Here is a 56266-nt window from a genome sequence, read left to right as displayed (position 1 = left end):
CCCGAGCGAAACGTGCTCCGGGTTGGCGGCGCTGAGCCGCTCCGGCGCGCCGATGATCAGGTTGCCCTTGTCCTCGATGGGCTCAACGCGGACGGGCGGCGGTAGTGGCGGAATCTCACCGCGAGTTCGGGCAACGTAGGTAAGCCAACCCACAAAGCCTCTCGGATCTCTCGCAGGCCGAAGCGCCCTGCGAAACTCATGGGTGGCGACGACGCCAAAGAGCGGCTCCCACGCGAGCACCATGGCCCTCAGCACATTCACCAGGACAGGAGCTGTCAGCACACGTGAGCCCTCTGGCTCAACGTCCGTCCGAGGGAGATGAAGCAAGCAGCAATTGGGGTACGCCCCAGATGCATCCCCACACGTGAGGTGCACCATGCCCCCGCGCCCGGCCTCCGCGTGCCCCGTCCAGGCCCCAAGGCTGAATCCGTCCTTTCCGAGCTGGTTCTCCTCACACTGAAAGAAGCGAAGGAAGGTCTCAAAGTCTGGCGTGAACTCCCGCTGGAGCGCTTCCTCCGGTGAGTCTCCCTGCTCGAACCAACGAGCGTAGATCTCGTCGCACTGCGCGAGGAGACGAAAGAAGGCAACCGAACGCCGGGCGCACTCCTCCGCGGACTCGAGCCGGGCTGGCCAGTAGACGCCTGCGTAGTATCTCTCCGTCATGGCACTCCTCCCGCTGCAACCCGCTGGTAGACAATCTCAATCCCGTGAAGGCCCTCGTTCTCGAGCATCTTCTCGAGAATACCGACCATCTCCGGCTCCGCCACGTACCACCGGATAGGGACTCCACCAGCGACCCTGCTCTGGCGCTTTGCTGTCTCCAGCAGCTTCTTCGCGCCCCGGAAATATTCCTTGGGCTCGAGGTTCTCGTCGTAGTGCTTGGCGTAGCTGAACGCCTTGCCGTCCTGCAGAACACCCTCCGAGATGCTGTAGCCGTCGAAGTCCGCCTTTTCTCCATTCCTCCAAACACGGTAGACCCATCCCGGCGGCGCCCCCGTCACCTGGCATTGGTAGCAGCGAGAGTCCTCCGACATGCTCTCGTTTGCCTGCTCCCACTTCCCAGGACCGCCGGACGGAGGCCAGCCGCCCCCGCCCTGAGCGCCCATGTTGGCCATGTGCAGGACGTAGGTGGCACTCAGCGCGTTTCCCGCAACTGCAACCGCGCCCCCGACAGGAACCGCGACCACGCGCACCGCGAGAAGCCCATCGCCCGAGAGCGACAAGAGCGGCACACCCATGCTTCCAAGCCTCCCGCCCCAGGACGCGGCCTTCGCAGCCCCCGCCCCGGCGGTGCCTACCGTCAGGACCATCCCCGTCGCCAGCCGCGAGATCGTCCGTACCCTCTCCGCATAGGGCTTGTGGCGGAACTCTTCCCAGAGCTGCGGAGAGTTCTCGTACAGCTGCCTCACCGCACCCGGAAGCCGTGCCAGCCCCTCGAGTGTCTCGCCCGTGTAGAAGACAAGCCGGTAGAGGCCCTCCACCACATCCACGACCGCGAGCACGGCGCCCTCGGCCAGCGCGAGCGCCGGGTTGTCGTCGGGCGCATACAAGCCCGCCGGCCGAGCCCCCTTTGGAACCTCGAGCTGCTGGTTCACCGGAAACAGGCGCTCGCCCTCGATGGCGTAGAATGGACCCACCTCGAAGCGCCCGGCCCGGAGCGTGCCGTCCTCGGCGAGCACGACCTGCCCCGCCTTCTGGACTGCTCCTCCAGAGGTGGTCCTCACCAGGTATCCGTCTGGACGAAGCACCAGCAGTCGCGAAAAGCGCCGCATGCGCGCGTGGAGCTCGTCCCTCGTCACCACCTCGCTCCCCGTAGCCACCTCCAAGAGCAGGTGCGCTGCCATGCGGCGAAGCCCGAAGTTACCCAGTGTCACCGGCGTGGAGAGCAGATGAGGCACGAGCTCCAGCGCTTGCCGCGGCGATAGCGTCCGCCCATCCCGGGGCAACGCGGTACTCGGGACGCCCGCCTGCGAGAGGAACCCCTGGAAGTAGTCGAGCGTCATGGGCACCTCGAACGGCCGTCCGTCGCCCACTCCGTCCGGCCACCCAATGCCCTTCCCCTCCAGGTCCTCCTCGTCATCCACGCTCGCAGCACGCGCTCGATGCCACGCCCGCGCTGGCGCCCCGGCCTTCTCGTCCGTGCCCACCGCCGGGACACCGGCTTCACGCGCCTCAGTCCGCGGGCCAGTGCCCTCCAAGTCCTCGGAGGCATCCCCGGTCCTCGGTGCAGACACCTCCAGGGCCTGGACAGTGATCTCCTGTGGCCTGGGACTCGTGCGATGCACTCGCCTCCGATGGCGCGAACCACCCCCCGGCAGCCCGCCCATGGGGGACCCCGTTGCGCACGCCGTCTGCAGCCCGAGGAGCACCAGCACCATGACGCGCGCCGCCCACCAGGCCCTGCCCCACGGGCGTCCCCGAAGCGCGAACTGCGTACCGCCGCCCTCCCCCGCACCAGGACTCCGGTACTCCTTCAGCATGGCGCTGGCCTTTCCCCCAGGAGAAACAACCCTGGGACATAGCCATCAGTCAGCCGCTAACGCCTCACGGCGCCGTATCCGCGGCCACCCGAGGCCCCGAGAGCAGCTTCGGCAACTCCGTCGCGTGGAAGGACTCCATCTCCACGCCACCTCCACAGTGCACACCGCCCGCCCGCTCGCGCGAGAGGGGGTCGCTCCGATTCAGACGCGGAAGGGGCCCGGGTGCTCCTCGGGCCAGAGCACCCGGGGCTCGCCGTCCTCGGGCACCCGGGCGATGACCGCTCCCTCCAGCAATTCCTCGTCGTCGAGCACCTCGAGGAAGGTGCGCACGGCGATGTCCGGGTCCATCACCCGGCAGAAGACATTCATGCGCCCGGGCTGCGTCTCGCCGCCCTCCACCTCGCCATTGCCCGTCCAGCCCAGCGCGTCCGTGAGCACCTCCTCCACCGCGTGGCGCTTCTGGAAGTCCTGCCCCGAGCCCTTGCCCTGCAGCGCGTACTGGACGACGAGCGGCGTCATGGCTTCCGGGTCGGGCTCGTCATACCCCTGGTCCACGAGCGGCTCGGCCGCCTGGGCGATGACCATGTCCGGGTCCTCGTCCGCGGGGACGGGGGTGTCGCGCTGCTCCCCCATCTCGCCCACGACGCCCTGGTGCACGGTGAGCGTCTCCCCGTTCACCCAGGCCTCCCAGTAGCGGAGCGTGTCGCCTTCCTTCTTGTAGAGCCTCAGCACGCGCGCACTCTACACGCGAGCGCCCTCCCGCCCGAGTCAGAAGGCACGGCCCTGTCCACCATCCACCGGCACCGTGGCGCCCGTCACCCAGCGCGCCCGCTCGGAGCACAGGAAGACGACCACGTCCGCCACCTCCTCGGGCGTGCCGAAGCGGCCCCAGGGCAACTCCTCACGCACCATCTTCTCCACCTTCTCCGGCTGCGCCTGCCGCCTCCGGTCCCAGCTGCCCCCGGGAAAGAGGATGGAGCCCGGCGCCACCCCGTTGACGCGGATGCGGTGGCGCGCCAGGTCCAACGCCATCTCCTTGGTGAGCGCCATCAGGCCCGCCTTGGCCGCCGTGTAGGGCGCGCTGGTGCCGTACTCGCGGCCGTAGATGGAGTTGATGTGCACGATGCAGCCGCCGCCCCGGGCCTTCATCCCCTCCACCGCGTGCTGGCTGCACCACACGGAGGCCATGAGGTTGCGGTCCACCACGTCCTTCCACTGCGCGGCCGTGGCCACGTCGAAGGCGCCCGCGCCCCCGCTGCCGCCCACGTTGTTGACGAGGATGTCCAACGCCCCGAAGGCCCTCACCGCCGCGTCCACCGCCGCCGCCGCGCCCTCGGGTGTGGCCACGTCCCCCACCACGGTGGCCACCTCGGCACCGGAGGCCCGCAGCTCCGCCGCCGCCTTCTCCAGTGCCTCCGCGCCGCGCGCGCTCAGACACACCCGCGCGCCCTCGCGGGCCAGCGCCGTGACGATGGCCCGGCCGATGCCCCGGCTGCTGCCCGTGACGAGTGCCGCCCTGCCCTTCAATTCCAGGTCCATGCGGCACCTTCTACCCCGCCCCGGAGCCACGAATGGCTCCACATGCGAGGGATTCAAAGGAGTACAGCGGCGGACCCAATCCCACCCATGAATCAGGGGTATTGCGTAGGTGCACCGGGCGCATGACGCGGGGGGGCGCAACGGGAATGCGCTGCGATTCAGTTAAACTGATTACCCGGTCAATTCCTGGCCGCGGGACAACTAGAGGGAGGGGTACACATGAAGACAACCCGTTTGTCGTTGTTGCTGGCGGGCCTCGCATCCATGGCCGTGGGATGCCAGCCCGAGACCGGGGCACCACCCACGCAGGCGCCTGGCGCCACGCTGAAGGCCCACGAGGCGGCGCTGGCCACGCCCGTCGGAACCTGGACGAGCAATGCCTCATCACTGAACGCGCACTCCGGAGGCCACACCGCCACCCTGCTCAACGGCCCGGGGAACGTGCTGGTGGTGGATGGCAGCGGGGCGGAGGTCTACAACCCGTACACCAACGCGTGGCGGCGCACGGCCTCGCCGCTCAACGCCCACACGCTCCACACCGCGGCGGAGCTCTCCGGCTCGGGCCAGGTGCTGGTGATGGGCGGCCATGCCGGAACCTGGGGAGATTGGACCTCGAACGCGGAGCTGTACGACCCGGCCACCGAGACGTGGAGCTCCGCGGCCCCCATGCTCACGCCCCGCGGCAACCACACCTCCACGCTGCTCGACTCGGGCAAGGTGCTGGTGATGGGCGGCAACACGCCCGCCAACTGGGAGGGGCCCGAAGCGGAGGTGTATGACCCGGAGACGAACACGTGGAGCGGTGTCTCCTCGGGCCTCATCCTCCCGCGCAGCCGCACCGCCCTGACGGTGCTCTACTCGGGCCAGGTGCTGGTGACCGGTGGCTACCTGTGGGCGCACTCCGGCACCGCCACCTCCGAGGCCTGGCTCTATGACCCGGCCTCGAACAGCCTGTCGCGCGCCGGCAACCTGGCCCGGGCCCGCCACGGCCACGCCGCCCTCCGGCTCTACTCGGGCAACGTGCTCATCGTCGGCGGCATCGACGGCGGCAACACGGTGGAGCTCTACGATCCGTACCTCAACCAGTGGTCCCTGGGCCCGCCCTTCCCCTACGACCTGACGCCGCTCTTCTCCGCGACGATGCTCTACTCGGGCGAGGTGCTGGTGACGGACGCCATCGGCCAGGCTGCGCTGTATGACCCGGCGACGAACACGTGGACGCCCACGCCGAACATGAAGCAGGGCCGCTCGTCCCCGACGGCCACCCTGCTCCACACGGGCGAGGTGCTGTTCGTGGGTGGCACCAGCAGCAGCCCGCGCTCCGTGGAACGCTTCACGCGCTGAGCGGGCGGAAGACGGCAGGCCACCGGGAGGGCGCCCACTCGCCCGCCCGGTGGTTCCCCCCTGGATGTGCTCGCCATCGCAACGAGTGGCGCGCGCAACTGCATGACTGTCGATGCACGACCGCCCGTTGCACCCGTGCACGGGTGGGCAGCCGGACTCTCGTGAGCACATTGCGGCCCCACGCGGCGCCAGCCGCCACTGCAGGAGCTGCACACGATGAGATACTGGAGAGCCGTTCCGGCCTTGCTGGCACTCGCCACGGGCTGCGCCGTTCCCCTCGAGGACGAGACCCCGGCGGGCGACGGGCTCGCCACGCTGGAGTCGAGCGTCACCTGGGAGCCCTGCACGGCCAAGGCCCGCATGCTGAGGGACATCCAGCCCGGAGCACCGGGCTCGCTGCCGGAGAGCCTGGTGAAAGGCGCGGACGGTCTGTTCTTCACCGCGGATGACGGGGTGCACGGCCGCGAGCTGTGGGTGAGCAGCGGCACGGGGGGAACGGGCACCTTCCTGGTGAAGGACGTCCGCCCGGGGCTCGACAGCGCCGAGCCCAACGAGCTCACCGTGGTGGGAGACAGGGTCTTCTTCACCGCGGACGACGGGGTGCACGGCCGCGAGCTGTGGGTGAGCGATGGCACGGCCACGGGCACCTCGCTGGTGAAGGACATCCACGCCTCGCCGTTGGAGATTGGCCCGAGCGGGCTGGTGGAGTTCGACGGGCGGGTCTACTTCGCCGCGAATGACGGGGTGCACGGACGCGAGCTGTGGGTGAGCGATGGCACGGAGGCGGGCACCTTCATGGTGGAGGACCTGTACCCGGGCGGCGACATCTTCGACCCGGACAGCCCGGGCTCATCCAGCCCGCGCCGCATGACGCGCACGCCGAACGCCTTCTATTTCGTGGCCAACGTGGGCCGGGACGTGAAGCTATGGCGCAGCGAGGGCGAGCCGGGCGCCACGCCAGTCTTCGAGGCCTTCGAGGACAACGTCATCTTCCGCATGACGCCGGTGGGAAGCGGGCAGCTGTTCTTCCTCGTGGACAACGACGAGGGCGAGGCGAGCCTGTGGGTGACGCGGGGGACCCTCGGGAGCACGAGGAGGCTGCGCTTCTTCCACGGGGCCTACCCGCATGACCTGACGGCGCTGAACGGGAAGCTCTATTTCAGTGCCGGACGGGGGAGTGACGGACTGGAGGGGGAGCCCGAGGGCGAGGAGCTGTGGGTGAGCGATGGAACGACGCGGGGCACGCGGGTACTCGAGGACATCCACCGGGGCGCGGGAGATTCGCGGCCGGGCTCGCTGACGGTGATGAACCGCAGGCTCTTCTTCGCGGCGGACGATGGGAGGCGGGGACGCGAGCTGTGGGTGAGCGATGGGACGTCCGGTGGCACGCGGCTCTTCAAGGATCTCGAGCCGGGCGCAGCGGGCGCGTCGCCCACGGAGCTGACGGCCATCCAGGACACGCTCTTCTTCAGCGCGGAGACGGCGGAGAAGGGCCGGGAGGCGTGGGTGAGCGACGGCACGTCCCGCGGCACGCGCGCGCTCACGGAGCTGGCACCGGGGCCCACGGGCTCCGACCCGAGCGACTTCATCCGCTCGGGGTGGGACGTCTTCTTCAGCGCGGATGACGGCGAGCATGGCCGCGAGCTGTGGGCCCTGCCCTTCCGTCCCGAGGGCCACTGCGGCCGGTAGCTCCGGAGGTGAACGCCAGTGTGGCTCGCGGGCGTCCGGTCCATGGACGACCCGCCGCTCACCCAGGAGGCAACCAGACGTGACCCGGGCTCCGTGCCTCCGTCACGTCTGGGATTGCCCGCATACCCGTGACTCCCCACGTTTGCGGCGACGAGGGGGAGAGGAGTGCGCCATGGTCCGCGGAACCACCCGTCCCAGTCACTACTTCACCCCACGGACACTCGTGGCGTACGCCATCGCGTATGCGATCGCCGCCGGGGCGTGCGTGCTGGGCTACCTGATGCGCGCGGTGCCCTGGCTGGCCGTGGGCCTCTGGCTCGCGGCCAGTCTCTCGGTGCTGCTCATCGACCGGGCGATCGTCGAGCGGACGCCCCACGGGCCCCACCACGGCGAGTCGGAGAACCTCGGCGCCATCTTCCAGGGCACGCCCGCGGCGCTCACCGTGATTGGCATCATGGCGCTCGCCTCCCTGCTCGTTTCATTTTTCGTGCACTGGTAGGGAACATTCCCGTCACAAGCGCGAAGTGACGCCATCTGTGTAGCAAAACCCCCACACAGCATGGAGCACTTCTCATGGCGACCCCAACCACTTCCCTCAAGACGTTCGCGATGTACGCGCTGGGCTACGCGCTGACCATCGCCGCGCTGCTGCTCGACATCCGCTACGGCCAGGCGATCTTCGCGCTCGCCGCGTTCGTGGGCTCGGTCGCGGTCACGGCCCACCTCCTGTACCAGACGGCCCGCGCCATGGCGTACAGCCCGACGGCGGACCAGTTGAGGCCCATCGCCGTGCACGTGACGGCAGACGGCCAGCGCCTGGCCGCCTGACCGCTGGTGCGAGTTCCCCGGGCATGCATTCCGGGGAATGAAGCGCCTCCCTCATCCACCCCTCTCGCAAGAAAGGGAAAAATCAGGCTCTTGGGTGGAGGGGGCTGTCGCTCACTGAAGTTCGCAGCAGATGGCGATGGCGGTGGCCTTCGCGGTCGTCGAAGCCGGTCCTCTCAAGGTACAGGTGTAGGAGTAGACTCCACTCACCCAGCCCATATGGGAAACGGCCGCAACCGTGGACGAGTTCGAGTAGCACGAGCCACCCGTCAGGAATTCTCCAGACACACAACCCACGTGGGAACCAGGGTAGGCATAGCTGTTCACCGCAGGTCCAGCCACATAACGGCAGGACAGCACCTTGTTGGGTCCTGGAACGCCCTGAGGACCCTGGGGGCCCGGCTCGCCCTGGGGACCCTGCGGACCCACCGCGCCCATCGGCCCCGGATCGCCCTTGAGACCCTGCTGGCCCATCGGTCCCTGCGGGCCGATCGGACCCTGCGGACCCACCGGGCCCTGCGGCCCCACCGCGCCCATGGTCACCTCGAAAGTGTCGTTCTGCTCCACGTTGGAACCGGTCGACATCGTCAGCCGATAGGAACCGGAGCGCATGAGCATCGGAGGCAGGTAGACGACCACCGTGGAGGGACCGTAGGTCTTGACGGTCACCCCGATCTCCATGAGATGGACGATGGGCGGGACACCGGTGGCGGTATTGAAGTTACGGCCATAGATGAACATCTGGCCCTGGGCGTAATCCACCTCCACGTTCGTGATGGCCAGCCGGTTCTGGGTGTCCTGCGCCTGCGCCTGTGCAGAAACCGTGAGTCCCGCCATCACGCCCGTCAGAACTCCCAGGCGGGTGGTCATGGACGACATGCGCAGCCCGACCGCCAAGGTCCTCTTCCTGAAGAACTTCATCATGAGCAGTGGTCTTCTCTTTTGATGTGTGAATTTGCGATGCGCCTGAGGGCGCGCACCATTGGCATCCACCCTACAGGAAAAGCCATCCATTCCAAGAGGCACGAAAGACAGCCATCCCAGGCAGGCTGCTGCTCGAACGAGCGTGAGAACCCCGTCTCCAGAACATTGGCAGGCAAACATTCTTCCCGGAGACCCATCACAGGCTGCACGCTTCTCACAGTGCGGCGCCCCCTGAGCAGTTACGCTGACAGAACCCCTGCTCTCATGGTCTCTTCCGCCCCACTCCCAGTTGCCCGAGGCACGCGCGAGCTGCACCGCCTGCTGCGGCAGGCCGTCGATCTCCGGACCCTCGATCTGGAGGGCTTCCGCCGCTGGCTCACCGGCCAGCTGCCCTTCTGGGAGTCGGACCCGGCCTTCGTTCAGCGCGCTCGAATCCGTGACCTGCGGCGGGCCCATCCCGAACTCCATGCGCTGGAGCGGACCTGCCGTCGCGCCTCCGCCGCGGACGAGGCCTCTCCCCACTTCGCGCGCCTGCTCCAGATAGGAGAGGAACTCACCAGGACTGGGAAGGCCATCGCGGGACTCAGTGCGGCACTCGCCCGGGCCGAACCAGAAGCACAACCAGCACTGCGGCGGAAGCTCGAGGGCTTCCAGGACAGACAGCGGGCACTTCAACGCGAACAGGAGCAACGGACCCAGGCGAGCCCTCCGCGTCAGGAATTGCTCCGCGTCCGTGAGGAATTGCGGCAGCTCCGCTCACGCCTGGGGCTGGAGCGCGCGGAAGCCGAGCTGGCCGGGCTGTTGCTGAACCAGGGCCACCGGTCCGGGCACACGGGGGGAGACTTCGAGCACCAGGTCCTCGCGCTGACGTGGCAGGCCATCGTGCCCGAGCTGCTCGGGAGGGCGCGGGCCGGAGCCACGTCTCGGCTCCGGGTGCTCACGGGCGTCGGTCTCGGCGCGGCGCGGACCGAGCTCGATCAACTGCTCATCCGTCAGCCGCTCCGCCCCGGGCAACCGGTGGAGGTGCTCGCCCTGGTCGAGGTGAAGCGCAACCTCAATGACGTGGCCCACGGCTTCCGCCGCCGCCAGGAGAACCTGGCCTGGTTCACGGGGGATACCGCGCACTACGACTCGAAGGAGTATCGAACCCGCTACTTCCGCTCCGGGCACTTCGACCGCGAGGCCGTGCACGAACAGGACGGAGAGCGCTTCCTCTTCACGCGCGGCTCCTTCCGGCACTTCCGGCGCGAGCCCGGCCAGGGCCCGTTCCTGCGCCGCCTGTACTTCATCACCCGCACGAGCACCCTGGCCGGCGTCTCCGCCGCGGCGCTGGCCCGCATCCGCCACCGCGTCGCCACCGATGAGCGCTTGCGGCTCCAGGACGACGCCTCCCTGCGCGAGCTGCTGCGCTGGTGCCAATCCCTGGCGGAGCCCCTGGAGGCTCCGGACGTGCTCCGGCTGTACTGCTCGGTCCCGGGGCGCGGCCGTCAGATCCTGGTGCTCCGCCGCCCGTAGCCTCAGCTCCAGGTGCGCTGCTGGTTCTTCGCGTTCTTCTCGCGGAACGCCTGCTCCAGGTCCACGTCCACCCGGTTGGCGATGGCCACCAGGTAATTGAAGACGTCCACCAGCTCCTCGGCGAGGTTGGCCTTCGCCTGCTCCGTGGGCGTGCCCTGGCCCTCGTCGAAGAGCTTGTTGTAGCGGCGCACCGCCTTGAACAGCTCTCCCATCTCCTCGCCCATGAGGAAGCAGTTGTGCACCAGGTCCACCTTCAGCCATCCATGCATCGTCTCGAGCTCATGGATGTACCGCTGGTAGTCCTTCATCGACGCGTTCTCGGGGAGGGTGATCATGCCGTCCTTCCTCGCTGGAGGACCTCCGGCTGTCAATCGTCTCGACAGATGAACGGGCCCGCTCCGCACGGATGGGAACTCGCGAGCCGGATACCCTCACCCCGACCCTCTCCCGGAGGGCGAGGGGATGTCGTTGCTCAAGGGACGGGGGGTGGCGGCGGCAGGACGAGCGGTGTCTTCGGTTCGTCCGGCGTATGCCCGCCCGCGCCGCCGATTCCCGTCCGCGACTCCTCGTCCTTCGGCGGCTCGATGGGCTTGCCCACGTACTGCACGTTGTCGTTGTTGGTGATGGCGAAGCGCACCAGCGTGCGCAGCACCCGGTTGCGCCGCACGTTGCCCACCACCTCCCGCAGGTCCTCGTACACCGTGGGGTCCTTCAGGATGCCGCCCAGCGAGCCCTCGCCCCTGGCCACCATGGAGGTAATCTGCTTGATGTCCGCCGCCGCGCTGCCCAGGTCCGCCAGCATGTTGCCCGCCTTCCCGTAGACGAGCTGGTGCACCGCGCCGTCCGGGTTCTTCTTCGCGTCCTCCATCAGCACCGCGAGCTGTCCCGCCGCTGCCCCCAGCTCGCCCAGCGCCTTGGCGCCTTCCTGGCCGTAGATGAGCGCGTGCGCCGAGCCATCGCCGTTCTCCACCTCGTCGAGCAGGCCCTCCACGTGCCCGAGCGCCTTCTCCATCCGCAGCGCCGTGCGCGAGGCATTGGCCATCAGCCGGCGCACCTCGTTGCCCGTCCGCTTGTCGTAGATGAGCGCGTGCAGGGCGCCGTCCCCACTCTCCACCTCCTCGAGCAGCTTGCGCAGGCTGCGCATGCTGGCGGCCAGGTCCTCGGTCACCTGCGGCGTGGCGAGATCCTCCACCGACTTGCGCACCGTGCGGCTCACGGCCACCGTGTCCTCCATCACCTGCGCCGCGCTGCGCATCAGCGAGGAGATGTCCGCGCCGCTCGCGCTCGGAATCTCCCCGCCCGGCGCCACCGCGGGCTGGTCCGGCGAGCCGACGGTGATGTCCACCGCCTTGTCTCCCAGCACGCCCATGCTCGACAGCCGCGCCACCGAGTCTCCCCGCACCCGCGACGCGTGCTCCGAGCTCATCCGCAGCATCACCTCCAGCCGCGTCTCCCCGGGCCTCGAGGGGAAGCTCACCCCGGCCACCCGGCCCACCTCCAGGCCCCCCAGCCACACCGGGGACTCCTCGGTCAGGCCCTCCACGTTCTCGAAGTAGGTGCGGTACACCACCTCCTTCTCGAAGAGGTGGGTCTCGTTTCCGATGAGGAAGACGACGAGGCCCGCCATGCCCATGGCCACCGCCACGAAGGCGCCCACCCGCAGCGCCCGGCGCTTCTCCGCCGATGTGGTGCTGAACAAGCTCATCGCACTGCCTCCTGCGCCCACGGCGCCTGCCGCCGCGCGTCCAGGAAGGCCCGCACCTCCGGCACCGTGGATGCCTGCATCTCCTCCGGCGTCCCCACCTGCATGATGCGCCGGTTGGCCAGCATCGCGATGCGGTCGGACACCGTGAAGGCACTCATCATGTCGTGGGTCACCACGATGGACGTGCACCCGAGCTGCTTCTGCATGGAACGAATCATCTGGTTGATGTTCTCGGTGGTGACGGGGTCCAACCCCGTGGTGGGCTCGTCCCAGAGGATGACCTCGGGGTCCGTGGCGATGGCCCTCGCCAGGCCCACGCGCTTCTTCATGCCGCCGGACAGGTCCGCCGGCTTCATGTCCTCGATGCCCGGCAGGTTCACCAGCTCCAGCTTCCGGGCCACCCGCTCGCGAATCTCCTCGGGGGGCATGCGCGGGAAGTGCTCGCGCAGCGGGTAGGCGATGTTCTCCCCCACCGTCAGCGAGTCGAAGAGCGCCGAGCCCTGGAACACCATCGCCACGTGCCGGCGCACGCCGATGAAGTCCTCCTCGTGGAAGCCCGTCAGGTCCTGCCCCTCGAAGAGGATGTGTCCCGCGTCCGGGCGCAGCAGGCCGATGAGGCACTTGAGCAGCACGCTCTTGCCCGTGCCCGAGCCGCCAATCACCGTGAGCGTCTCGCCCGCGTACACGGACAGCTGCAGATCGTCGAAGACGTGCTTGGGCCCGAAGGACTTCTGCAGGTGCTCGAAGCGGATGAGCTCCTCGCCCCGGGTGGGCGGCCGGAACTGCAGACGGGGTGGATGGCGTCGGAGGAGCATCTCAGAAGGTCAGGGTAATCTTGGTGATGAAGAAGTCGGCCAGACACACCGAGACGGAGGTGATGGCCACCGTCTGCGTGGTGGCGCGGCCCACGCCCTCGGTGCCGCCCTCGACGGTGAGCCCCTTGAAGCAGCCCACCACGCCGATGATTCCCCCGAAGATGAAGCCCTTGAAGACACCGGAGAGGAAGTCGCTCATCAGCAGGATGTCCAGCGCCCCCTGGAAGAACAGGTGGAAGCTGATGCTGTACTGCACGTTGACCACGAGGGCGCCGGCCAGCATGCCGATGACGTCCGCCAGCACGGTGAGCGCGGGCGTGAGCAGCAGGCAGGCCAGCACCCGGGGCACCACCAGCTTGCGCAACGGATCCGCCCCCAGCGCGCGGATGGCGTCCACCTGCTCGGTGACCGTCATGGAGCCCAGCTCCGCGGCGATGCCCGAGCCCACGCGCGCGCCCACGGTGAGGGCGATGAGCACGGGGGACAGCTCCCGGAAGAGGGTGAGCACCACCACCCGGCCCACCGTGTACTGCACGCCGAAGCGCGCCAGGAAGAAGCCGAACTGCAACGAGATGACCAGGCCGGCGAAGGTGGCCGTCAGCAGGGCGATGGGCAGCGAGCGCACCCCCAGCGCCTCCATCTGGTAGACGAGCGCCGAGGGCGCGTACGGCGGGCTCACCGCGCGCACCGCCACCTGGCCCGTCATCACCACCAGCGAGCCCAGCCGCGCCATCCGCTCCGACATGCGCTGGGTGAAGGAGCCGCCCAGCGGGTTGATGGCCCCGGCCTGCGACGTCTCCACCGGCCGGCGCAGACGAGAAGGATTGAGCCCGGCATCCGTGCTCATGAGGCACTCTCCGCGTGGAAGCCGCGCACCAGCGACTCGAAGCCCTCGAGCCGCTCCTCGTAGCGCCCCAGCGGCGCCACGTAGGTGAAGTCGTAGACGCACCGGTCCTTCTTGAGCACCAGGAAGAGCAGCTCCACCGGCACCCCGTCCAGCTTGGCCCGGTAGCGCGAGCGCAACGCCTCGCGCTCGTCCACCACCACCGTCTGTTGCTCCACCTCCAGCCGCTCGGTGAAGCCCATGACGAGGTGGCGCGTGAGCACGTCCAGCGGCGCGTCCTCGTGCTCCTGGCAGGTGGAGTTCACCGACAGCGCGTGGCCGGACGCGTCCGTGTACCAGGCCAGGTCGTTGTTGGGCAGCTTCACCCGCTGCCAGCCGGGCGGCAGCGCGCCGAGCCGGTAGCGCACCCCGGGCTTGGAGAAGACGTGGTCCTCGAAGCGCACCCCGCGGTGGCACCCCACGGCGGACGCGAGCAGCAAGGACAACGGAAGGACGTGGCGGAGGACGGCCCTGCTCATCGCCGCGAGGGTAGGCACCCCTGCAAGAGGCGGTGAGTTGTGGCGGGAATGAAAGGTTGAATGTCCGCCACGCGGAGGGCTGCCGGACGAGCCGGGCGCACGCCGCGCCGAGCGTTCCTCCAGTGGTGGACAGATGCGGATGTTAGGGCCTGAACCCTTGCTTCTGGCAAATCCGGAGGAGGAGGCACCTCATGGACGGTGGGTTGGGGCTGTTCGGATTGGGATTGTTCCTGCTGTCGATTGCCCTCCTGTATGCCCGGGAGGCCTTCGGGCTGGCGTGGCTGCTGTTGGCGATGTCGCTCGTCTCCATGGGCCTGGCCATGTCGGAGTCACCCCGGCGGCGGGAGGTGGCACTGGGAATCGGGGCGGTGTGCGTGCTGGCGGCGCTGGTGAGTCTGGCCTTCGCGGTGTCGTGGTGGTGGGTGGTGGCCACGGGCATCTTCGGGGTGGCCTACCTGGTGCTGTGGGCGGAGTTCCGCTTCCCCTACTTCCAGCACATGCCGCAGGAGGCCGCGGGGCCGGGCACTCCGCTCCTGCGGCGCTTCCGCCTGCGCCGGCGGGCGTGAAGACACGGCGGCCCGCCGTGGGCGTCACGGCGGGCCGGTGAGGAGCCAGGGGGCCTGGGAGACGGACTCCTAGAGCTGGCCCTTCTGCTGGAGCACCCAGAGGGTGGCGGCGACGATGTCCGGGCAGTCGAAGACGCGCTGGGCCTCGCCCACGGAGCTCCAGGTGGAGCCACCCTTGTAGATGCGGCCGTTCTCGATGGTGGCCTGGGTGCTGCCGCCCACCTCGACGGCGTAGTCATCGCCGCGCTTCACGGCCTTGCCTCGAGTACTGCCACCCTTCTCGATGACGATGTCCGCGCCCGAGGTGCGCACGGTGTATTGGGTGGTGCCGCCCTTCTCCACCCGGTTGCCCCTGCACGTGTAGTCGGCGGCGAAGGCGGGCACCGGGGCCAGCGTGAGCACGGCGAGCAGCATCGACAGCTTCTTCACGAGACTCCTCCAAGGTAGGGGACGCGCGGTCCCACATGCCCAGGGACCCGACGTAACACCCGGGCCTGACATGCCGCGTCGTAAATGGAGGATTCTTGGAACTCAGAGGATTCTCTGACCGAGGTAGTCGAAGGCCTCGATGGGGACGGCGTGAGCGGGGCCGTGGGGGTACTCGGAGGCCAGGAGGGAGAAGCAGAGGATGTCGCCGCGCACGTGGTGCGGGGCCAGTTGCCGCTCGCGCAGGCGGCCCTCGAGGGTGAAGCCCAGCCGCCGCGCCACGGCCGCGCTGGCCGCGTTGGCGGGGTCGCACGTCAGGTCCACCCGGCTCACCTTGTCGAGCTCGAAGGCGGTGCGGATGACGGCCGCGGTCATCTCGGTGGCCAGGCCCTGGCCGATCGCATCGCGGCGCAGCCAGTAGCCCACCTCGCGAGCGCCGAGGCCCGCCCGGGTGAGCAGCCCCACCTCGCCGAGGAAGCGCCCGGTGTGGAGCTCCACCACCACGTAGGGGCGATCCTGATCCAGGTCGAAGCCGCCCCGCATCTTGCGCAGCTGCGCCACGTGGAGCGCGAGCGGCGGAGGACCCTCGGGTTGGGGAGGGAAGAACTCGTGCAGGTGCGCGCCGCTGGACGTCACCGCCTCCAGGCGGGGCGCGGCGTCGGAGGGCTCGCAGCAGCGCAGCAGCAGCCGGGGAGTCCGGATGCTGTAGGCAGGGGAGGTGGCGCTCATGGCGGGGTTCTTACTCCGGCCCACCGTGGCTCGCTCATCCTGTGCGCCCTGACCGGGGAAGTTCCCGCTGGAGACATCGCTGGACGTGTGGGCCACGGGCCCTCGGCCCTGGTAGCGTGTAGACGTTCGAACCTGGATGGTCCGCCCAGCTGGCCTGTTCCCTCTCAACAGGCGGTCTGTTGCAGTCCTCGGACCCCGGGTGAAACGGCGGTTCTCCGGTGTTGTAGAGGAACGTGGCCGTCCTGGGAGTCAGGGCGGTGTGGAGGAGTGAATGGGTGAAGTGATCATCGTCTCGCTGGTGGGCATGGTGCTGTTCGGAGGCCTCTTCATCCTTCTGTGCCCGGAGTGGTGGAGCAACAGCCTGGGTACGCTCAAGGAGAAGCAGAAGAGCGCCGAGGCCCAGGCCCCCGAGGCTGGCAAGCAGGCGTCTGTCAGCCAGGCAGAGAGGCAGTAGGCCATCTCAGGGCTTCGGCGCGAGCCCCAGCATCGCCTCGATGAGGGGATTGCGCTGCGAGCTCTTGCGCCACGCCACGTAGATGGGGAACTCGCGAGCCGGCTCGGAGAGAGGCCGCGCCACCACGCCAGGCACCTGCGGCCCGCGGGGCTGCAGCGACGCCAGCAGTGAATAGCCGAGCCCCGCCGCGACGAAGCCGAGGATGGTCTCGGACGAATCCGCCGCGTACATCCGCTGCGGCACCACGCCAAAGTGTGAGAGGGCCGCGAGCTGCAGGTCCCTCAACTGTGGATCCGAGCTGTAGGTGATGAAGGGCTCGTCCCGGAACGGCTCGGGGCTCACCGGGCCCTTGCGCGCGAGCCGGTGGTTGGACGGGAACACGAGGAAGGGGCGCGTCTTGCCCACCTGCCGGGCCTCCAGGTCCGCGGGCACCTCGGGCAGGTGGTCCACCAGCAGATCTGCCTCACCCGAGCGCACCAGGGACACCGCGGGCACCTTCGCCTCGAAGAGGGCCACCTCGATGTCGGGCCGCTGGCCCTGCAGCCGCCGCAGCCACGGAGGCAGCAGGTGGCGCAGCGTGTGCCCCGAGGCGTGGATGCGCAGCCGCCCGCCCATCGTGCCCGAGCGCAGTGAGCGCTCCAGCGAGGACAGGCCCTCGTAGAAGGGAGCCAGGTACTCGTAGAGCGCGCGGCCCTGCGGCGTGAGCACGACGCGATCCTTGCCCACCCGCTCGAAGAGGCGCACGCCCAGCTCGGACTCGAGCCGCTTCACCTGCTGGTGCACGCCCGGCTGGGTGATGGGGTACGGGAAGGCGCGGGCCGCCCGGGCGTAACCCTCACAACGTGCCACCCAGTAGAAGCCCTCGAGACGCTGGAGCTGAATCATTCACGGGAGGTTATCGAAGGACGAGCCATTAGTTCCATGCGGTTTGCGAGGAACGGGTGCATTCTGTGTCTCGTCCACGCGCTTCCACCGGAAGCGCCCTTCGAACGAGGTTCACAATGGCCCGCCCCAACACCACCGCCGTGCAGCCGACCCACAGTGGCGCCTGGGTCATCCAGGCCTGGCTCTCCTTCGCACTGGCGATCGGTGTGATGGCCATCGGCATCTACCACCTGCCCGTCGACGGCTGGCAGAAGGCCTTCCTGGGCATGGGCCTGCTCTTCAGCATCGGCTCCACCTTCAGCCTGTCCAAGACGGTGCGCGACCAGCACGAGCAGGACCGGCTCACCGCCCGCATCGACGAGGCCCGCGTCACCAAGCTGCTCGCCGAGGTGGACCCCGTCGCCCTCAAGTAGGCGGGCCTGATATACCCGGGGCATGGTGTCCAGTCCCGCGCTCCCCCGCCCCGGGTCCTCCTCCGCTCCGTGGCTGGAGGAGCTCGACATCCTCATCCGCGCCCGCTACCCGCTCCTCTACCTCGTGTCGTGGGAGGAGCACCGCGTGGACTCGCTGCTCGCGGACATGGCTCGCGCCCACGGCAAGGTGCTCCTGTCCTGGTCCATCACCCGCGGCCTGCGCTACCTCGGCGGCTCCCGCGGCCCCGCGCTCCCCGAGGACACCCGCAACCCCATCGACGCCCTGGCCGCCATCGAGAAGCTCTCCGAGCCCTCGCTCGTCGTGCTCAAGGACTTCCATCCGTATCTGGAGGAGAAGGGTGTGGTGCGCGCCCTGCGCGAGCTCGCCCACGCCCTCAAGAGCACCTTCACCACCGTCATCCTCCTGGCCCCCACGCTCGTCATCCCCACCGAGCTGGAGAAGGAGGTCTCCGTCCTCGACGTCCCCCTGCCCGGCTTCCAGGAGCTGATGAACCTGCTCAAGGAGATCGTCGCGGTGGTGCGGCGGGGCAACAAGGCCACCATCGACCTGTCTCGCGAGCAGGCCGCGCAGCTCATCCAGGCGGCCCAGGGCCTCACGCTGTCCGAGGCGGAGAATGCCTTCGCCAAGGCGATTGCCCACGACGGCAAGCTGAGCGCCGAGGACATCCGCCGCGTCCAGGACGAGAAGCGCCAGGTCATCCGCAAGAGCGGCCTGCTCGAGTACTACCCGCCGGAGCAGGACCTGGGCCACGTGGGCGGACTGCAGCACCTCAAGCAGTGGCTCACCCAACGCACCGCCGCCTTCGGCGAGCGCGCCCGCCAGTTCGGCCTCCCCGAGCCTCGGGGCCTGTTGCTGCTCGGCGTGCAGGGCTGCGGCAAGAGCCTCACCTCCAAGGCCATCGCCGCGCACTGGAACCTGCCCCTGCTGCGGCTCGACATGGGCCGCATCTTCAGCGGCCTCGTGGGCTCCTCCGAGGAGAACCTCCGCAAGGCCATCCGCGTCGCCGAGAGCATCGCCCCCGTGGTGCTCTGGGTGGATGAGATTGAGAAGGGTTTGTCCGGCGTCGCCTCCTCGGGCACCACGGACGGCGGCGTGACGGCGCGCGTCTTCGGCACGCTGCTCACCTGGCTCCAGGAGAAGACGTCTCCCGTCTTCGTGGTCGCCACAGCCAACCGCATTGAAGGCCTTCCCCCCGAGCTGCTGCGCAAGGGCCGCTTCGATGAGATCTTCTTCATCGACCTGCCCGAGGCCGCCGAGCGCCGCGACATCTTCCGCATCCACCTCCAGCGGCGGAAGCGCGACCCGGCCGCGTTCGATTTGAACACGCTCGCCAGCCTGGCCGAGAACTTCAGCGGCGCGGAGATAGAGCAGGCCATCATCGCCGCGCTCTACGAGGCCTTCGGCCAGGGCGTGGAGCTGGAGCAGCGCCACATCGCCGGAGCGCTCCAGGAGACCGTTCCGCTCGCCGTCACCATGCGCGATGACATCGTCCGGCTGCGCGAGTGGGCCCGCGGGCGCACCCGTCCCGCCTCGTCGTCCGGCAGCTCGAGGAAGGAATAGGCGATGTCCACCAACAAGTCCCGATTCCTCCACCTCGAGCGCGCGCGCGGCGAGAAGCCCGGCCCCGAAGGACAGGTGCGCCTGCAGGACGGCGGCCGCTTCGAGTCCGTGGCCGGCCCCGGCCCCGAGGCCCCCGCCTCCGTCCCCGAGGCCCATGTCGAGCGCTTCAAGCTCCATGGACAGACGCCGCTGGCGCTCGATGCCGAGCCCTCGCGGGGACAACAGTTTCCGCGCTGCGTCCGCTGCGAGGCCGAGAACGGCCGCTTCGCCCGGGAGTGCACGACGTGCGGCGCGGACCTCCAGTCCCCCGAGCAGCTCGCCCATGACGCGGAGCGCGCCCGTGCCCGTGAGCAGGCCGAGGCCGAGCTCCAGGCGCAGATGCAGGTCCGCCAGAAGGCCCACCAGCAGGCCACCGCCGAGCAGCTCGCCGAGAAGCAGCGGTACCTGGAGCAGCTGCATCTGGCGCTCGAGCAGGAGCGCTCGTTCGTCAGCAAGCTCGAGCCCCTCTTCACCCCGTGCCTCGCCTTCGGGCTGCTGCGGCTCATCCCCCAGCCGCTCGCTCGCAAGGTGGCCGCGGCCTCCGCCATCGGCCTGCCCGTGCTCCTCGCGCGCTTCGGCAACGAGCCCCTGCGAATGCTCGGGTTCTACCTGGGCGTGCTCGTCATCGTGAGCGTCATCCCCACCTCGCTCCTCACCGCCGGACGCGGGGGACGCTGGGATTAGCACGGCCGTCAGGAAGCCACGGCTCGCTTCGTCCTCCCCGCCGGGAGGACCCGATGAGCCACGGAGACGAGAAGGCGCGGGACATGACCCGCTCGCTGCTGCCCTCGCGCCATCGCGAGTCCGCACGCTCCGCGCGCGCCTCCATCCACCGCTCCGCGCGCCATCGCTCCCGTGTGGAGATGGCACAGCTCGCCCGGGACCCGGAGGCTTTCGAGGACCTCGCCGGGCTCGATGACGATGTGACCGGGGAGATCCGCCAGATGGTGCGCGGCCGGCGCGATGGCGACAAGCTCGCCCCCTTCATCCGCTGGGCCCGCTCCATCACCCGCGAGCTGCCTCAGCACAGCCGCATGGGGCACCTCCGGGGACTCGTCCCTCCCGGCGTCATCGGTGACCATGCGCTGTTCCATCTCGCGCATGAGAGGGAATTCGTTCACCCCGCCGAGGCCGCGCACCGCGAGGCCCTGCGGCGACGGTGGGCCCGGGGCAGGACTCCTCCCTGGCTGGAGCGCGGAGAGCAGGCCGAGCTGCTGCGTGCACTGCTGCTCGCCCCCGGCGGGCACCGCGCCTTCAACCGGTGGCTCCGCGTCACCTTCGTTCCCCAGTACCGCTCCGAGCGCCGCCGCCGTGCATGCTCCTGTGAGCCCGGGTGCTTCGTCCTGGAGACCGTGAGCATCCCCGTGGAACCCGTCCGCCCTCGCATGCTTCGGGGCGTTCATGACGTGCGGCCGTTCCTCGAGGCGCTGTGGGGCTCGAGCCCACGGCAGGACAGGTGGGGCAGTCCCGTCGGTCCCCATGCCGGCCAGGCCGAGCCCGTGGACACCTTTCTTCGCGCCTTCAAGGCACACCGGGGGGATGTCTCCGCCACCGTGAAGGTGCTCCGGCTCGAACAGCGGATGAACGGGTTCAAGGCTTGGAGCGGTAGACCCTCAGGGGATTGACTCGGATGCAACCTGGGATGCTCGATACCCTCACCCCGTCCCTCTCCCGGAGGGCGAGGGGTGATTGGGCTCAGTGGAGACTGTTCTACGCGATGTTCTACGCGGGCTCGTCCGCGTGTTGGGCCTGTGCCGCGGGCTCCTGCTCCGTCGGAACGCTCGTCACTTCTCCCGTCCTCACTCCCAGCCACAGCGTGTCCTGCGCCGCCGCTCCCCTCACCAGCCCCGCGTCCGTCGTCGTCAGGAACACCTGCGCCCCGCTCGCCGCCAGGTAGTTCATCAGGTACGCGTTGCGCTCTGGATCCAGCTCGCTCGACACGTCGTCCAGCAGCAGCAACGGCAGGAACCCCATCGCCGCTTCCAGGTTCTCGATCTCCGCGATCTTCCACCCCAGCACCAACGCCCGCTGCTGGCCCTGGCTCGCGTACGCCCTCGCGCTCCTCGCCCCCAGCGTCACCGTCACGTCGTCCACGTGCGGCCCCACCGACGTGAAGCCCCGGTCCAGGTCCCTCCTCGACCGCGCCGCCAGCGCCTCCTTCAACGCCACCGCCAGCGCCGCCTCGTCCGCTCCCGCGAAGTCCACGTCTCCCAGGTGCGCCGGGTGGTACCCGTACGCCGCCGGCTCCGGCGTCCTCCCGATGGAGCCGAACGTCGCCTGCGCCCTCGGCGCCAGCTCCGCCATCAGCGCCCGCCGCCGCGCGTACACCCGCGCTCCCGTCTTCGCCAGCGTCTCGTCGTAGGCCTCCAGGTACGCCGCGTCCACCGGGCCCGCCTTCAGCAACCGGTTGCGATTCTTCAGCGCCCGCGCGTACTCGCGGCTCTCCCTCAGGAACGCCGGGAAGCGGTTGAACACCGCCCGGTCCAGGAACGCCCGGCGCGCATCCGGCCCGCCCTTCACCACCTCCAGGTCGTCCGGCGTGAAGGCCACCACCGACACGCCCCCGAAGTACTCCTCCAGGCTCGCCGCCTTCTTCCCGTCCACGAAGGCCTGCCGCACCCCTCCCGCCACCTCGACCGAAATCTCCCGCTCCGCTCCCTTGAGCAGGAAGCGGCCCGTCACCCGCGCCGACGACGCTCCCCACTTCACCAGCTCCGACAGCCGCCCCGCTCGCAGGGGCTTGAGCGTCGCCAGGAAGTAGAGCGCCTCCAGCAGGTTCGTCTTCCCCTGGCCGTTCTGCCCCACCGCGATGGACGCGTGCGCACTCGGCGCCAGGGTCACCTGGCCAAGGTTTCGGAAGTCCTGAACGTGAAGTGCCAGCAGCCGCACGGGAGGCCTTTCTCCCATCCGTACACGTGTGCGTCCAGGTTAAACCCCTACCCTGGCACCCTCCCCGTCCCAGGCCGCCCGGCTGCTTCCCTCGCCCGCTGCACCAGCCCCGGCAGATCCTCTGGCTCGCCGCCCGCCCGTCCGCCCCCCGGCCCGGCGAGGACGTTCCGCTCCGGGGAGAAGAGCCGCGCCGGCATCTGTCCCTGCCCCCGCAGCCGGATGAAGAGGCGCAACGAGTCGCGCAGCCGCTCCGCGTCCGGGCCCTCCTCGGACCTCGCCCGCTGCGCCGCCGTCCACAGCCGCACCCACGCGGCCTCCTCGTTCCACGGCCCCACCGGACGTGCCCGAGACAGCGCCGCCAGTTCCGCCGCTACCTCCAGCAGCCCCGCCCGGCCCTCGCTCAGCACCTCCGAGGCCCCCAGTGGCGCCCGCGCCGCGCCCTCCCGCTCCACCAGCCAGCCGAGCAGCTCCGGCCACTCCTCCTCCCGCGGCACCACGGGCGACAGCCGCGACTCCCCCAGCGCCCTCAGCCGCGCTCGCGCCAGGTCCTGCCAGAAGGCCGCGTGCTGCAACAGCTCCGGTCCGCTGCGCGGAGGGTGCACCGGCGCCCGCTTCATCCCCTTCTCCAGGAAGGCCCTCACCCGGCCCGTGCCGTCGAAGCGGTCCAGCCGCGCCCACAGCGCCGCCAGCGCCTCGTCCGCCAGGGGCAGCGCCCGCCGGAGCTCCTCCGCCTCCGCCGCGTCGAAGGGCAGCGCTCCCTCGGGGGCCGGACGTTTGAAGACGCGCTCGAGCACCTCCGCCGCCGCGCAGGCGGCCCGCAGCTCCGGGAGGTTGCGCGGCAATATCTCCACCGCCTGGGCCCACAGCCGCCGCCCCAGCAGCGGCCCCGCGTCCAGCACCTCCTCCTCCAGCTTCAGCAGCGCCTCGCCGAGCAGCTCCGGCTTCTTCTTCGCGATGAGCCTCCGCCGCACCTCCCAGGCGAGGGCCTCGCGCAACCGCCGCACCTCGGCCAGCAGCTTCATCGGCGCCGAGCCCGCCGGCCAGCCCTCCGCCTCCGCGCGCCGGGCCACCGCCTCCAACGTGGCGTCCACTTGCGGCTGGGCCAGCGCCACCTCGCGCAGCAGCTCCAGGTTCGTCCGCACCCGGTCCTTCCAGAAGAAGGCCCGCAGCAGCTTGTGCAGCGCGCGGTAGCGCAGACGGGTGGCTTCGAGCAGATCCGCGCGCTCTTCCAGCCGCGCTCGCAGGTTGTCCGGATGGGTGGCCACGGTGGCGTCCAATATAGGGACCCCCGGGCCCGGTGGCAGGCCCCCCTGGCGGGCTTCCCGGGGTGACGAGTGAACGATGAGGATGCCCGGCACTCGACGTCCGGCACGGTGCATGGGAAGAAGTGTCGGACCGGGGCGACATGTTCCAGACATGGAACCTGTCGCTCGGATGGATGTGGATGGAGTGGGGATGGGAAAGCGACCCGCGACCTACACGGACCTGGAAGAGCTCCCGCCCAACATGGTGGGGGAGATCATCGCTGGCGAGCTGTACACGAGCCCCCGGCCCGCGGTCCCGCACAGCCGGGCCTATTCCCGGCTCGGTGGCGTGCTGATGGGTCCGTTCGACCTCGGATGGAACGGCCCGGGCGGATGGCTCATCTTCGATGAACCCGAGCTGCACCTGGGAGAGGATGTGCTCGTCCCGGACCTCGCCGGCTGGCGCCGCGAGCGGCTCCCCGAGGCTCCCCGTACCGCGGCCCTGACGCTCGCTCCGGACTGGGCCTGTGAAATCCTCTCTCCGTCCACCGAGGCACATGACCGCGTGGTCAAGCTCCCCCTCTATGCGCGCGAGGGCATCCGGCACGTGTGGCTCGTGGATCCCGACGTGCGCACCCTGGAGGTCTTCCGCCTCGTGGACACGAACTACACGCTGCTCGCTTCGTACGCGGAGGACGCCTTGATTCGTGCGGAACCCTTCGATGCCCTGGAGTTCAAGCTGGGCGTTCTCTGGGACCGGTGAGATGCCCCCGCGCAAGCTCCCCCGGCACCTCGTCTGGCTCGAGTCCTTCGCGGCCGCCGTCGAGTCCGGCAGCATCGAAGGCGCCGCCGAGCACCTGGGCGTGGCCCGCTCCGTCGTCAGCGAGCACATCCGCGCCCTCGAGGACACGCTCGCCGAGGGCCAGCCCCTGCTGGAGCGCGGCCCCGGCCGCCGCCTCCACCTCACCGCCCGCGGCGAGAAGCTCTACGAGGGCACCCAGACGCCCCTGCACCAGTTGGGCCTCAAGCGCCTGAGGGACCTGGCCAGCGCCGAGGCCAGCCTGCGCCTGGGCCTCAACCCCACCCTCTCCAACTTCCTGCTCGCGGGCATCGCCGGAGACGTGGCCCGGGCCGGCATCAAGCTGGAGGTCAGCTTCGGCGGCACCTTCGAGCTCGTGCGCCAGGTGCAGACGCGCCAGTTGGACCTCGCCGTGGACTTCACCCCGCTGCCCCCGCACCGCGGCGTCGAGGCCGAGTCCCTGCTGAACCTGCCCTTCGTCGTGCTCGCCGGCCCCGGCGGCGAGCTGTCCTCGCGCCACGGCGCACGCCGCACGCTCCACGTGCGCGACCTGGAGGGCCAGCCCTTCGTGGACTGGCAGCGCGAGGACCCGTACGGCAGCGCCAACAGCGCCCGCTTCGCCGCCCATGACGTCACCGTGCGCGAGGTGTCGCGCGTGCAGAGCTTCCTGCACCTCTTCGACTTGCTGCGCGCCTACCACGCCTGCGCCATCGCCCCGGACCTGCGGCTGCTGCGCTCCTTCCCCGAGGACCTCTCCGTCTGGCCCCTGCGCGAGGAACAGCCCCAATTCGTCGAGGTGGTGACACTGCGTCCCTCGGGGGGCCCGGGCTCCGAGGCGGCGCAGCTCGTCCTTGGCGGGCTGCGTCAGCGCCTCGCGTCAAAACGGCGGAAAATCGAATAAGACGTCGGTTTTTATCGGATTTCCGTCGGGGCTCCCGGTGCGTAGATTTCATGCAACGGAGAAGCCCCCATGACGCCCACCGAACGGACCATTGCCCGACTGCCCGCGCATCTGCGGCGCTATGTGGTGAGCCAGGACTACGACGCCTATACGCCGAGGGACCAGGCGGTGTGGCGTCACATCCTCGGCCAGCTGCGCGGCCACCTGTCGGACAAGGCGCACGCCGTCTACCTGGAGGGCCTGGAGGCGACCGGCATCGGCCTGGAGCGCATCCCCAGCCTGGATGAGATGAACGAGAAGCTGTCCCAGCTGGGCTGGGCGGCGGTGGGCGTGCGCGGCTTCATCCCGCCCGCGGTGTTCACCGAGCTGCAGGCCCTGGGCGTGCTGGCGATCGCGGCGGACATCCGCACCCACGAGCACATCCAGTACACGCCGGCTCCGGACATCATCCACGAGAGCGCGGGCCACGCGCCCATCATCGCCAACAAGCGCTATGCCGAGTACCTCAAGCGCTGCGGGCTGGTGGGCTTCAAGGCCATCGCCACGGTGGAGGACGAGGCCGTCTTCCAGGCCATCCGCAACCTGAGCGTGGTGAAGGAGGACCCCACCGCGACACAGGAGGAGATTGCCCACGCCCAGGCGCGCCTGGAGGCGGCCAACCAGAGCCGGCGCTACGTGAGCGAGAGCACCCGCGCCTCGCGGCTGTACTGGTGGACGGCCGAGTACGGGATGATCGGCGGCATGGAGCAGCCGCGCATCTACGGCGCCGGCCTGCTCTCGAGCATCGGCGAGGCGAAGCACTGCCTCACGGACGCGGTGAAGAAGGTGCCGCTGAGCGTGGCGTGCGCGGACACCGAGTACGACATCACCCGCATGCAGCCGCAGCTCTTCGTGGCGCGGGACTTCGAGCACCTGTTCGAGGTGCTGAGCGGGTTCGAGGCGACGCTCGCGTGGAAGCGGGGCGGGGACTACGGGCTGAACGAGGCCCTCCAGGCGCGCACGGTGAACCACCTGGTGCTGGCGGATGGCCGGGAGATCACCGCGCGCGTGGTGGAGGCGCTGCCCGGGGCGCGTCCCGTGGCCGAGGGCCTGAGCAGCGCGCTGGTGCGGCTGGAGGGCCCGGTGATGGTGTCGCGCGAGGGGAAGAACGGGAGCAAGCCGTGGCCGGGCCTGGCGCTGGTGGCGTTCGGCGAGGGGGAGCTGCCGGACAAGGGGGACTTCAAGCTGGAGCTGGCCAGCGGCCTGAAGCTGCGGGGCTTCGCGGTGGGCGGGGGCGAGGTGCTCAACCTGCGCGGCGAGCTGGATGGCCGTCCGGTGGAGCTGCCGAGCGTGGCGCAGCTGTTCCTGAGCACGGGGCTGCCCTCGGTGGCCGGAGGGCCGGCGGATCCGGGCACGTGGGACCGCTGGTTCGGCGAGCTCAACGCCTTCGCCGAGGGCGAGGGCGAGGCCAAGGCCCGCGAGAAGAAGGCCGCGGCACTGCACCCGTCGCTCGCGGCGCTCTACCGCGAGGTGCGCACCATGCGCGAGTCGAAGAGCCTCAACCTCGCGCGCCTGGAGCAGATCTCCAACGCCGCCACCGACTTCCGGGATGACTGGCTCCTCCAGCTCGAGGTCGAGGAGCTGAAGAAGTCCGCGCGGGCGTAGGTACCGCCGGGAGCCGCCTCCCGGGAGCACAGAGGGCCTGAGTCCCCTTCGGGGTGATTCGGGCCCTTTTTCTATTCACGTTTCATGGCAGCGACTCGAAATAGCCCTTGGTTTTCGAGCCTTTGCTACTGGCCATCCCCTGGATTTCCATTCATCTTTCTATTCATGGACGCCCTCGAACGGATGCTTGGAGCGCTCGCCCGGCTGGGCGAGGCACAAGCGAAGGACCTGGCCCGGGAACTGGGCGTGTCCCAGCCGACCGTGTCCCGGCTGATCGGGGCCGCGGGAGACCGCGTGTGCCGGATGGGGCAGACACGCGCGACCCGCTACGCGCGGACACGCACGCTTCCAGGGCTCGGAACACGACTCCCCATCTACCGGGTCCATGAGTCGGGGAAGGTCGAGCCATTCGGAGCCCTGCACCTGCTGGAGGGGGGAAGACATTGGCTCAGCGCGTCCGACGGCACGGGGACGCTGTTCGAGGGCCTACCTCCCTTCGCCTCCGACATGAGCCCTCAGGGGTACGTCGGACGGACGTTCAGCGCGCGCTACCCCGAGTTGGAGCTTCCCTCCCGATTGGGAGACTGGAGCGATGACCACCGGCTCATCGCGTTGGCACGCCGTGGCGAGGATTGCGTCGGCCATCTCATCCTCGGTGACGAGTCCCTGAACCGATGGCTCGCGAGCACGCTCGTGCCCTCCGACCGCGGCGCCTGGCCGGATCTTGCCCGCCGCTCGGCCCGCGAACAGCCGGGCTCCTCCGCCGGAGGAGAACACCCCAAGTTCCTGACGTACGCGGGAGGCCGTCACGTCCTGGTCAAGTTCGTGAGCGATGATGAAGGAGCCGTCGCTCGCAGGTGGAGGGAGCTGCTCGTCTGCGAAAGCCTCGCACTCGAGGTGATTCACGCCGCGGGCCTCGATGCGGCCCGGGCACGGTGGTTCGATGAGCGCGGCTTCCGGTTCCTGGAGGTCGAGCGCTTCGACCGGGTGGGAGAGAGAGGCAGACGCGGAGTGGTCTCGCTCGAGGCGCTGGACCAGGAGTACATCGGCGACTCCGGCCGTGGCGCATCCTGGACGCGTGTCACGCCGAAGCTGCTGGAGAAGAAGCTCATCGGCCCCGAGGACGCGCGGCGCATCCGCTGGCTCGATGTCTTCGGGCAGCTCATCGGCAACACGGACCGCCACTTCGGAAATGTGAGCTTCCTGGAGCAGGAAGACGGCACGCGGAGCCTGGCGCCTGCGTACGACATGCTCCCGATGTTGTTCGCGCCCTCGGGCACGACGGTTGTCGAGCGCCCGTTCGAGCCCGCGCCACCGAGCGCGGACACCCTGGATGTCTGGGCGGACGCGGCCCGCCATGCGCACGACTTCTGGACCCGGGTCATCGACTGCGCGGCGCTCGGCGAGGATTTCCGGACCCTGGCGCAACGGTGCCGGAACGCACTGGAGGCGCTCCGGGAGCGGGGGCCGCTCTGATTCCAACACGGTGGGTGCCTTGAGCCCGTTGGGGACCGGGTAGTAGCGTCGTCGCGAGCCCTCCATGCACGTCCATCAAGCCAGAACCGAGCAGGCGTAGGATGCGGTATTCACTCGCCAGGAATTTCTCCCGTCTGGTGGGACTCGTGCTCGCCACGGCATGGGCGGGCCTCGCCTCCGCGGCCCCCCCTGTACCCTCGTCTCCTCCCGACAACACGAACTCGGTCAGCCGCCCGTCGATTTGCGGGAATCCGACCGCGCAGACCCTCCAAGGGTACAAGGTGCCCGGTCGAAAGCCGGACTCACAGCTGCCCTGGGAGATCTTCCTCGGCAACGCCTCGCACCGGCTCATTGCATATATCTACGACACGAGACACCCGACGAACGTTGTTTATTACAACAATCACAACATCAAACGCATCCTTCAGGAACAAGGTATCGGTGATTGGTCACTTCTCTCCGAGAGAGAACGTGACATGCGCCCTGACATCACCGATGTCAGTGCCAAAGAAGTCTTCGAGATCAAACCCTACAATGAGAAGGGTCTCCTGGATGGCAGTCAGGAGGTTCAAACGTACCTTCTCGTATTGAATCGGACCGTACTGCCCGCGGATCGATTCGCAGCCGGCAAGGCTTTCGAGGGTGAAATCCTGATCCAGTTCGCCCAGGGCCAGTACATCTGGCGCCTGGAATGGTGCACCACCACCCCCGGAGTCACCCAGTATCATTGGACTCGCAGCCGGGAGCATTTCGCGTCGAATGCTGCTGCGTACGAAGCAGCACAATGGGTGGAAATCTCCGAACAAGAGTTGAAGAAGTACGGAGGCTGGGTGGCTCGAGCCAGCGAGGAAATGGTTGAGCGGCGCGAGCGGCTCACCACACTCAGCGGGGCCATCGGCGTCGCCATCGACGTTGTGGGGCAAGTGGCCATGCTCGTCATCTCCACTGCGGCGTCCGGCGGCGAGCGCGGCACCGCTCAACAAGGAGCAAGGGTCCTCCGCTTTCCTTCGAGCCCCCCACCCGCCGCGCCTCCGGTACGATTACCCAAGGCCTCGGGCATGTGACATATCCAGAAGTGGCCAGAGCCACGACGAAGCTCCTCACACCATGGAACCGTTCCAGACCACAACGCTCCAATTGCCATCCTTCCTTCACGGCGCCTACACCACCATCGAGAGCGCAACGCAACGAGAGGGCCGTCGCTGTGGAGAGCAGTATCGGCTCAAGGGTTCGTTCCCACAGCCACATGACCTGAGGGCGATTGCTCCCGGTGAAGTGGTGTTCACGCACAACGTCGTCGACTTCCAGGACGAGTTCCCAGCCTGGCGGCTGTACATGCTCTCGGAGGTCATCATGAGCATGTGCGAGGTGGACGCGAAGAACCATCGCCACCTCAGCCACCTGTACGAGACCACTTTTCGGGAGACCGCATGGGGCGCGCTGTACTTCGCGCTCTCCGGGCATGCCCCGGAGAGCGCGGAGCGCGTGGCGCCGCGCATCCAGGCCGTGCTCCGGTTCTGGGACTCGCTCCAACACGGACGCTATCTCCACAAGAAGCTCAATACGTTCATGTCCCTGGAAGAGCTCATGACCGCCGCCTGCGGCTGGGCCATGGATGCCTGGTGCCCCGAGGGAGGCGCCTCCGTCCCCTCCCGCTTCAGGGTGGCCGCGGAACGTATGGCCAACGCCACGAGAGAGGACTGTGTCGAGGCCATCCTGCGCCAGCTGCCCCGCATCCTCGCGTTCGCCGACAGGAACAAACTCAATCACCCGGAGGTGGTGATGGACTCCACCACCTGGCGCGAGCACCTCGCCACACTGGACGCCACGGAATTCGAGCGCATCTCCGGCGTACGTCCGGGGGCCGTGCTCGGCAGCCTCTATCGGTGGGACCGGCAACTCGACGTACAATGAGGGCCGTTGAAGGAGCGCCATGCACTTCCATCAAGACGTCATCTCGGCCATCGGCAACACGCCCCTCATCAAGCTCCGGCGCGCCTCCGAGCTCACGGGCTGCACCATCCTCGGCAAGGCCGAGTTCCTCAACCCCGGCCAGTCCGTCAAGGACCGCGCCGCCCTCTTCATCATCCGTGACGCCATCTCCCGCGGCCGTCTGCGCCCCGGCGGCGTCATCGTCGAGGGCACCGCCGGCAACACCGGCATCGGCCTCGCCCTCGTCGGCAATGCGCTCGGCTACCGCACCGTCATCGTCATCCCCGACACCCAGAGCCAGGAGAAGAAGGACATGCTCCGCCTCGTCGGGGCCGAGCTCCTCGAGGTCCCCGCCGTCCCCTACAAGGACCCCAACAACTACGTGAAGGTCTCCGGCCGCCTCGCCGAGGCCCTCGACGCCCGCGAGCCCCACGGCGCCATCTGGGCCAACCAGTTCGACAACGTCGCCAACCGCCGCGCCCACCTCGAGACCACCGGCCCCGAAATCTGGCGCCAGACCGGCGGCCGCATCGATGGCTTCATCTGCGCCGTCGGCTCCGGCGGCACCCTCGCCGGTGTCGGCATGGCCCTCAAGGAGCGCGACCCCAACGTCGTCATCGGCCTCGCCGACCCCATGGGCGCCGCCCTCTACCACTACTACGCCCACGGCGAGCTCAAGTCCGAGGGCTCCTCCATCTCCGAGGGCATCGGCCAGGGCCGCATCACCGCCAACCTCGAGGGCGCTCCCGTCGACGAGCCCTTCCAGATTCCCGACGCCGAGGCCCTCCCCCTCCTCTTCGAGCTGCTCGAGCACGAGGGCCTCTGTCTCGGCGCCTCCAGTGCCGTCAACGTCGCCGGGGCCATCCGCCTCGCCCGGAAGCTCGGGCCCGGGCACACCCTCGTCACCATCCTCTGCGACTCCGGCAACCGCTACGCCAGCAAGCTCTTCAACCCCGACTTCCTCCGCTCCAAGGGCCTCCCCGTTCCCCGCTGGCTGGAGCGCGGCCCCGACGGCGCCTCGGCCCGCTCGCTCCTGCCCGGCGTGCTGCTCGCCAAGGCCTCCTGAATCGCACGCGCGGCGGACTTCCGCTTCCGCCGTGCCATCTGGAGAAGACGCGCGCCTCGAGCCCTCGGGGCCCCGGCATACCGTCCCGACCGTGAACCCTCCATTCCCTGCCACGAAGCCGAGGGCCAGCAGGCGTCAAGTGCGCCCCTCACGCACCAGGGACCTCGCCCGTCTGATGGGACTCGTGCTGGTGACCGCCTGGGTGGGACTCGCCTCCGCGGAGCCACCTGGCCCCCGGTCCCCAGCGGGTAGCACGCCCCCGGGCAACCGCCCCTCGGTTTGCGAGAACCCCTCCACCCAGGCCCTCCCGGGTTACAAAGTGCCCGGCCGGAAACCGGACTCCCAAGTGCCGTGGGAACTCTTCCTCGGCAATGCCTCGCACCGGCTCATTGCGTACATCTATCGCACGAGACACCCGACAAACAATGTCTACTCCAACAACACCCATATCAAGACCATCCTCGAGGACACAGGGCTCGGGGACTGGTCACTCCTATCCGAGACTGAACGTGCCATGCGTCCGGACATCACCGACACCGATGCGCTCTATCTTTTTGAGATAAAGCCCCATCATGAAAAGGGGCGCCAAGAAGGTCTCCAGAAACTCCAGACGTACCTGCTCGCACTGAACCGGACCATCATGACGCCCGCGAGCAGATTCTCGGGTGGCAGGAACTTCGAGGGCGAAATCCTGATCCAGTTCGCCCAGGGACAGTACATCTGGCGTCTGGAGTGGTGTACCAACACGCCTGGAGTCACCCAGTATCGTTGGACCCGCAGCCATGAGCGCTTCGATTCGAGTGCCGCCGCGTACCAATCCAATCAATGGGTGGAGATTTCCGAGCAGGAACTCAAGCGGCACGGCGGATGGATAGCCCAGGTTGTCGAGGGCCTTGTCGAGAGGAGAGAGCGCGTCGCCACGCTCAGTGGAGCCATCGGCATGGCAATCGACATCGTAGGCCATGTCGCGATGAGCGTCCTATCCTCTGCGACGTCCGCTGAGCGCGGCGCCACTCAGCCAGGAGGAAAGCTCCTCCCGTTTCCCTCGAAGTCCTCGCCCACGGCACTCCCCGCCCGACTGCCAAAGGCATCGGGAATGTGAGTGAACCCAGGACCCCCACACCATGCACTCCCTCCCGGCCACCACACTCCAACTGCCGTCCTTCCTTCATGGCCCCTCCATCGCCATCAAGAGCAAGACCAAGGCGGAGGGGCGCCGTTGTGGGAAACAGTATCAACTCAACGGCACCCTCCCTCAGCCGCGTGAGCTACGAAGAGTCGCCCCCAACGAGGTGGTGTTCACGCACGACGTCGTCGACTTCCAGGACCAACTTCCCGCCTGGCGGCTGTACATGCTCCCGGAGGTGATGATGACCTTGTATGACGTGGACGAAAAGAACCATCGCCACCTGGGAAACCTGTACGAGACGACTTTTCGTGAAACAGCGTGGGGCGCGCTGTTCTTCGCGCTTTCTGGACGGGCGCCCGAGAGCGCGGAGCGCATCGCGCTGCGCCTCCAGGCCGTGCTCCGCTTCTGGGACTCGCTCCAGCACGGGCGCTACCTCCACAAGAAGCTCAATACGTTCATGACATTGGAAGAGCTCATGACCGACGCCTGTGGTTGGGCCATGGACGCATGGAGCCCCGAAGGAGGGGCCTCCGTCTGCGCCCGGTTCTCCGTAGCCGCGGAGCGCATGGCACGAGCAACACGAGAGGAGTGTGCCGAGACCATCCTGCGACAACTCCCTCGCATCCTCCCCTTCGCGGATAGACATAGAATCACCCACCCACAGGTGGTGATGGACTCCACCGCCTGGCGCGAGCATCTCGCCACACTGGATGCCGCGGAGTTCGAGCGCATCTCCGCCGTACGCCCGGGTGCCGTACTCCAACGGTTGTACATATGGGACCGGCAACTCGACCTACAATAGTGGCCGTTGAAGGAATTCCAGGCACTTCCATGTTCCGCCGGCAACACTGCGCGGCGGACTTCCGCTCCCGCCGCGCCATGAGGTACTTCCTCCCGCTCCAGCCATGCGGCGCAAAGACCCCAATGGAGCCGGAGACGTGAAGACACGCGGGCCGCGCGTGGCCAGGAAGGCTCCCGCCTCCGAGCCGCGCGAGCGCATCCTCCAGGAGGCCACCCGCCTCATCGCCGAGCGCGGCTTCGGTGCCATCTCCGTCAACGACGTGGCCCGCGCCGTGGGCATCAGCAAGCAGGCCCTGCTCTACCACTACCCCTCGCGCGAGGCCCTCCACGAGGCCGTCGTCGCCTCGCTCATCGAGCACTCCAACCGCCACCTCCTGCTGCTGCTCGGCGCCTTCTCCGGCAAGGGCGAGGAACGGCTGGAGCGCGCCATGGCGCAGATTCGCGAGTTCTTCGACACGGACCCGCACGCCGCGCGCGTCATCCTGCGCGAGCTGCTGGATGGGGATCGCACGCAGGTCTCCCGGCTGAGCCAGGGCGTGGAGCCGTGGCTGCGCCTCATGGCGGACACGCTGCGCCAGGGCCAGCACGAGGGCCGCATCCGCCAGGAGCTCGATGCCGAGGCCGCGGTGGCGCACGTCGGCACGCTGCTGCTCACCACCTTCGCCCTGCTGCCGCTGGAGGGCTGGCCGGGAGTGACGGACGCGGAGTGGCGCGAGCGCCGGCTGGGCGAGGTGGTGCGCATCATCGAGCGCTACCTCTTCACCCACGCCAGCCCCGAGCCCCACGACACGCCGCGTCCCGCCGCCTCCCGCCGTCAGACGAAGTAGGCGCGGCGCAGCACTTCCTCGGGCAGCTGGTGCAGGTCGAAGCCCGCCAGCCTGCCCATCACGTCCTCGTTCAACCCGAGCGCCTTGTACTCCGGCGTGGTGCCGGACACGCCCTCCAGCACGCCCACCGCCAGGCGGCGCGCCACCTCCAGGCCCGTGGGCCCCACCGCCATGCGGTTGAAGGCCACGTGGCCCACCTCGTCCACCAGAATCTCCATCAACCGCTGCTCCATGGACTCGCGCACCGCGGGCTGGTCCCGGAAGATCTCCCCCACCCGCTGCAGCATCCAGTTGAAGGAGAAGACGCCGGCGATCTCCGAGGCCAGCAGGATGGGGTGGAAGAAGAGGCCCGGCGCGTGGGCCAGCGTGCCGATGAGCAGCCGCAGCCGCAGCGGCGGCTTCCACGCCCCCTCCACCTTGACGCCGAAGTGCTGCGTGGCGCCGATGAGGATGCGCGTGTGGTACGTCTCCTCGAAGCCCAGCAGCTTCTCCACCTGGTAGAAGAGCTTCGTCGTGTCGTAGCGCTTCTGCCGCGCCTTGCCCACCACCTCCACCCCGTAGGCCTCGCCCGCGTTCGCCTTCACGAACGTCAGCAGCGCCACCTCCTGGATGGACAGCTCCTTCACCGCGTCGAAGCTCGCGTACGCCCGGTTGAAGGCCTGGGTGTCGACCTTCCCCTTGTACTCACTGTCCCAGCCCGCCGCCTGGCGCAGCCAGTCCTCCCGCAGCGAGAAGCCCCGCTCGAAGTTCATGTCGCCGTTGCGGCGCTCGAGGAACTGCCGGTACGCCAGCAGCAGGTCCTCCCGCGCGGACTCGGGGATGGGGGAGTAGAAGCTGGGGCGCAGGGACGTGGACACCATTGCGTCGGCCATGGGGAACCTCGGTGGGGTTGCCGACCAGGGGGGCAGGGACTTACCGGTCGGTCAGTCATTATTTGACGTCTGGCAAGCCCTCCGTCCAGCCCCCGGGACGTTGTACTGTGTCATCCAACACTCGAAGTGTGTGGGGATTGCCCCTTCCTGGCGTTGGGGCCACAATCGAGCCAACCCCCAGGTCCAATGGATTCCGCTCGAAAGCTGCCCCCGCCCGAAGCACCTGAAGCCCCCTCGGAGCACCAGCCGGGTGATTGCAAGGTGCTCGTGGTGGATGACTACGACGACGCCCGGGAGATGTACGCCGAGTACCTCGAGTTCCTCGGCTACCAGGTCGAAACAGCCCGGGATGGACAGGAAGCCCTCCAGCTCGCCCACCAGTCCCATCCGGACGTCATCCTGATGGACCTGTCGCTGCCCGTGGTCAGCGGTTGGGAGGCCACCCGCCAGCTCAAGCAGGATGCGCGCACCCGCCACATCCCCGTGATGGCGCTCACCGGACATGTCCTCGCCACGCACTCGGAGAAGGCGAAGGAGGTGGGCTGTGACGAGTTCGTCTCCAAGCCCGCCCTCCCCGACACGGTGGCCGACAAGATCCGTGCCCTGCTGCAGAAGACGGGCAGCAAACCCCGCTCGCGGTGAGCCCTCCACCCGCGGCTCCCCGGGACCCTGCCTCCGGCGCCGCCTGGCAGCCTCCGAGGGAGTTCGACGAGTACCGCCTGCTGCGCCCCCTCGGACGGGGACGCACCGGGCACGTCTACCTCGCCCACGACACGCTGCTCGAGCGCACCGTGGCGGTGAAGTTCATCCCCGCGCTCGATGACGAGACGCTCTCGCGCTTCCTCATCGAGGCCCGCGCCGCCGCCCGCATCCAGCACCCCAACGTCGCCACCCTCTACCGCGCCGGCCAGTTCGAGGACCTGCCGTACCTCGTCTCCGAGTACATCCGCGGCACCAGCCTGGACCGGCTCCCCAGGCCCCAGCCCTGGCAGCGCGTGCTGGACATCGGCATCGGCCTGACGCGCGGGCTCGCCGCCGCCCACCGCCGCAACGTCCTCCACCGCGACATCAAGCCCGCCAACGCCATCCTCGATGAGTCCGGCGAGGTGAAGCTGCTCGACTTCGGCCTGGCCAAGCTGCTCGACGCTCCCTCGGAGGCCCTTCCGGGCGACGCCACGGATGCCTCGTCCGGCTCCGCCTCCGGCGCGACGGAGTCCTCCTCCGAAAACCTCGAGCTGCCCTCCCTGCCCCACGGCACCCTGGTGGGGACGCCCTACTTCATGTCCCCCGAGACGTGGCGGGGTGAGCCGGCCTCCGTCCGCTCGGACCTCTTCTCGCTGGGGTCCCTGCTCTACGAGCTCGCCGCGGGCCAGGGCCCCTTCCGCCACATCCCCCCTCGGGAGCTGCCCCGCGCGCTGCAGGAGCAGGAGGCGCGTCCGCTGCTCGAGGCCGCGCCGGGGGTGGACCCGCGCTTCGCCACGGTGGTGGACCGCTGCCTGCGCCGCGAGCCCACCGAGCGCTTCGCCTCCGCCGACGCGCTGCTCGAGGCGCTGGAGGACCTGCGCGCCAGCGACACCGCCCCGCCCATCCCCGAGGGCAATCCCTACCGCGGCCTCAATGCCTTCCAGGAGGAGCACCGCGCCCTCTTCTTCGGCCGCCGGCAGGAGGTGCGCGCCGTGCTGGAGCGGCTGCGCGCCAATGCCTTCGTGCTCGTCACTGGCGACTCGGGCGTGGGCAAGTCCTCGCTGTGTCTGGCGGGCGTGCTGCCGCGGGTGCGCGAGGGCGCGCTGGAGGATGGCCTGTCCTGGGGCGTGGCGCGCATGGTGCCCGGCCGCCGGCCCGTGGCCACCCTCGCCGCCGCGCTCGCGCCCCATGTCGCGCTGGAGGAGGCCCGCCTCGAGCAGCTCGCCCGCGCCGAGCCCACCACCCTGGTGCGCGCCCTGCGCTCGGCCCTCGGGGAAGGTGCCCGCCGCGGCGTGGTGCTGCACGTGGACCAGTTGGAGGAGCTCGTCACCCTGAGCGAGCCGTCCGAGGCCGCGCTCATGGCGGAGCTGTTGGGCCAGCTCGCCTCGGGGGTGGCGGGCGTGCGGCTGCTGGCCACGTCCCGCAGCGACTTCCTCACCCGCCTGGGCGCGCTGCCCGGCCTGGGCGAGGCCCTCTCGCGCGCCCTCTACCTGCTGCGCCCCCTGGGCCGCGCCGAGGTGCGCGAGGTGGTGACGGGCCCCGCCCGGGCCAAGGGCGCGCGCTTCGAGTCCGAGGCCCTCATCGACACGCTGGTGGAGTCCACCCTGCGCGCCGAGGGCAGCCTGCCCCTGCTCCAGTTCACCCTCGCCGAGCTGTGGGAGGCGCGGGACAAGGAGCGCGGCATCATCCCCGCCGCGGCGCTGGAGTCCCTCGGCGGCGTCAGTGGCGCGCTCGCCCGGTACGCGGATGGTGTCATGGCCCAGCTGCTGCCGGATCAGCAGGGCGCGGCGCGGCAGTTGCTCATGCGGCTCGTCACGGTGGACGGCACACGCGCCCGCCGCTCCGAGGCAGAGCTGCTGGGACAGGACCCGGCCTCGCGCGCCGCGCTGGAGGCGCTCATCCGCGCGCGGCTCGTGATGGTGCGCCGCACCGAGGAGGGCACCACCTTCGACATCGCCCACGAGGCGCTGCTCACCGGCTGGCCCACGCTCGCCCAGTGGCTGCTGGAAGCCAACGAGGCCCGTCAGCTCCACGCCCGGCTGGAGCGGGCCGCCGCCGAGTGGGAGCGGATGGGACGTCCGCGCGAGGCGCTGTGGGGCACCCGCCACCTCGCCGAGGTCCATGGCCTCGCCCCGGAGAGCCTCACCCAGCGCGAGGCCGCCTTCCTCGAGGCCTCGCGCGGAGGCGTGCGCCGGGGGAGGCTGCTCACGCGCATGCTGGCCGTGGGCTTCGTCGCCTCGCTCGCGCTGCTGTACGCCGGCCTGCGTCTCCAGGCCTGGTACAGGCTCGAGGGCCAGGTGCTCACACAACTGGGCGAGGCCCGCTCCCGCCTGGAGAACGCCCGGGAGCGCGACCGTTCCCTGGAGGCGGTCCGGACGGAGTCCTTCGCCCTCTTCGACGTGGGCAAGCTGGACGAGGCCCGGCCCCGCTGGGCCGAAGCGCTGCGGATTCAGACGGGGACGCAGCAGGCCTATGCGCGGGCCAGCGAGGAGATGGAGAAGGCGCTGGTGCTCGACCCGGGCCGCGAGGAGGTGCGAGGCGCCTTCGCGGACGTGCTCGCCGAGCGCGCCCGGCTCGCCGAGCGCACCTTCCGCCCCGGCGAACGCGACGAGTTGCTGCAACGCCTGCGGCTCTATGACACCTCGGGCGAGCGCCTGGCGCGCTTCGAGGCGCCGCTGCGCGTGAAGGTGCGGACGCGGCCGGCCGGGGCCACGGTGACGCTGGCGCGCTACGAGCCCACGAGTGATGGACGGCGGGTGCTCACCGCGGCGCGCCAGGCGGGAAACACGCCGGTGGAGGGGCTGTCGCTGGAGCGGGGAACCTGGGTGGTGGAGCTGAGCGCGCCCGGGTATGCGCCGGTGCGCCACGTGCTGCGGGCCGAGCCCGGCCCCGAGCGCACGCTGGAGGTGGCCCTGCCCGAGGCGGCCCGAGTGCCCGAGGGCTTCGTCTACGTGCCGCGCGGCACCTTCCTGTTCGGCACCGCGGCGGACGAGAACATCCGCCAGTTCTTCGACACGGCGCCGCTGCACGAGGTGGAGACGGGGCCGTACCTCATCTCGCGCACCGAGGTGACGTATGGCGAGTACGTGCGCTGGCTGGAGGCGCTGCCGCCGGAGGAGCGGGCCCGCCGCACGCCGCACGGCTCCAAGGTGGCCTCGCTGAACGCCGAGGTCGAGCTGAAGCGGCTGGGGGATGGGCGCTGGCACCTGAGCATCCACCCCAACGGGGTGACGTACGCGGCGGCCGAGGGCGAGCCACTGCGCTACACCACGAGGCCGCGCGGGGTGGAACAGGACTGGCGGTGGCTGCCGGTGGGCGCCATCGACTACGCGGATGCCCGGGCCTACGCGGCATGGCTGGCGCGGACGGGCCGCATCCCCGGTGCGAGGTTGTGCAACGAGCTGGAGTGGGAGCGCGCGGCCCGGGGCGCGGACGAGCGCGAGTACCCCCACGGCGACGTGCTGTTGCCCCACCAGGCCAACTACGACGAGACATACGGCAAGGTGGGGGCCAGCTTCGGCCCGGACGAGGTGGGCAGTCACCCCGAGTCGCGCAGCCCCTTCGGGTTGGACGACATGGTGGGCAACGTCTTCGAGTGGACCGACTCCCTCTTCCAGCCCGGCCGCTCGGCGGCGCGCGGGGGCAGCTACTACTTCGGAGCCAGCACGGCGCGCGCCCCCAACCGCGAGACACCCGAGCCCGGCTTCCGGGATCTCAGCGTCGGCCTGCGGCTGTGCGCGGACGCCCCCTGAGGCGAGTGCTGGCAGCTACCCCTTGGCCGGCGGGTCCAACTGCATGGGCCGTGGGTAGCAGAGGCCCAGCGGGTCCCAGACGTATTTCTCCATGGGCACCAGGGTCAGGTGGCTCATGGCCTGTCTCTCGGCGAAACGCCTGAAGCGCTCGGAGACGAGGACGACGCCCCACATGCCCCGCGGCCGGAACACGTCCTCCCCCTTCCAGGTTCCTTCCTCCAGCACGAGCCCATCGATGGCATCAGGACCGGCGTAGCGGCACCAGGAGCACTTCACGGGTTTCTTGCTCAGGATGCGGCTGCGCTCCATGTCCAGGGCCGGGTTGCCATAGGCCGGCATGACGAAGAGGTAGCGGGGGGGTGGACCGGGCTTGGGACCACGGCCCTTGCGGCGGACGCGGGTGATGTCGACCGGATGGAAGCCGCTGAGCCCCGTCAGCCCCTCCGCCTTGAAGGCTTCCGCGAAGCGCTCGGAGATCAGCAAGCCGCCGCCAGGGGCATGCATGAGATCGCCATAGTCCTTGCCGTAGAGCTCCAGCTCGCCCCGGTAGGGAGGCAGCCAGGTCAGCAGCCCGACGAGGTCCCCACACCGGGGGCAGCGCGGCGCCGGGCCGGTGTTGAGGTCATCCGTGCCGAACTCGGTGTCGTGATGGCCTCCGCGCAGCTTTTCCACGACGAAGAAGCGCGGAGACGGGGAAGGAGCGTCAGAGGCCATCCGGGAACCTCGCGCGCATCTCGGGCCGGTTGTAGATCTGCCGCAACAAGGCTTCGAACTCCTCGGGTGTCGCGTTGAAGCACGACCATCACGGCCAGGCGGTACGCCACGAAACACCCTCCAGCTCGAGGAGGGCCCCAGTATTCCATATCCGGAGAGTGCGCCCCGGGCCTACCCGGACTTCAATCCGTGCGCCGGGACCGCGCGTCCATGAGGCCTGAGGTGCCGCGAAGAACGCTCGCTGGAAGACCATCGCCTGCGACTCCAGGGTCTGAGGAGCTGGCTTGCCGCCGCTCCCTCGCATGCCGACCATGCCGGAACACCCCTTCATCTGATTCGGCAGCGGTGTGCGACCGCGATGGCCCTCCCTTGTCAAACAAGACATTCCCTCGAGGGGATGGTGGCCAGGGCCGGCCTCTCGCCGAATGAGCCGAGGAGCCCACGATGCCCCAGCCCAAGAAGATCCCCCATGACGTGCCCGATGAGGTGAAGCTCGTCCTGGCCCACCTGCGGCCCGTCCCCGAGGCGTTGGCGCAGGAGCGCGAGCGGCTGCTGGCGGAGCTCGCCACCGCCCAGGAGTCTTCCACCGAGCCGCTCCAGCAACTCCAGCGCCAGGTGGCGGCGGTGCTGCGGTCCCTGCGGCCCGACGCCCCGTTCAATGCCCGTCTCGCCGGGGAGCTCGCCACCGCGCTCGGCAGCTACGTGAAACACCCCGGCGCCGTCATTCCACCTCCCGACATCATCCGCGACTGCATGAACCACGTGCGCTCGCACCTGGAGGCCATTGGCATGAGCCCCCTGCTCGCGGTGGTGGACGAAATCCCCGACCCGCCGTCCGCCCACGCGGAGGAGGAGTCCCGGGAGGAACAGGAGCTCCAGGCACAGCTCAAGTTCAGCAGCATCCGGGGCTGAGCGCCCCACATGCCCCGCGGGACATTGTCATACGCAATTCCAGACATCTCCCGCTGACGCCGCGCCGGCAGGAAACTCCGCGAGACCGCGAGCGATAATCCCCACATCCAATCTCTCTCATGGAAAGGAATTCCTCCATGTTCATCAATCAAAAGAACTTCCAGCTCGCGATGTTCCAGGCCTCCTCGAACTTCTCCTCGTCGCGGGGTGGTAGCTTCGCCAGCTTCTCCTTCAGCTCGGCCGTCTTCTCCTCCTCTTCGCTGGGCGGGCTGAATGGCGCGTACCAGAAGTGCCCCTCCAACCGCCCGCTCAACACGCTGGGGAACCTCTTCAGCTCCATCTCCATGCTGCAGTCCTTCAGCACCACCTTCCCCCAGTGCGGCTGCCCCTCGCGGCCGCCCCCCTGCCCCTCGCGGCCGCCGCCGTGCCCCCCGGAGCCGCAGCAGCACGGGAAGGGGAAGATGTGGGACGTGTTCTTCGACACCAAATCGGGAACGAAGACGAAGCAGCAGTCGCCCATCGTGCTGGACCTCAACGGCAACGGGAAGGCGGACATCACCGGCAGCAACATCAAGGGCAATGGCAAGCTGGAGGGCAACACCGTCAAGGGGTTCGACCTGAACCCCTCGGACCGCCAGTGGTCCACCAAGAGCCTGAACCGGCGCCCGGGTCACGGCGCGCCCGCGCTGGGGGCGGGGGTGACCGCCAAGGTCTTCGACAAGGACGGCAAGCTGGTGAAGTCGCTGAGCGCCGAGCAGCTCAAGAAGCTACAGGGCAGCAAGGCCTGGAAGAAGGGGGGCGGCGACATGGGCCTGGGGCTCGGCGGCGGCATGCGCGCCGAGTTCCGCGACGGCAACGGCACGCTGGTGAGCGAGCTCAAGCGCGACGGCACCAACAAGAACAAGCCCCTCTATTTCTGGGGCAACCAGAACCAGAACGAGTGGACCAAGCCCTGGGACTCGAAGACCGGTGGCGACGGCATGCTCGTGTGGGACGTGGACGGGGATGGGAAGATCACCAGCGGCAAGGAGCTGTTCGGCCACGTCGACCTGAACGGGAAGAACACGTTCAAGAACGGCTACGAGAAGCTCGCCCACTACTTCGACAAGAACGGGGATGGGCAGGTGAAGGGCTCGGAGCTCAATGGCCTGAAGATCTGGGAGGACCGCAACGGCGACGGCATCACCCAGAAGGGCGAGCTCGTGGACCTGGAGAAGCACGGCATCCGCAAGCTGAACACCCAGTTCAACGAGGCGGACATGAGCTCGTCGTACAGCACGCGCAAGCCCGGCCACGCGAGCGCCGCGCAGCAGACGGGGCAGAGCCCGGTGCACCACGAGGCCATGCAACAGGCCTGGCAGATCTTCCAGCTGGTCGATGTGCTGCGGCAGATGCAGGCCGCGGGCTGCGGCTCGTACTGACCCTCCCCGTCGTTCCCTCTCCACCCTCCAACGAGGAGCCCGCCATGTTCAAACCCGAGGAGATTCCCGCGGATCTGCCCGATGAAGTGAAGGCCGTCCTGGGCCACCTGAAGCCAGAGCCGGAGGCGTTGCGCCAGAGGCGCGAGCGGCTGCTGGCCGAGCTCGGCAAGCAGCTTCCCTCCTCCAAGGGAAGCCTCCAGCGGCTGCTGAACAAGCTGCGGGCGACGCTGCTCGCGATGGAGTCCCAGGCCTCCTTCCAGGCCACGCTCGCCGGGGACTTCCACCAGGTGCTCCAGCACTACGCGAAGGACCCCGCGGCGCCCAATCCGCCGCCGGCCCTTGTCCTGGAGTGCATGAGCTACCTGCGGGAGCGCGTGGAGGCGATGGGCCTGGGCTCCCTGCTGGAAGCCGTGCAGGCCGCGTCCGCGAACAGCCCCCCGCGCTGAGCCCTCACGCCACCTTGCGTGCGGCGGGCTCGTCCGCCCGCGCCAACGGCAGCCGCACCCGGAAGCAGGCGCCGCGCGCCACGGACGTGTCCAGCTCGAGCGTCCCGCCGTGGTTCTCCGTGATGAGCTGGCGGCAGATGGCCAATCCCAGCCCCGAGCCCTTCCCCACGTCCTTCGTGGTGAAGAAGGGCTCGAAGATGCGGGCCCGCAGCTCCGGGGGAATGCCCGGGCCGTCATCCGCCACCACCAGCTCGGCCATGCCGTCGCGCACGGCCGTGCTCACGCGCACCTCGCCCTTCTCGCCCAGCGCATCCAGGGCGTTGCGCAGCAGGTTCAGCATCACCTGTCCCAGCTGTCCCCGGTGGAAGGCGAACACCGGCAGCTCGCCGCAGTGGACCTCCACCCGTGCGCTCTCGGGCAACGAGCGCCGCACCAGCTCCACCGTCTCGCGCACCACTTCATTGAGGTCCCCCGGCTCGAGCCGGGGGCGCTCCCCGCGCAGGAAGGCCCTCAGGTCCGCTTGAATCCCCCGGATGCGCTCGGTGGCATGCTGCATCGCCTCCAGCGCGTCCGGCGTGTCCTGGAGCAGGAACTCCACGTCCAGCTCCCGCCACAGCCGCTCCACCTCGTCCACGTCCTCGGGGTGCGCCTCCAGCCGCTCCCGGCAGCGCCGCAGCACGTCGGACAGCTGGTCGAAGTACTCGCGCACCGCCGGCAGGTTGGTGTGGATGGCGGTGAGCGGGTTGTTGATTTCATGGGAGAGCCGCGCCAGCAGTTGCCCCATGGCGGAGAGCTTCTCGGCCTGCATCACCTTCTGGCGCGCCTGATCCAACTCGGCGGTGCGGGCCGCCACCAGGCGCTCCAGCTCGGCGTTCCTGCGCCGCAGGGCGATGCCGCGCCAGCGCACCACGCCCGCCACCGCCACACTCAGCAGCAGCACGCCCAGGCCCCTCGCCCACCAGGACGCCCACCACGGCGGGTGCACCACCAGGTCGAAGCCCGCCACCGGCCCCCAGGGGCCCCAGTCGTTGCGTGCACGGACCTCGAAACGGTAGCTGCCCGCCGGCAGCGCGCTGTAGCGCACCGAGCGGCCCGGCACGGCGTGCCATTCGTCCATGCCCACCAGGCGCGCCTCGTGGCCCACGTGTCCCTCGTCCAGGGCGCCCAGGTCGGCGAAGCGGACCGACAGCGTCGTGTCTCCGTGCTCCGCCTCGAGCCCCCGCACCTCGGAGCCGGAGACCTCGTGCGGCCCGAGCCGCGTGTTCAGCAGCACCACACGCGGGGGCGCGGCCGGGCCGGTGTAGCGCGCGCCGTTGAAGCGCCCCAACCCGCTCGAGGTGCCCACCCACACCGTGCCGTCCTCCTCCGCCAGGAAGGAGTTGCCGCTGCAGTCATCTCCCGGGAGCCCTCCGCTCGCGCCGAAGTGCTCCATCACCCCGTCCTCGCCCACCAGGTGCACTCCCGCGCCCGTCCCCACCCACAGCCGGCCCGCCGCGTCCTCGTCCACCATGTACGTGACGCCGTTGAGCAGCCCCGAGCTCCGGTCCAGGCGGAACACCTCGGTGAGGCGCCCCTTCTCGTAGGTGAAGCAGCTCAGCCCCAGCGGCTCCACGTAGGACACGCACACCCGGCCGTCGTGCCGCGCCACCAGGTAGCGCACGCGCTCGTCCCGCAGCCCCTCGGCCGTGCCCAGGCGCCGGAACACTCCCCCGTCTCGCACGAAGAGCCCATCCCCCGCCGCCCACAGCCTCCCGGCCGGGTCCAGCTCCACTCCGCCGAAGAACGTCCGCCGGCTGTGCGGCAACACCTGCTCGAAGGACCAATCCCCGTCCCGGTGCACGCCGCGGAACAAGCCGGTGCTGGTGGCCACCCACAGCGTCCCATCCGGCTCCCACAGCAGGTCGAACGTGTAGCGCGCCGGCAGACCCTCGGCCACGCCGTACGTCCGCACCCGCCCACTCCAGGGCTCGTAGCGGTGGAGCCCCTCCGGGTTGCCCGCGGCCCACAGGGCCCCGTCCGGGCCCTCCGTCACGCTCTTGAGCGAATACCCACGCAGCCCGGGCACGGTGAGCCACCCCTCGGGCGTGGCGCGCGCCAGCCCATCATCCGTGCCCACCCACAACGTCCCGTGGGTGTCGCGGATGAGGCCCCAGATCATGCTCGAGGGCATCCCGGTGGAGGTGTCGTGGACGGTCCACAGGCCCCGGCCCAGGGAGCGGTGCACGCCCAGGCTCACGACCCAGAGCGTCCCCTCCCGGTCATGCAGCACGTCCCGCATGCGCGTCGAGCGCTCCGAGAGGCCCAGCCGGTGCAGCTCCACCCGCTCGCCCTCCACGGAGAGCAGGCCGCGGTAGTTGGGCACCAGCAGCTGTCCACGCAGGCCCACGCGCAGGCGGCGCCCCGCTCCCATCAACCCCTGGAAGAGGTGTGAGCGATCCTCGAAGGGCATGCCCTCGCGCGGCTGCATGGCCAGCCACCCCTCGCCCGCGGCCCACAGCCGGCCCAGGCCGTCCCGCACCAGGTCGAGGATGGAATTGCGGCTGTCCGTCACCTCGTGGATGCGCCAATGGCCTCCGGCATCCCGGCTCAGCACCCGCGAGCCCGAGCCCACCTGGAGCGCGCCCGACGCATCCGCCCAGAGCACCATGGCCGGCCCTCCCGGCCAGCCCGGCATCGGCACGAAACGCCCCGGCTCCACCTCCACGTACAGGCCCTGCTCGGTGCCCGCCACCAGCCGGCCCCCGGCGTCCAGGCGGATGTTCCACACCAGCGAGGGGATGCCATTCATCGGCACGGGGATGAAGCGGCTCCCGTCCCAGCGCACCACGCCCTTCTGCGTGGCCAGCAGCAGCCGGCCCTGGGAGTCGAGCGTCTCGTCCCTCACGATGGACGAGGGCAGCCCCGCGTCCAGGCCGAAGCGCTCGAAGCGCTCGCCATCGAAGCGGTACATCGCATCCGCGGCGCACACCCAGATGAACCCCGCCGCGTCCTGCATCACGCAGGACATGTCGTGGTTCTCGATGCCCGAATCCGTGCCGTAGCTGCGGAAGCCGATGCGCCCCGGGGGCTCTCCGCTCCGAGCCTCCCTGCTCCACAGCAGGACCGTGAGGCCCAGCGTCAGGAGCGTGGCGATCCGGTACGACGGCATGGCTCCCGTGGCCTCTCAGGGAAAGCGGGCCCGTGTCCCCGGACCCGGGGGTTCAGCCTAACACAGGCCCGGGAGCCGGACTTATGGGGTCAGCCCGGGGGCCGTGGAGTCACCGGGGGCATCCGGACGAGCGGGCCCGCGGTTGCGCCCCCGCCAGCGTCCGTGGAGCTTCTTCGCGGGCAGGGCGATCAGCAGCGACACCGCCAACACGGACAGCGCGAGTCCCAGCGCGGGCAGCACGTCCTGCGAGCGGCCCAACCGGGTGGCCAGGCCCGCGAAGGTGGACCAGCCGTACGCCAGGGGCAGGTGCACCACGTAGACCCAGAGCGACGCGCGGCCCACGGGCGCCATCCACCGGTCGAGCCTCGCGGGCAGCAGCATCGCCGCGCCCGCGGCCACGGACAGCAGCCCCACCCGCCACGCCACCAGCGTGGGGTCGCTCACCCGCGGGTCTCCGCCCCACAGCGTCATCAGCGACAGGATGACCGTGCCCGCGCCCATCAGGCACAGCCAGTGCGGCACCCGCTTCACCTGCGCGAGCCACAGCCCCGCGAGGCCTCCCAGGAAGAAGTAGGACGACCAGGGGAAGAGGGGGAAGTTGGACGTCTTGCTCGCCAGCGCCTGCTCGAGCGCCAGGGGCCATCCGCCCGCCAGCACCGTCGCGCGCACCCACGGGCTCACGAGCGGCACGAGCACCGCCAGCGCCGCCAGCGCGCCCATCCGCGCCGCCCTTCCTTGGAGCACCGACATCACGCCCGCGCCCATGCACAGCGCCGCCGCCACGCCGTGCAGCGCGTCGAAGGCCAGGAAGTGCCGCCACACCGTCACATCCCCGGCGAAGAGCAGGGGCAGCCCCCAGCCGGGCCAACGCAGGAGGTAACCCCAGCCGAGCAGCAGGGCCACGCGGGGCAGGTACCGGCGCAGCACGCTCGAGCCATGCGCGCCCGTGCGCTGCACCGTCGTCGCGAAGGCCCAGCCGGCCACGAAGAGGAACAGGGGCGCCGTCACGGCCCGGAGGGACCAGTACGCCACCATGCCCACGCCGTCGCGCGCCGCGTCGGACAGCACCGCGTCCAGCGTGTGGCCCATCACCATCGCGAGCGTGGCCACCGCTCGCGCCCGGTCCAGGCCCGTGTTGCGCGAGCCCGGTACCGTCGGGAGTGGCTCGGCGCTGGGGGCCTGGGCACTCATCCCTTCAACACGTTGCAAGACAGGAGAGGACGCCGCTCACGCTCAGACGCGCATCGGCATCACCACGGCGGTGAAGCTCCGGTCCCCCGGCGCGTGCAGCACGCCCGGGCTGTGCTCGTCACCCAGCTCGAAGGCCACCTCGTCCGTGTCCGTCACCGTCAGCACGTCGATCAGGTAGCGCGCGTTGAAGCCGATGGTGATGGAGGTGCCCTGGTAGGCGATATCCAGCGCGTCCTTGGCCTCGCCCAGGTCCGGGTTGTTGGCGGTGATGAGCAGCTGGTTCTCCGCCAGGCCGATGCGCACCGCGTAGCTCTTGTCCGCGCTCAGCAGGGCGATGCGCTTGAGGCCCTCGAGCAGCCGCGTCTTGGGCACCAGCACCGCCTTCTCGCCCTCCTTGGGGATGACGCGCTGGTACTCGGGGAACTGGCCGTCGATGAGCCGCATCACCATCGTCAGGCCCGTCTTCTTGAAGAGCGCCGAGTTCTCCGCGAACCCCAGCTGGCACTCCGCGTCGGGCGCCTCGTCCAGCAGGCGCTTGAGCTCCAGCAGGCCCTTGCGCGGGATGATGACGCCGCCCTTGAGCTTGAAGTCGCCCGGCAGCTCGCGCTCGATGAGCGAGAGGCGGTGGCCGTCCGTGGCCACCATGCGCACCTTGCCGCCCTGCTGCGGCTCGAAGTAGACGCCGTTGAGGATGTAGCGCGTCTCGTCGGTGGAGATGGCGAACTGCGTCTTCTTGATCATCTCCAGCAGCGTGTTGCCCGTCACCTGCACCAGCGGGGCGCTCTCCTCGCGCGGCAGCTTCGGGTACTCCTCGGGCGCCGTGCCGACGATCTTGAAGTGCGCCGAGCCGGAGGAGATCTCCACGTAGTTGTTCGCCAGCTTCTTGAGCGTGACGTGGGCGTCCGGCAGGTTCTGGACGATGTCGAAGACGTACTTGGCGCTGAGCGTCACGGCGCCGGGTTTGATCACCTCGGCCGGGTGCTCGGACACGATGCCGATCTCCAGGTCGAACGCGGTGACCGTCACCCCCGTCTTGTGGGCCGTGACGAGCACGTTGGCCAGGATGGGCATCGTCGTCTTGCGCTCCACGATGCCCTGGGCGCGGTAGAGGGCCTTCTTCAGCTCGTCGGCGGCGATGCGGAATTCCATCTCGGGGGTCCTTGAAGAACCAGGGGGTCGGGAAAGGGTCGCGGCCCCGTGGCCGCGTCGGGCGGATGTAGCCCGGGGGGATTGGGTCGTCAACGAACCTGACGTCTGCGGTCATGCTCCTTTGTCCGGCACACAGCCGGACGGGCACTTGCGCCCTCTCCCCAGCCCCCGGCATGCAGGTAGGAGCCGCACCTACCGACCCGCCAACCGGTTGGTGCTTCCTGGCCGTGCCGCCCCCATGACTAGGGAGGGTCGAGCCAGGAGGAGAGCGCCATGCACGAGAGGGTCTACAAGACCGACGACGAGTGGCGGCAGGATCTCACCCCGGAGCAGTACCGGGTGATGCGGCAGGGGGAGAGCGAGGCGCCCTTCACCGGGGCCTTCGTGGATCACCACGCGCGTGGCATCTACTGTTGTGCGGGGTGTGGACACACGCTCTTCGCCTCGAAGGCGAAGTTCGACCCGGGCACGGGCTGGCCGAGCTTCTGGGCGCCCATCCGCCCCGGCCACGTGGCGCACCACGAGGATCGCTCCAGCTTCCTGCGCATCCGCACGGAGGTGGCATGCAACCGCTGTGGCGCCCACCTGGGGCATGTCTTCGATGACGGGCCGCCGCCCACGGGGCTGCGCTACAGCATCAACTCGGCGGCGCTGGCCTTCGAGCCCGAGGAGCAGGTGCTGGAGGAGCAGGCACTGGGGGAGGACATCGGCGTGCCGGCGTGAATGACGCGGGCCCCGCGTGCGTCGGAAGTGGCATCTGTCCCGGGAGGCGGCGAGACTGCGCCCCCTCCCTTTCCGGAGCCCGTCCCATGACCTTCCGTCAGCCCCTGCTCACCGCCGCCCTCGCCCTTGGCCTGCTCGCCGGTTGCAGCAAAGGCACCACCCCCGAGACCCCCCGCGCCGCCGAGTCCGGCGGCACACCTTCCGCGCCCATGGACAAGCCCACCGACAAGCCCGCCACCGCTCCCGAGACGCCCTCGGGGGGCACCGCCGCCGCGCCCTCCGCCGAGCGGGGGCCCGCCGTCTTCTTCCTGCGTGACAGCGGGGTGCGCTGCATGACGACGCCCTGCCCCTACTTCATCGCCACGCGGCCGGACCGGCCCAACGACGAGCCCATCCAGGTGCACGAGGTGGACACGGCGGCGCTCGGCGTCGACGACGAGAAGCGGGCCAGCATCATGGAGGCCACGCACATGAACCCCGGCCTCAAGGTGGAGGGCACGCTGGACACGGTGCCCAACGCGGGCCCCGCCGGCGCCGCTACGGTGCTGCGCGTCCGCCGGGTCGTCACGGGCCAGTAGTCGCGGCTCCCACCCGGGGGGCACCGCGCCTGTCGTCCCCCGGAAGTCACTTCCCCGGGCCTCACGCCCCACGTCCCTCGGGAAGAGTATCCTGGCTCTCTCTCCATTCAAGGACAGGGGGCGCTTCCGGGATGACGGGGCGAGTGGTGGAGACACCCCAGAGCGGGCGCGGGGCCGGGTGGAGCCTCGGGCCGCTCGTCCTGATGTGCCTGCTGCTGGCGAGCCCGGGCCGTGCGGCGGCCGCGTTGCGACTGGAGGACTCGCCGCGCCAGCTGCTCTCCGGACGCGACACCCGCGCCACCCTCACCGTCTCAGCGCCCGGGCTGCCTCCGGACGTGCGCCTCGCGTGCAGCGCGGGCCGGGTCCTCCCGGCGCGACGCTCCGCCCCGGACACGCTCCAGGCCGGCTTCGTCCCGCCGCGCACTGACACGCTCGCGCCCATTCTCTGCGCCGCCGTGTCGCCATCCTGGGGGGCCCACGCCACGGTGGTGCTCGAGGTGCAGCGCCGCCAGGTGTTGCCCCTGTCCGGACTGCCGCCCCTGGGCCGGGTGGAGGTCCGCATCGGTGACACGCTTCATGGGCCGGTGCGCGCCACGGCGGCCGGACAGGCCGAGGTGCCCGTTCTCCTCTCGCCCGGCGTCACGCAGGCCACCGTCTCGGCCACGGCGCCCGGCCAACCCGCGCGGCAATGGCCCATGGCCCTGCCCGTGTCATCCAGGCCCACGGTACTCCTGATCGCCGAGGAGTCCTCCGTCGAGGCCAATGGCGAGCGCGGTCCGCGCGTGTGGGCCTTCGGCCTCGACGGCCGGGGCGAGCCGCTGGAGGCCGCGCCTGGCTTATCGACGACGGGAGGCACCTTCGAGGCGCAGCGCATCGCGCCGGGTGTCCACCTGGGCACGCTCGTGCCCCATCCCCGGGCCACCACGCCGGGCGAGGCGGTGCTCACGGCGCAGGCGGGCAATGGCGAGCCCTGCACGGTGCGCGTGGAGCTGCGGGCCGGGGTGAAGCCCACCCTCGCCCTCGAGGTCGAGACGCTGGAGGGTGGGTTCTCGGGGGCGTTCGTTCATGTGTCCGTCCACGACGAGCGGGGGCGTGCGCTGGCGGGAGAGCCCGTGCGCCTCCAGGCCTCGCTCGGCGAGTTGGGGCCCGTGCAGGACCAGGGAGATGGCACCTACCTGGCGCGCTACCGGGCACCGCCTGGAGGAGGCGAGGAGCGGTTCATGGCGTGGCTCGACGGCGTGCCACCGGTCTCGTCGAGCGCGACGTTCCTTCCCATTCCCCGCCTGACGTTGGAGCTCGGCGGGAGGGAGCGGAACGGGCACGAGCTGCCCGCGGATGGCCTCTCGCGGGTGAGCATCAAGCTCTCCGCCCGCGACGCGAAGGGGATGCCGGCGCCGGACGGTACGGAGATCCTCCTGTCCACCACGCTCGGCCGGCTTCCCCCCTCGGTGACGACACGAGAGGGCCGCGCCACCGTCGAGCTGGAGTCTGTCCGTCGGACGGGCGAGGCGCTCGTGCGGGTGAGCTGGGAGGACCAGAGCGTCAGCACCACGGTGCGGCTCGTGCCTGGAGAGCCCGCCCGGCTGCGCGTGCGCACCGAGAAGGACGAGGTGCTCTGCGACGGGAGGGACAGCACGCAGGTGCATCTGCTCGTCGAGGACATGTACGGCAACCCACTGGACGGCGTGCCCATCACCCTGCGAGCCGCGGGAACGCAGGCCGAGCACGGGCGCTTCGAGCGAGTGGCCTCCCTGGGCGGAGGGGAGTTCGTCACCCGCTTCCATGCACCGGCCCGGTGTGAAGGTGGAGTGGCCACCGTGCTCGCCGCCGCGCGCGAGGCCCGGGGGGATGCGCGGCTCACCCTCGCCTCGCGCATGCCCCGGGGCCTGGCCCTGCGGCTCGGAGCGCAGAGCAACCTGGGCCGGCTGGTACAGCCCTCGCTGGAGTTGGAGGGGGACGTGCGGCCCTACGCGCTCGGCGAGCGGCTCGCCGCCAGTGCCTCGGTGCAGGTGGCCTGGGGAGGTTTCTCGCTGCGGGGCGAGAGCGCGGCGCACGAGCCCTTCGACCTGAACGCCCAGGCCTTCACCACCACCGTATCCATGGGGGCGCGCTGGCTCGTGCCCGTCATCGGCTCGCTGTCCGGCTATGCGGGTGCCGGGCTCGACGCGCACCTCGTCCGCATCGACTGGCGCTTGAGCCTGGACCCGGGCTCGCGGCGGCAGTTGTCCCCCGCGTTCGGCGGCCACGTGCGGCTCGGGGTGGTGTACCCGCTCGGCCCCGGGGAGTTCGTCCTGCAGGGGCGCTACGGCCTCGCCCGGCTTCCCGAGGGCGGCACCTTCCAGGGCCCCATCGGCGGGCTCTCCACGTCGCTCGGCTACCGCTTCACGCTCTGACGAAAGGAGGCACGGATGCGCTTCCGTACCGGCATGCACTTCCTCGCCCTGGCCCTGCTGACCTGGGTGCTCTCCTGCGGCGCCCAGCCGGACACGCCGCGCCTCCAGGCGGTGTCCCCGGAGAGCACCGCGTTCGGCACGCCCGAGCGCTTGCTGCTCAGTGGCTCGTTCGCGCCGGACGTGGCGGTGGACCTGGGCTCGGAGGCTCCGCCGTCGCTGGAGAACCGCTTCGAGGTGCGCATCGGCTCCGAGCGCGCCTACGCCGTGCGTTTCCGCTCGCGCGACGCGTTGGAGGCCACGGCCCCGGCCACCCTGCCACCTGGACGCCATGACGTCACCGTCACCGATGCCCAGGGCCGCGCCTCCACGCTGTCGGGGGCCTTCGAGGTCATCGACCGGGGTGTGCACCGGCTCGTCTTCGTCACCTCGATGCGCGCGGCGCGGCCCGGCGAGTGGACGGAGCCCATCCGCATCGAGCTGAGGGACCTCTCGGGCCAGCCCGCGCCCACTGCCACGCCGCGCGTGCTGCGCGTCATCAGTGACTCGGAGTCGGGCCGCTTCGCCCGGCTCGGGCAGGGGGAGGAGGCCCAGCGCGAGCTGGAGGTGACACTCGCCCCGGGGGAGTCCGGGGTGGACCTGCGCTACCGGGACACCACACCGGGCTATCACACGCTGGAATCCAGCTGCCACGAGCTGCCGCCGATCGCCCAGACGGTGGCGGTAGGACGGCTCGGCCCGCCCACGGCGGTGCGCTTCACCCGGGTGCCCACCTCGCCGTTGGTGGCGGGAGAGCCCGTGGCCCTGACGGTGGACGTGCTGGACTCCAGTGGCGGCCCGGCGTCGCTGCCAGCCACCGGCATCCAGCTCACGCTGCGCACCAACTCGCCCGCGGGAGGACTGGCCGTCAGCGAGAGCGACCCCTCCCACCCCGCTCTCACACTCGTGCTGCAGGGCTCCCAGGGCCGGCTGCCCCTGCTCTACAAGGACACGCGCAGTGCGGCGGAGGTGTGGCTGTCGGCGAGCGGCTTCAACCGGGACACGTACGGAGCGCTGTCGCCCCACACGGTGAGCCTCGCGGTGCGGCCCGGCGCCACCCAGCGCTTCGAGGTGCTGCGCACCGGCACGGGCCCCCTGCAGGCGGGAGTCCCCGAGCGCTTCATCCTCACGTCGCTGGATGCCTGGAACAACCGCACGCCGTACACCGGCACGGTGCGGCTGGACACCTCGCCGCCGGACCCGGGCTTCTCGCCCGGCGACGTCGAGCTCGAGGTGGGCATGGCGGCCTTCAACGCCGAGTTCTCCCGCGTGCAGCGGGTGTCCGTGGTGGCGGAGGATCCCCACGCGGCGAACGTACGAGGCGCCACCCCGGAGCTCACCATCCAGGCGGGGCCGCCCACGCACCTGGCGGTGTCCCCGGTGGTGGGGCCGCAGCTGGCGGGCGAGGCCTTCCTCCTCACGCTCGAGGCGTTGGATCGCTTCGGCAACCGGGCGGACACCCCGCTGTCGGTGACGCTCTCCGCCTCGGGCGTTCCCGAGGGGGCGCTGAGCCCCACGACGAGCGGCACCTTCACGGGCGCCATCACCTTCCCGGTGATGCTCACGGCCGCGGTGGAGGAGACACGCATCAACCTGGTGGAGGGGACGGTCTCGGAACCGGGAGCGCTGCGCACCACCACGGGAGGCTTCGCCGTGCTGCCTGGAGCCACGCAGCGCTTCGTGGTGGAGGACACACCCGGAGCACAGACGGCGGGAGTGCCCTTCCGGGTGCGCATTCGCGCGGTGGACACCTACGGAAACACCACCCGGGACGTGCACGAGCTGGAGCTGGATGCCCAGGGAGTGCACGCGCACCAGTTCTCTCCCGCCCGCTACACCGGCTTTCAGGGCCAGGCCGACGTGGAGCTCACCGTGTTGCTGGCCCTCTCGAGTACGAGGCTGAGCGTCGTCTCGGGCAACGCCAAGGGACAGCAGCCCGGCACCTTCGCGGTGAACCCCGGCGCCGTGGCGCGGTTCCAGCCGCAAGTGCCCCCCTGCATCACCGCCTCGGACCGTTGGAAGCTCACCCTGCAAGCGGTGGACAACTGGAACAACGCCGTGACGTCCTATGTGGGGACGGCCCGGCTCGCGCTCTCGCCGTTCGGCCCCCTCAGCCCGAGCACCACGCCGCCATTCACGGGCGGCACCGTCACCCTCCCCAACGTCACGTTGAACGACGTGGCGGGCCGGGAGCCGCAGTCCTGTCTGGAGCTCATCATCACGGACAGCGCGGACGCGAGGAAGACGGTCAGTCAGTGCCTCAACCTGCAGTTGAGCTGTCCCAAGCGCCAATGAGCCCGAGCCCATGAGAATCCGCACCCGGCTGCTGCTGCTGCTCATCGCCACCGCCGTGGTGCCCACCGTGGCGGTGGGCCTGTTGGCCTGGCGCGACGCGGAGCGGGCGCTCTCGGAGGCAGTGGCCGAACAGCACCGGCGCACGGCGCTGGTCGAAGCCGAGCATGCCGCCGCGCATGTCCTCTCGCTGGCCACGGAGCTGGGCGGCGCGCTGGTGCACCAGGAGCCGCTCGAGCTCGGCCCATCGGAAGCGCAGGAATTCCTCATCCGCGTCTTCCTGCGGCGCGACCGCATTGCCCAGGTGGGGCTCTTCGATGCAGGGGGCCAGCTGACGACCTCCGTCTTCGTGGATGATCCGGAGGCCTTCGCGCGGAAGGAGCCGCAGTTCCGACGCCACGACACGGTGGCCGCCGGAGAGGTGGAGGACTTCCAGCGGCGGGCGGCGGAGCTGCTCTCGCAGGTGCCCGAGGGCCGGGCGTACGCCGTCTCCGCGCCCTACCTCACCGAGGTGCGCCGCCGGCCGGCGGTGGTGGTGGCGGCACGAGTGCCGGGGACCCGGGCGGGAGGGCTCGCCGCCGAGTTGGGCCTGGAGGAGCTCGCCCAGCGGCTGGCCGCGCGGGGCGTGGGCGATGAACGGCTCTTCCTGCTGGATGGAGCGGGCCGGCTGCTGCTGGACGGTGAGCCGGAGCGCGAGCGCCATCGGGAGGACTTCACCGGGAAGCTGCCGGGGGTGGTGGGCGCGAAGCGGACGGGGCTGGCGGAGTATGAGGAGGAGGGCCGCGCGTGGCAGGCGGCCGTCAGCCCGGTGCCGGAGCTGGGCTGGGTGGCGGTGGTGGCCCGCCCGCGAGAGGCCGCGCTCGAGCCGCTGCATGCCCTGACGCGGAGCACGTTCGGAGTGCTGGGGCTGACGCTGGTGGGGGTACTGGCGCTGGCGCCGGTGCTGGCGCGCGCGCTGGCCCGGCCCATCGCCCGGCTGGCCGAGGGCGCACGAGAGCTGGCCCGGGGAAACCTCGCCCACCGCATCGCGCTCAAGCGCCGGGACGAGCTGGGAGACCTGGCGCGAGCCTTCAACGACATGGGGCAGGCGCTGGAGCAGGCGCACCGGGAGTTGCTGGGCTTCAACGAGCAGCTCGCGGCGCAGGTGGAGGAGCGCACCCGGGAGCTACAGCAGACGCAGGTGCAGCTCTCGCGCAGCCAGCGGCTGGCGGCGATGGGAGACCTGGCAGCGGGAATGGCGCACGAGATGAACAACCCGCTGGCCGCGGTGCTGGGCAACGTGCAGCTGATGCTGATGGATCTGCCACAGGAGGACCCCTCGCGCCGGATGCTCGGCACGGTGCACCAGCAGGCGCAGCGCATCGCCAGCATCGTTCGCGAGCTGCAACTGCTCTCCGAGCGTCAGCAATTGGGACGGCTGCCGTTGGACCTGCACCGGATGCTGGAGCGGGTGCTGGAGTCCCGAGGCGCGGAGCTGAACCAGGTGGGGGTGCAGGTGGACCGCCGCTTCCACCCGGGAGAGGTGAAGGTACTGGGCGATACCCAGGCGTTGGGAGATGTCTTCGGCCGGCTGCTGGGCAACGCCCTCAATGCCATGAGGGACAGGCCGGAGCGCAACCTCGTCTTGAGCACCCAGGTGGTGGACGCGGAGCTGGTGCGCGTGGAGATGCGGGACACGGGCCGGGGCATTGCGCGCGAGCACCTGGAGCGCATCTTCAATCCCTTCTTCACCACCAAGCAGCAGTGGACGGGGAAGGGCCTGTCATTGGCGGTGTGCCACCGCGTGATCGAGGACCACGGTGGAACCATCACGCTGGACAGTCACGAGGGCGTGGGCACGACGGTGATACTCCTCCTGCCCGCGGCGCCGGCCTCGAGCGGCCTGGTGTGAGCTCACCGAGGAGCCCGCAAAGGCGAAGGCCCCGAGTCTTCACGTGATGTGAGGACTCGGGGCC

Annotated in this window: 51 protein-coding genes and 1 pseudogene (1 of these 52 cut by a window edge); 31 read left to right on the top strand and 21 right to left on the bottom strand. The window is 69.9% G+C overall.

The window, feature by feature from the left end; translation table 11 throughout:
* The 4 genes from AC16DP_RS17140 to AC16DP_RS17125 all read right to left on the bottom strand — a co-directional run.
* Positions 1–663, bottom strand: partial view of an Imm52 family immunity protein gene (locus tag AC16DP_RS17140; protein WP_329728492.1) — the 5' portion only. Its footprint begins 57 nt before the window's first position; 663 of the gene's 720 nt are visible here — the first part of the coding sequence; the start codon lies at positions 661–663; its stop codon lies beyond the left edge, outside the window.
* The gene (locus AC16DP_RS17135; RefSeq protein ID WP_329728491.1) at positions 660–2084 is read right to left on the bottom strand and encodes a Tox-REase-5 domain-containing protein; all 1425 of its coding nucleotides are present in this window, start codon (positions 2082–2084) and stop codon (positions 660–662) included. The genes AC16DP_RS17140 and AC16DP_RS17135 overlap by 4 nt, the downstream gene beginning before the upstream one ends.
* 597 nt (positions 2085–2681) lie before the next feature.
* Positions 2682–3212 (bottom strand): hypothetical protein, encoded by a 531-nt coding sequence (locus tag AC16DP_RS17130; protein ID WP_329728490.1) that lies wholly within the window; start codon positions 3210–3212, stop codon positions 2682–2684.
* A 36-nt stretch (positions 3213–3248) separates the two neighbouring features.
* On the bottom strand, positions 3249–4019 hold the full coding sequence (locus AC16DP_RS17125) for an SDR family NAD(P)-dependent oxidoreductase (protein WP_329728489.1): 771 nt from the start codon (positions 4017–4019) through the stop codon (positions 3249–3251).
* A gap of 219 nt (positions 4020–4238) precedes the next feature.
* On the opposite strand from AC16DP_RS17125, the gene AC16DP_RS17120 reads away from it, so the two are divergent.
* The 4 genes from AC16DP_RS17120 (at position 4239) to AC16DP_RS17105 (ending at position 7880) form a co-directional block, all read left to right on the top strand.
* The gene (locus AC16DP_RS17120) at positions 4239–5363 is read left to right on the top strand and encodes a Kelch repeat-containing protein (protein ID WP_329728488.1); all 1125 of its coding nucleotides are present in this window, start codon (positions 4239–4241) and stop codon (positions 5361–5363) included.
* Positions 5364–5579: 216 nt separating this feature from the next.
* Complete coding sequence (locus tag AC16DP_RS17115; protein WP_329728487.1) at positions 5580–7052, top strand: ELWxxDGT repeat protein; 1473 nt, start codon at positions 5580–5582, stop codon at positions 7050–7052.
* Between the two features lie 172 nt (positions 7053–7224).
* Positions 7225–7551: a hypothetical protein gene (locus AC16DP_RS17110; protein ID WP_329728486.1), complete on the top strand. Its 327-nt coding sequence runs from the start codon at positions 7225–7227 to the stop codon at positions 7549–7551.
* 74 nt (positions 7552–7625) lie between these two features.
* Positions 7626–7880 (top strand): hypothetical protein, encoded by a 255-nt coding sequence (locus tag AC16DP_RS17105; protein WP_329728485.1) that lies wholly within the window; start codon positions 7626–7628, stop codon positions 7878–7880.
* A gap of 111 nt (positions 7881–7991) precedes the next feature.
* Here the strand turns inward: AC16DP_RS17105 and AC16DP_RS17100 are convergent, their stop codons facing one another.
* On the bottom strand, positions 7992–8801 hold the full coding sequence (locus AC16DP_RS17100) for a hypothetical protein (RefSeq protein WP_329728484.1): 810 nt from the start codon (positions 8799–8801) through the stop codon (positions 7992–7994).
* 264 nt (positions 8802–9065) lie between these two features.
* On the opposite strand from AC16DP_RS17100, the gene AC16DP_RS17095 reads away from it, so the two are divergent.
* Positions 9066–10316, top strand: coding sequence for a hypothetical protein (locus AC16DP_RS17095; RefSeq protein ID WP_329728483.1), 1251 nt, complete (start codon positions 9066–9068; stop codon positions 10314–10316).
* Positions 10317–10318: 2 nt separating this feature from the next.
* On the opposite strand, the gene AC16DP_RS17090 is transcribed toward AC16DP_RS17095, so the two are convergent.
* The 5 genes from AC16DP_RS17090 to AC16DP_RS17070 all read right to left on the bottom strand — a co-directional run bounded on the left by AC16DP_RS17090 (position 10319) and on the right by AC16DP_RS17070 (position 14198).
* Positions 10319–10651: a MazG nucleotide pyrophosphohydrolase domain-containing protein gene (locus tag AC16DP_RS17090; protein WP_073565996.1), complete on the bottom strand. Its 333-nt coding sequence runs from the start codon at positions 10649–10651 to the stop codon at positions 10319–10321.
* Positions 10652–10788: 137 nt separating this feature from the next.
* Complete coding sequence (locus AC16DP_RS17085) at positions 10789–12021, bottom strand: MlaD family protein (protein WP_329728482.1); 1233 nt, start codon at positions 12019–12021, stop codon at positions 10789–10791.
* Positions 12018–12836: an ABC transporter ATP-binding protein gene (locus AC16DP_RS17080; protein WP_329728481.1), complete on the bottom strand. Its 819-nt coding sequence runs from the start codon at positions 12834–12836 to the stop codon at positions 12018–12020. Before AC16DP_RS17080 ends, AC16DP_RS17085 begins: the two co-directional genes overlap by 4 nt.
* 1 nt (position 12837) lies before the next feature.
* Positions 12838–13581, bottom strand: coding sequence for an MlaE family ABC transporter permease (locus AC16DP_RS17075; RefSeq protein WP_329728503.1), 744 nt, complete (start codon positions 13579–13581; stop codon positions 12838–12840).
* Positions 13582–13679: 98 nt separating this feature from the next.
* Positions 13680–14198 carry a hypothetical protein gene (locus tag AC16DP_RS17070; RefSeq protein WP_329728480.1) on the bottom strand — a complete coding sequence of 173 codons (519 nt, stop codon included), beginning with the start codon at positions 14196–14198 and terminating at the stop codon, positions 13680–13682.
* 191 nt (positions 14199–14389) lie between these two features.
* Between AC16DP_RS17070 and AC16DP_RS17065 the strand changes: the two genes are divergently transcribed.
* The gene (locus tag AC16DP_RS17065) at positions 14390–14764 is read left to right on the top strand and encodes a hypothetical protein (RefSeq protein ID WP_329728479.1); all 375 of its coding nucleotides are present in this window, start codon (positions 14390–14392) and stop codon (positions 14762–14764) included.
* Between the two features lie 69 nt (positions 14765–14833).
* Here AC16DP_RS17065 and AC16DP_RS17060 read toward each other — a convergent pair whose 3' ends face one another.
* Together AC16DP_RS17060 and AC16DP_RS17055 are read right to left on the bottom strand one after the other, a co-directional pair.
* On the bottom strand, positions 14834–15193 hold the full coding sequence (locus AC16DP_RS17060) for a hypothetical protein (protein WP_329728478.1): 360 nt from the start codon (positions 15191–15193) through the stop codon (positions 14834–14836).
* Positions 15194–15295: 102 nt separating this feature from the next.
* Entirely contained in the window at positions 15296–15919 is a 624-nt protein-coding gene (locus AC16DP_RS17055) for a GNAT family N-acetyltransferase (protein WP_329728477.1), read from the bottom strand.
* Positions 15920–16190: 271 nt separating this feature from the next.
* Here AC16DP_RS17055 and AC16DP_RS17050 point away from each other — a divergent pair, with 271 nt between their 5' ends.
* Positions 16191–16373, top strand: a complete 183-nt coding sequence (locus tag AC16DP_RS17050) for a hypothetical protein (RefSeq protein ID WP_329728476.1) — start codon at positions 16191–16193, stop codon at positions 16371–16373.
* Positions 16374–16379: 6 nt separating this feature from the next.
* Here the strand turns inward: AC16DP_RS17050 and AC16DP_RS17045 are convergent, their stop codons facing one another.
* Entirely contained in the window at positions 16380–17258 is an 879-nt protein-coding gene (locus AC16DP_RS17045; RefSeq protein WP_329728475.1) for a LysR family transcriptional regulator, read from the bottom strand.
* 116 nt (positions 17259–17374) lie between these two features.
* On the opposite strand from AC16DP_RS17045, the gene AC16DP_RS17040 reads away from it, so the two are divergent.
* From AC16DP_RS17040 to AC16DP_RS17025, 4 genes are read left to right on the top strand one after another with little or no spacing between them, the layout of a single operon-like run.
* The gene (locus AC16DP_RS17040) at positions 17375–17671 is read left to right on the top strand and encodes a YiaA/YiaB family inner membrane protein (protein ID WP_329728474.1); all 297 of its coding nucleotides are present in this window, start codon (positions 17375–17377) and stop codon (positions 17669–17671) included.
* A 22-nt stretch (positions 17672–17693) separates the two neighbouring features.
* On the top strand, positions 17694–19253 hold the full coding sequence (locus AC16DP_RS17035; RefSeq protein ID WP_329728473.1) for an AAA family ATPase: 1560 nt from the start codon (positions 17694–17696) through the stop codon (positions 19251–19253).
* Between the two features lie 3 nt (positions 19254–19256).
* Positions 19257–19976: a hypothetical protein gene (locus AC16DP_RS17030; protein ID WP_329728472.1), complete on the top strand. Its 720-nt coding sequence runs from the start codon at positions 19257–19259 to the stop codon at positions 19974–19976.
* Between the two features lie 53 nt (positions 19977–20029).
* Positions 20030–20917: a hypothetical protein gene (locus AC16DP_RS17025; protein ID WP_329728471.1), complete on the top strand. Its 888-nt coding sequence runs from the start codon at positions 20030–20032 to the stop codon at positions 20915–20917.
* Positions 20918–21014: 97 nt separating this feature from the next.
* Here the strand turns inward: AC16DP_RS17025 and recF are convergent, their stop codons facing one another.
* A complete protein-coding gene (gene recF / locus AC16DP_RS17020; RefSeq protein WP_329728470.1) occupies positions 21015–22181 on the bottom strand; it encodes a DNA replication/repair protein RecF in 1167 nt (388 codons plus the stop codon).
* Positions 22182–22228: 47 nt separating this feature from the next.
* Positions 22229–23446 carry an ATP-binding protein gene (locus AC16DP_RS17015; protein WP_329728469.1) on the bottom strand — a complete coding sequence of 406 codons (1218 nt, stop codon included), beginning with the start codon at positions 23444–23446 and terminating at the stop codon, positions 22229–22231.
* A 190-nt stretch (positions 23447–23636) separates the two neighbouring features.
* Between AC16DP_RS17015 and AC16DP_RS17010 the strand changes: the two genes are divergently transcribed.
* From AC16DP_RS17010 to AC16DP_RS16965, 10 genes are all read left to right on the top strand, one after another.
* On the top strand, positions 23637–24188 hold the full coding sequence (locus AC16DP_RS17010; protein WP_329728468.1) for a Uma2 family endonuclease: 552 nt from the start codon (positions 23637–23639) through the stop codon (positions 24186–24188).
* Between the two features lies 1 nt (position 24189).
* A complete protein-coding gene (locus tag AC16DP_RS17005) occupies positions 24190–25125 on the top strand; it encodes a LysR family transcriptional regulator (protein ID WP_329728467.1) in 936 nt (311 codons plus the stop codon).
* A gap of 69 nt (positions 25126–25194) precedes the next feature.
* Positions 25195–26769: an aromatic amino acid hydroxylase gene (locus AC16DP_RS17000; protein ID WP_329728466.1), complete on the top strand. Its 1575-nt coding sequence runs from the start codon at positions 25195–25197 to the stop codon at positions 26767–26769.
* A gap of 183 nt (positions 26770–26952) precedes the next feature.
* On the top strand, positions 26953–28245 hold the full coding sequence (gene yjjJ, locus AC16DP_RS16995; protein ID WP_329728465.1) for a type II toxin-antitoxin system HipA family toxin YjjJ: 1293 nt from the start codon (positions 26953–26955) through the stop codon (positions 28243–28245).
* A 101-nt stretch (positions 28246–28346) separates the two neighbouring features.
* Positions 28347–29309: a hypothetical protein gene (locus AC16DP_RS16990; protein WP_329728464.1), complete on the top strand. Its 963-nt coding sequence runs from the start codon at positions 28347–28349 to the stop codon at positions 29307–29309.
* A 214-nt stretch (positions 29310–29523) separates the two neighbouring features.
* Positions 29524–30159: a hypothetical protein gene (locus tag AC16DP_RS16985; protein WP_329728463.1), complete on the top strand. Its 636-nt coding sequence runs from the start codon at positions 29524–29526 to the stop codon at positions 30157–30159.
* A 19-nt stretch (positions 30160–30178) separates the two neighbouring features.
* A complete protein-coding gene (locus AC16DP_RS16980; RefSeq protein WP_329728462.1) occupies positions 30179–31243 on the top strand; it encodes a cysteine synthase A in 1065 nt (354 codons plus the stop codon).
* 346 nt (positions 31244–31589) lie between these two features.
* Positions 31590–32345 (top strand): hypothetical protein, encoded by a 756-nt coding sequence (locus tag AC16DP_RS16975; protein WP_329728461.1) that lies wholly within the window; start codon positions 31590–31592, stop codon positions 32343–32345.
* A 22-nt stretch (positions 32346–32367) separates the two neighbouring features.
* Positions 32368–33174 (top strand): hypothetical protein, encoded by an 807-nt coding sequence (locus AC16DP_RS16970; RefSeq protein WP_329728460.1) that lies wholly within the window; start codon positions 32368–32370, stop codon positions 33172–33174.
* Between the two features lie 136 nt (positions 33175–33310).
* A complete protein-coding gene (locus AC16DP_RS16965) occupies positions 33311–34000 on the top strand; it encodes a TetR/AcrR family transcriptional regulator (protein WP_329728459.1) in 690 nt (229 codons plus the stop codon).
* Here AC16DP_RS16965 and AC16DP_RS16960 read toward each other — a convergent pair.
* Positions 33988–34872, bottom strand: a complete 885-nt coding sequence (locus AC16DP_RS16960; RefSeq protein WP_329728458.1) for a hypothetical protein — start codon at positions 34870–34872, stop codon at positions 33988–33990. The genes AC16DP_RS16965 and AC16DP_RS16960 overlap by 13 nt on opposite strands.
* A gap of 186 nt (positions 34873–35058) precedes the next feature.
* Here AC16DP_RS16960 and AC16DP_RS16955 point away from each other — a divergent pair, with 186 nt between their 5' ends.
* A complete protein-coding gene (locus AC16DP_RS16955; RefSeq protein WP_329728457.1) occupies positions 35059–35514 on the top strand; it encodes a response regulator in 456 nt (151 codons plus the stop codon).
* A complete protein-coding gene (locus AC16DP_RS16950; RefSeq protein ID WP_329728456.1) occupies positions 35511–39308 on the top strand; it encodes an nSTAND1 domain-containing NTPase in 3798 nt (1265 codons plus the stop codon). The genes AC16DP_RS16955 and AC16DP_RS16950 overlap by 4 nt, the downstream gene beginning before the upstream one ends.
* 15 nt (positions 39309–39323) lie before the next feature.
* Here AC16DP_RS16950 and AC16DP_RS16945 read toward each other — a convergent pair whose 3' ends face one another.
* Positions 39324–40022, bottom strand: coding sequence for a hypothetical protein (locus tag AC16DP_RS16945; RefSeq protein ID WP_329728455.1), 699 nt, complete (start codon positions 40020–40022; stop codon positions 39324–39326).
* Positions 40012–40095: pseudogene (locus AC16DP_RS16940) on the bottom strand (Wall-associated protein precursor); the annotation flags it as partial. The gene AC16DP_RS16945 and the pseudogene AC16DP_RS16940, both read right to left, overlap by 11 nt.
* A 371-nt stretch (positions 40096–40466) precedes the next feature.
* Between AC16DP_RS16940 and AC16DP_RS16935 the strand changes: the two are divergent.
* From AC16DP_RS16935 to AC16DP_RS16925, 3 genes are all read left to right on the top strand, one after another.
* Positions 40467–40934 (top strand): hypothetical protein, encoded by a 468-nt coding sequence (locus tag AC16DP_RS16935; RefSeq protein WP_329728454.1) that lies wholly within the window; start codon positions 40467–40469, stop codon positions 40932–40934.
* Between the two features lie 137 nt (positions 40935–41071).
* Positions 41072–42355, top strand: a complete 1284-nt coding sequence (locus tag AC16DP_RS16930; protein WP_329728453.1) for an EF-hand domain-containing protein — start codon at positions 41072–41074, stop codon at positions 42353–42355.
* Between the two features lie 44 nt (positions 42356–42399).
* Positions 42400–42801 carry a hypothetical protein gene (locus tag AC16DP_RS16925; RefSeq protein ID WP_329728452.1) on the top strand — a complete coding sequence of 134 codons (402 nt, stop codon included), beginning with the start codon at positions 42400–42402 and terminating at the stop codon, positions 42799–42801.
* A 4-nt stretch (positions 42802–42805) separates the two neighbouring features.
* Here the strand turns inward: AC16DP_RS16925 and AC16DP_RS16920 are convergent, their stop codons facing one another.
* The 3 genes from AC16DP_RS16920 to dnaN all read right to left on the bottom strand — a co-directional run bounded on the left by AC16DP_RS16920 (position 42806) and on the right by dnaN (position 48289).
* A complete protein-coding gene (locus tag AC16DP_RS16920) occupies positions 42806–45949 on the bottom strand; it encodes a sensor histidine kinase (protein ID WP_329728451.1) in 3144 nt (1047 codons plus the stop codon).
* An 81-nt stretch (positions 45950–46030) separates the two neighbouring features.
* Entirely contained in the window at positions 46031–47140 is a 1110-nt protein-coding gene (locus tag AC16DP_RS16915) for an acyltransferase (protein ID WP_329728450.1), read from the bottom strand.
* Positions 47141–47182: 42 nt separating this feature from the next.
* Positions 47183–48289, bottom strand: a complete 1107-nt coding sequence (dnaN, locus tag AC16DP_RS16910) for a DNA polymerase III subunit beta (protein ID WP_329728449.1) — start codon at positions 48287–48289, stop codon at positions 47183–47185.
* Positions 48290–48562: 273 nt separating this feature from the next.
* Between dnaN and msrB the strand changes: the two genes are divergently transcribed.
* The 5 genes from msrB to AC16DP_RS16885 all read left to right on the top strand — a co-directional run bounded on the left by msrB (position 48563) and on the right by AC16DP_RS16885 (position 56202).
* Positions 48563–49012: a peptide-methionine (R)-S-oxide reductase MsrB gene (gene msrB / locus AC16DP_RS16905; RefSeq protein ID WP_329728448.1), complete on the top strand. Its 450-nt coding sequence runs from the start codon at positions 48563–48565 to the stop codon at positions 49010–49012.
* 86 nt (positions 49013–49098) lie between these two features.
* Positions 49099–49590, top strand: coding sequence for a DUF6748 domain-containing protein (locus tag AC16DP_RS16900; protein ID WP_329728447.1), 492 nt, complete (start codon positions 49099–49101; stop codon positions 49588–49590).
* A gap of 131 nt (positions 49591–49721) precedes the next feature.
* Positions 49722–51983 (top strand): hypothetical protein, encoded by a 2262-nt coding sequence (locus AC16DP_RS16895; RefSeq protein ID WP_329728446.1) that lies wholly within the window; start codon positions 49722–49724, stop codon positions 51981–51983.
* A 15-nt stretch (positions 51984–51998) separates the two neighbouring features.
* Positions 51999–54314, top strand: a complete 2316-nt coding sequence (locus AC16DP_RS16890; RefSeq protein ID WP_329728445.1) for a hypothetical protein — start codon at positions 51999–52001, stop codon at positions 54312–54314.
* Positions 54315–54324: 10 nt separating this feature from the next.
* On the top strand, positions 54325–56202 hold the full coding sequence (locus AC16DP_RS16885; RefSeq protein WP_329728444.1) for a sensor histidine kinase: 1878 nt from the start codon (positions 54325–54327) through the stop codon (positions 56200–56202).
* Positions 56203–56266: the final 64 nt, after the last annotated feature.

Source organism: Archangium sp. (assembly GCF_057119385.1).
Note: the sequence above shows the minus strand (reverse complement) of the source record. Positions and strands in the feature narration are given on the sequence as shown.

Bases quoted from the DNA above. Each gene is read 5' to 3' on its own strand.
- AC16DP_RS17125 (WP_329728489.1), bottom strand. From the start codon at position 4,019: ATGGACCTGGAATTGAAGGGCAGGGCGGCACTCGTCACGGGCAGCAGC.
- AC16DP_RS17120 (WP_329728488.1), top strand. From the start codon at position 4,239: ATGAAGACAACCCGTTTGTCGTTGTTGCTGGCGGGCCTCGCATCCATG.
- AC16DP_RS17115 (WP_329728487.1), top strand. From the start codon at position 5,580: ATGAGATACTGGAGAGCCGTTCCGGCCTTGCTGGCACTCGCCACGGGC.
- AC16DP_RS17110 (WP_329728486.1), top strand. From the start codon at position 7,225: ATGGTCCGCGGAACCACCCGTCCCAGTCACTACTTCACCCCACGGACA.
- AC16DP_RS17105 (WP_329728485.1), top strand. From the start codon at position 7,626: ATGGCGACCCCAACCACTTCCCTCAAGACGTTCGCGATGTACGCGCTG.
- AC16DP_RS17100 (WP_329728484.1), bottom strand. From the start codon at position 8,801: ATGATGAAGTTCTTCAGGAAGAGGACCTTGGCGGTCGGGCTGCGCATG.
- AC16DP_RS17095 (WP_329728483.1), top strand. From the start codon at position 9,066: ATGGTCTCTTCCGCCCCACTCCCAGTTGCCCGAGGCACGCGCGAGCTG.
- AC16DP_RS17090 (WP_073565996.1), bottom strand. From the start codon at position 10,651: ATGATCACCCTCCCCGAGAACGCGTCGATGAAGGACTACCAGCGGTAC.
- AC16DP_RS17085 (WP_329728482.1), bottom strand. From the start codon at position 12,021: ATGAGCTTGTTCAGCACCACATCGGCGGAGAAGCGCCGGGCGCTGCGG.
- AC16DP_RS17080 (WP_329728481.1), bottom strand. From the start codon at position 12,836: ATGCTCCTCCGACGCCATCCACCCCGTCTGCAGTTCCGGCCGCCCACC.
- AC16DP_RS17075 (WP_329728503.1), bottom strand. From the start codon at position 13,581: ATGTCGGAGCGGATGGCGCGGCTGGGCTCGCTGGTGGTGATGACGGGC.
- AC16DP_RS17070 (WP_329728480.1), bottom strand. From the start codon at position 14,198: ATGAGCAGGGCCGTCCTCCGCCACGTCCTTCCGTTGTCCTTGCTGCTC.
- AC16DP_RS17065 (WP_329728479.1), top strand. From the start codon at position 14,390: ATGGACGGTGGGTTGGGGCTGTTCGGATTGGGATTGTTCCTGCTGTCG.
- AC16DP_RS17055 (WP_329728477.1), bottom strand. From the start codon at position 15,919: ATGAGCGCCACCTCCCCTGCCTACAGCATCCGGACTCCCCGGCTGCTG.
- AC16DP_RS17050 (WP_329728476.1), top strand. From the start codon at position 16,191: ATGGGTGAAGTGATCATCGTCTCGCTGGTGGGCATGGTGCTGTTCGGA.
- AC16DP_RS17045 (WP_329728475.1), bottom strand. From the start codon at position 17,258: ATGATTCAGCTCCAGCGTCTCGAGGGCTTCTACTGGGTGGCACGTTGT.
- AC16DP_RS17040 (WP_329728474.1), top strand. From the start codon at position 17,375: ATGGCCCGCCCCAACACCACCGCCGTGCAGCCGACCCACAGTGGCGCC.
- AC16DP_RS17035 (WP_329728473.1), top strand. From the start codon at position 17,694: ATGGTGTCCAGTCCCGCGCTCCCCCGCCCCGGGTCCTCCTCCGCTCCG.
- AC16DP_RS17030 (WP_329728472.1), top strand. From the start codon at position 19,257: ATGTCCACCAACAAGTCCCGATTCCTCCACCTCGAGCGCGCGCGCGGC.
- AC16DP_RS17025 (WP_329728471.1), top strand. From the start codon at position 20,030: ATGAGCCACGGAGACGAGAAGGCGCGGGACATGACCCGCTCGCTGCTG.
- AC16DP_RS17010 (WP_329728468.1), top strand. From the start codon at position 23,637: ATGGGAAAGCGACCCGCGACCTACACGGACCTGGAAGAGCTCCCGCCC.
- AC16DP_RS17005 (WP_329728467.1), top strand. From the start codon at position 24,190: ATGCCCCCGCGCAAGCTCCCCCGGCACCTCGTCTGGCTCGAGTCCTTC.
- AC16DP_RS17000 (WP_329728466.1), top strand. From the start codon at position 25,195: ATGACGCCCACCGAACGGACCATTGCCCGACTGCCCGCGCATCTGCGG.
- yjjJ (WP_329728465.1), top strand. From the start codon at position 26,953: ATGCTTGGAGCGCTCGCCCGGCTGGGCGAGGCACAAGCGAAGGACCTG.
- AC16DP_RS16990 (WP_329728464.1), top strand. From the start codon at position 28,347: ATGCGGTATTCACTCGCCAGGAATTTCTCCCGTCTGGTGGGACTCGTG.
- AC16DP_RS16980 (WP_329728462.1), top strand. From the start codon at position 30,179: ATGCACTTCCATCAAGACGTCATCTCGGCCATCGGCAACACGCCCCTC.
- AC16DP_RS16970 (WP_329728460.1), top strand. From the start codon at position 32,368: ATGCACTCCCTCCCGGCCACCACACTCCAACTGCCGTCCTTCCTTCAT.
- AC16DP_RS16960 (WP_329728458.1), bottom strand. From the start codon at position 34,872: ATGGCCGACGCAATGGTGTCCACGTCCCTGCGCCCCAGCTTCTACTCC.
- AC16DP_RS16955 (WP_329728457.1), top strand. From the start codon at position 35,059: ATGGATTCCGCTCGAAAGCTGCCCCCGCCCGAAGCACCTGAAGCCCCC.
- AC16DP_RS16945 (WP_329728455.1), bottom strand. From the start codon at position 40,022: ATGGCCTCTGACGCTCCTTCCCCGTCTCCGCGCTTCTTCGTCGTGGAA.
- AC16DP_RS16935 (WP_329728454.1), top strand. From the start codon at position 40,467: ATGCCCCAGCCCAAGAAGATCCCCCATGACGTGCCCGATGAGGTGAAG.
- AC16DP_RS16930 (WP_329728453.1), top strand. From the start codon at position 41,072: ATGTTCATCAATCAAAAGAACTTCCAGCTCGCGATGTTCCAGGCCTCC.
- AC16DP_RS16925 (WP_329728452.1), top strand. From the start codon at position 42,400: ATGTTCAAACCCGAGGAGATTCCCGCGGATCTGCCCGATGAAGTGAAG.
- AC16DP_RS16920 (WP_329728451.1), bottom strand. From the start codon at position 45,949: ATGCCGTCGTACCGGATCGCCACGCTCCTGACGCTGGGCCTCACGGTC.
- AC16DP_RS16915 (WP_329728450.1), bottom strand. From the start codon at position 47,140: ATGAGTGCCCAGGCCCCCAGCGCCGAGCCACTCCCGACGGTACCGGGC.
- dnaN (WP_329728449.1), bottom strand. From the start codon at position 48,289: ATGGAATTCCGCATCGCCGCCGACGAGCTGAAGAAGGCCCTCTACCGC.
- msrB (WP_329728448.1), top strand. From the start codon at position 48,563: ATGCACGAGAGGGTCTACAAGACCGACGACGAGTGGCGGCAGGATCTC.
- AC16DP_RS16900 (WP_329728447.1), top strand. From the start codon at position 49,099: ATGACCTTCCGTCAGCCCCTGCTCACCGCCGCCCTCGCCCTTGGCCTG.
- AC16DP_RS16895 (WP_329728446.1), top strand. From the start codon at position 49,722: ATGACGGGGCGAGTGGTGGAGACACCCCAGAGCGGGCGCGGGGCCGGG.
- AC16DP_RS16890 (WP_329728445.1), top strand. From the start codon at position 51,999: ATGCGCTTCCGTACCGGCATGCACTTCCTCGCCCTGGCCCTGCTGACC.
- AC16DP_RS16885 (WP_329728444.1), top strand. From the start codon at position 54,325: ATGAGAATCCGCACCCGGCTGCTGCTGCTGCTCATCGCCACCGCCGTG.